The sequence below is a fragment of the Sinomonas soli genome, assembly GCF_054782415.1.
This window is the reverse complement of sequence record NZ_BAAGSN010000013.1, coordinates 225,573-272,236: the sequence shown is the minus strand read 5'-3', so window position 1 is coordinate 272,236 and position 46,664 is coordinate 225,573. Positions and strand designations below refer to the sequence as shown.

Sequence of the window (46,664 nt, the reverse complement as noted above, 5' to 3'; positions counted from 1 at the left end):
CGCCGGCGTCCTGGGCCTTCGGCGCCGGGGCGGGCTTCGGGGCGGGCCGGGCCGCGCTCTCGAACGCGGCGCGCGGGTTCTCGAGGCCCTGGAGCGGGGTCGTGTCGCGGCCGGCGAAGAGCGAGGAGAACCAGTCGAGGAGCACGCGGAACTTGCGCTCCGCCGTCGGGATCGCGAGGCCGTGGTAGCCACGGTGGGCAAGCCACGCGAGCGGGCCCTTGAGCCCGATCCGGCCGAACAGGTTGATGTTCGCGACGCCCTTCCAGGGCCCGAAGCCGGCCACGGCGCCGAGGTTCTTGTGCTTGTAGTCCGTCAGCGGCTTGTCCCAGCGGTTGGCCCACAGGTTGTTCGCGAGGACCTTGGCCTGGCGCAGGGCGTGCTGGGCGTTGGGCACGCAGGTGCCGTCCGGGAGGCCCTTGCCGGTCAGGTCGGGCACCGCGGCGATGTCGCCGGCGGCCCAGGCGTTCTCGATGATGCCCTCGTCACCGGCGATGCGCAGGTCCGGGAGGACGCGGACGCGGCCGCGCGGCTCGAGCGGGAAGCCCGTGGCGCGGACCATCGGGTTGGCCTGCACGCCGGCGGTCCAGACGAGAGTGTCCGCCTCGAACTCGTCCGCCGGGGTCTTGTCCGGCATGTTGATGAGCTTGAGGGAGCCCTCGGCGTTGGCGAGGGAGGTGTTCAGGAGCACCTCGATGCCGCGGCCCTTCAGGTGGCCCACGACCCAGTCGGCCTGCTCGGCGGTGACCTCGGGCATGATGCGGCCCATGGCCTCGACGAGCACGAAGCGAACCTCGTCCTGGCTGAGGCGGCCGTTGTTGCGGACGGCCTCGCGGGCGAGGTCCTCCATCTCGGCGATCGTCTCGATGCCGGCAAAGCCGCCGCCCACGACCACGAAGGTCAGGGCGCGCCGGCGCTCGGCGGGGTCCGTGGCGGTCGAGGCGAACTCGATGCGCTCGATGACCTGGTTGCGGAGGGCGATGGCCTCCTCGATGGTCTTGTTGCCGATGCCGGCCTCGGCGAGGCCCGGGATCGGGAACGTCCGCGTGATGGCGCCGGCGCCGAGGACCACGTCGACATAGGGGACCTCGACCGTGCCCTGGTCGCCCGGGAGCTCCACGACGGCCTTGCGGGCCTCGTGGTCGATGCTCGTGACCGAGCCCTGGATGACCTCGCTGTCCTTGAGGTGCTCTCGCAGGGAGACGACGGCGTGGCGCGCCTCGATGTTGCCGCCGGCCACCTCGGGCAGGAACGGCTGGTACGTCATGTACGGGTTCGGATCGACGACCGTGACGATGCCGCCGGCCGAGGCGATCTTCTTCTGGAGGTTCAGGGCCACGTAGAGGCCGACGTAGCCGCCGCCGACGACGAGGACGCGGGGGCGATCGACAAGCTGCAGGGAGGAAGGCATGGACCAAGCGTAGCGCAGTTTGTGAAAATATTCACTAGCTCTGGGGGCGTGGCTCCTCGGCCGTGACCGGGGCCGCGCCGTCGGCCCGCACCCGGGCCGAGCGGCGCCAGACGTGGAGGCTGCCGCCGGCGGCGACGCCGAGCACGAGGACCGCCGAGAGGACCACCGTCAGGGCGGGCCACGGGCTCTCGACGGTATCTGGGCGGGGCGTGGGCACGGGCGGCTCGGCCACGGCCTGGGCCGGGGCCGTCGGGGCGGCCGTCTCGTTCGGGGCGGCGGGGGCGGTGCCCGTGCCCTTGCGGTGGACCCTGATCCAGTCGGCGATCGAGCCGAGGGGGTTGACGGCGGTGACCGGCACGTCCGCCTTCAGCGCGGCCTCGGCGTCGAGGATGCCGCGGCCGTAGATCGGGTCCGGCCCCGGCGCGCCGGCGTCCTTCGCGGTCGAGACGATCCTGTTGATGACCTGGGCCGCGCTCATGTCGGGCCACTTCGAGCGGATGAGCGCAGCCACCCCCGCGACGATCGGCGCGGCCCCGGAGGTGCCGGCCCACTCCGCGTACTGGCCCCCGGGCAGGCCGCCGGCGAGTTCCTCCGCCGGCGCGGCCACGCCGATGCTGATGCCCTGGGACGAGGAGTCGACGCTTGCCTTCCGCTGGCGGTCCAGGCCCGCGACGGTGAGGACGCCCGGGATCGTGGCGGGGGCGCCGACCTGGATGTTGCCGCCCACGCGGTTCCCGGCAGCGGCGACGATCACGACGTCGTGCTGTTCGGCGTAGAGGAACGCCGAGTCCCAGCTCTCGGGCCAGACGGGCGAGGAGCTGCCGAGGGAGATGTTGATGACCTTGGCGCCCTGGTCCACGGCCCAGCGCACGGCGTCCGGGATCTGCGCCTGGTCGGAGATGCCGGCCGGGTTCGGCGAGCCGAGCCAGGTCGAGGCCGAGAGGAGCTGCGCCTCGGGGGCCACGCCCACGATCCCGTCCGGGCCCACGCCGTCCTTGCCCGGGTCCTGGCCGTGGCCGCGGCCGGCGAGCATCGTGGCCACGAGCGTGCCGTGCTCGGGCTTCGCGCCGATCGGCTTCTGCCCGTCAGGTGAGCCCGCGCCGGAGGAGTCGTGGCCGCCCACGACCGCGCCGTGCAGGTCCGGATGCGTGCCGTCGATGCCGCTGTCGATCACGGCCACCTTCACGCCGGCTCCCTTGGAGACCTCCCAGGCCTTCTCGATCCCGTATTCGCCGAGCCAGTACTCGCGGTCCCGGATGCTGTCCGCCCGGGCGGCGGGCGCCGACGGCAGGAGGCCGAGGAGGGCCGCGGTGAGGGCGGTGAGGAGGGAGAGGGTCAGTGCGGTGGCGCGTCGGATCACGTGGTCTTCTTCGTCAGGGTGCTCAGGGCGATGCCGTCGAGGATGTCGTGCTCGCTCGTGACGGCGGTGGAGATGCGGCCGTCCGTGAGCCCGGACAGCCGGCCGAGGATGCGGCGCCACACGAGCGCCCCGGCGCCGATCACGTCGACGCGGCCGGGGTGCATGTACGGCAGCTCTGCCCGCTGCGCGTGGGTCAGGCCCAGCAGCGACGTGCAGGCCTCGGCCACCTGCCCGAGCGGCAGCTCGGTGCCGTGGATGCGGTCGGGCTGGTAGGCCGGCAGGCGGAGGGCGTGCGCGGTGATGGTCGTGATCGAGCCGGCGACGCCGATCACGGCGGTGGCCTCGGCGAGGGGCACGTCGGCAAGCGCCTCGTCGATGCCCGCGTCGGCGTCGCGCTCCGCCGCGGCGATCTGCTCGGGGGTGGGCGGGTCGGAGCGGAGGTGCCGTTCGGTGAGGCGGACACAGCCCATGTCGATCGAGCGCGCGGCCCGGACCCCGTCGGCGTCGCCCAGGACGAACTCCGTGCTGCCGCCGCCGAGGTCCACCACGAGCACGGGGCGGCCGGGGGCCAGCGGCAGGACGCTCGCGGCGCCGGCGAAGCTCAGCGCGGCCTCCTCGGTCCCGGGCACGATCTCGGGATCGACACCGAAGCGCGCCCGGATCCCCGCGACGAACTCGTCCCGGTTGCGCGCGTCCCGCAGGGCCGAGGTGGCCACGAAGCGGACCCGTTCGGCGCCGAGGTCGCGGACGGCGGTGGCGTAGTCGTCGGCTGCGGCGAACGTGCGCTCGAGCGCCTCGGGGGCGAGCATGCCGGTGGCGTCGACGCCCTGGCCCAGCCGCACGACCCGCATCTCGCGGTGGACGTCCGCGAGGCGGAGCGCGCCGTCGTGGCCGGGCGCGGCGTCGGCGACGAGGAGCCGGATCGAGTTGGTCCCGCAGTCGATCCCCGCGACCCTCATGCCCGGTCCTCCCCTGCCGCGTCCCCCCGCTCGGCGGGGTCGCCGGCGGGGTCGCCGGCGGTGTCCGTCCGCCGGACGGGTGCGGGCCGACCGGTCATCGCGGGCAGGCCCTGCGGGCCGTGGCGTGAGAGGTCCCGGTCGGGGGCCTGCCCCTCGGTGTCCCAGGCTCCCGTGCAGTAGCAGGCGTCGGGGGTCCACCAGGCCGAGATGCCCTCGACCGCCTCGTCGCCGAGCGGGTTGACCCCGGGTCCGAGCGCGAGCGACTGCCCCACGAGCACGTGGAGGCACTTGACCCGGGTCGGCATCCCGCCGGCGGAGACGCCGTCGATCTCCGGGACGGGGCCGGTGCCCGCGCGGCGGCCGATCTCCTCGCGCGCCGCGAGGTAGGCCTCGTGCGCCCGGCGGTACGCGGCGGCCAGCTCGGGATCGGCGACCAGCCTGTCGTTCATCTCGGCCATCATCCCGGCGGCCTCGAGGCGCGAGACGGCGGAGGTGATGACGGGATGGGTCAGGTAGAAGGTGGTGGGGAACGGGGTGCCGTTGGACAGCCGCGGAGCGGTCGCAGCCACGAGCGGGTTCCCGCACACGCAGCGGGCCGGGATGGCGACCACGTCGCGCACCGGGCGCCCGAGCTGGCGGCTCAGGGTCTCAAGGTCCGCCGGCGTCGGGGCGTCGGCGGGCGGCTGGGGGGTCTCGGTCACGGGGATCTCACTGTCCTTGGTCTGGTCGGGGCGCGCACGACGCCGCCCTGCCGCCTACTCGCTGGGGCGGCACCGCGGGCGCCGCGCCGGGCTCAGTCGGTCGCGGCCCGCACGAATGCGTCCCAGAAGCCCTGGGCCCACGGCGTGTCGCCGGCCGCCGGGGTCTGGGTCCCGCTGCTCGCGGCGGCCGGGGTGCCGTCCTCGCCGAAGACCCAGTACGAGGTCTCGCCGGGCATGACCATGTTAATGCGGTCGCGGGCCTGCTGCTTGACGTAGTTGGGGTCCTCCCACCGGGCGATGGACTGCTTGAGCGTGTCCTGCTCGGCGTGCTTCGCGGCGATGTCCGCCTGGAGGGAGCTGATCTCGGCCCGCTGGCCGAGGAAGACGCGCACGGTCGGGGCGAGCATGATCGTGATGGCGACGAGGACCACGGCGAGGGCGATGATGCGGCCGGAGAACGCCCGGGCCGGCACCGGGGCGCTGTCCACGGAGACCGGGGTCTTGAGCGGGACCTTCGGCCCGGTCCGGCGCTTCGCGGTGCCCGCAGCCTTGGGCGCCCTGGGGGCCGCCTTGGGAGCAGGCGCCGCGTCCTGGGCCGGCTCCGCGGGGGCGGCGGGCGCGGCCGGCGAGGGTCGCTTCGGGGCCGGCGTGCGGGGCACGGCCGGTCGACGCGTCGCCATGGAAGCTCCTTGGGTTGGTCTCCTGTGTGCGGCCGGCCCGCGGGGGCCGGCACCTGCCCGATGCGCCGCGGCGGCCATCGTCATTCCACGATAGCCGCCGCGGGGCGCGTTTCCGCGCAGGTGCTGCCCGCGGTGCCGGTGGCCGGCGGCTGCGGGCGGGGAGGAGGGTGTCAGCCCTTGAAGCGCGGGAAGGCGCTGCGGCCGGCGTAGCGCGCGGCGTCGTCGAGCTCCTCCTCGATGCGCAGGAGCTGGTTGTACTTCGCGACGCGCTCGGAGCGGGCCGGGGCGCCGGTCTTGATCTGGCCGGCGTTGGTCGCGACGCAGATGTCCGCGATGGTCGTGTCCTCGGTCTCGCCGGAGCGGTGGGAGGTGATGGTGGTGTAGCCGCTGCGCTGGGCGAGCGAGACGGCGTCGAGCGTCTCGGTGAGCGAGCCGATCTGGTTCACCTTCACGAGCAGTGAGTTGGCCGTCTTGGCGTCGATGCCCTGCTGGAGTCGCTCGGGGTTGGTCACGAAGAGGTCGTCGCCGACGATCTGGACCTTGTCGCCGATCTCCTCGGTGAGGATCTTCCAGCCCTCCCAGTCGTTCTCGTCCAGCGGATCCTCGATGGAGACGAGCGGGAAGTCCTTGACGAGCTCGGCGTAGTAGGCGCTCATCTCGGCCGCGGAGAGCGACTTGCCCTCGAACTGGTAGGCGCCGTCCTTGAAGAACTCGGAGGAGGCGACGTCGAGTGCGAGCGCGATGTCCTTGCCCGGGGTGTAGCCGGCCTTCTGGATGGCCTCCGTGATGAGCTCGAGCGCGGCGCGGTTGGAGGGCAGGTTCGGGGCGAAGCCGCCCTCGTCGCCGAGGCCCGTGGCGAGGCCCTTCTCCTTGAGCACGCTCTTGAGGTTGTGGTAGACCTCGACGCCCCAGCGGAGGCCCTCCGAGAACGTCTCGGCCCCGATCGGGGCGATCATGAACTCCTGGATGTCCACGTCGGAGTCCGCGTGCGAGCCGCCGTTGAGGATGTTCATGAGCGGCACGGGCAGGACGTGCGCGTTGGGGCCGCCGAGGTACTTGTACAGCGGCAGGTTGGCGGAGTCGGCGGCCGCGTTGGCGACGGCGAGGGAGACGCCGAGGATCGCGTTGGCGCCGAGGTTGCCCTTGTTGGCGGTGCCGTCGAGGTCGATCATGGTCTGGTCGATCGCGCGCTGGTCGGTGGCGTCGAAGCCCGTCAGGGCCGGAGCGATCTGGTCGAGGACGGCCTCGACGGCCTGCTGGACGCCCTTGCCCTGGTAGCGGCCCTTGTCGCCGTCACGGCGCTCCACGGCCTCGAACTCGCCCGTCGAGGCGCCCGAGGGGACCGCGGCGCGGCCGAGCGAGCCGTCGCTGAGCAGGACCTCGACCTCGACCGTGGGGTTGCCCCGGGAGTCGAGGATCTCGCGGGCGTGGATGGCATCGATAAGGGCCATGGATGTGCTCCTTGGTGGATGGAACGGCTCTGACTTGGGTGGCACAGCCCGCGCCGATCCGCGGGGCAGGCACGGTGTCGCCCCCAGACTATCCGGCCCGCGCGCGGCGGCGCGACCTGTGACGGGGCCGCGGACCCGCTCAGAGGCGCCCGACGGCAGCGCGGAGCGCGCGCTCGGCGTCCAGGCCGAGGGCGCGCGCCGCGCGGACCGTCTCGAGCAGGAAGTCCCCGAGCTCCTCCTCGGTCGCGAACCCCGCCGGGGTCGCCCCGTGGGACGCCGAGGTCGGGCCGTCGGTCGTCCCGCCGGCGCCGGCTGCCCCTTCCAGGGCGCGCCGGCGCTCCGCCCGTCCCAGCGCCTTCTGCGCGAGCGCGAGCGCGGGAAGGTGCCGCGGCAGGCCCTCGAGCGCGTCCGGGCCCACGAGACGCGGCGAGGCCTCGCGCCGGTGCGCCGGGTCCTTGCCCGCGCCGGCGGCGGCCTTCTCCTCGCGCTTGGCCTCGTCCCACGAGGCGATGATCTCCTCGACCGTCGTGGGGAAGCCCGGCTGCAGCGCGCCGTCGGGCGTGAAGACGTGGCGGTTGCGCCGCACCAGCTTGGCCGTGAGCGCCTCCGCGACGCCGTCGAGGTCGAACGCGCCGCGCTCCCGCGCAATCTCGGCGTGCAGGACCACCTGCAGGAGCACATCGGCGAGCTCGCCGCGCAGCTCCTCCTCGGGCTGGCCGTCCTCGATGGCCTCGACGAGCTCGTAGGACTCCTCGATCAGGTACGTCACAAGGGAGGCGTGGGTGAGCGCGGCCGTCCAGAGGCAGTGCTCGCGCAGGAGCCGCACCACCTCCACGAGACGGTCGACGTCGGCACTCACCTCACGCCTCCCGCCGCACCGACGGCGTCACCCGGCCCTGCCTACTCGGCAAGGTTCGCGTAGGCCTCGTTGATGTACTCGACGAGGTCCTCGCGGTCCTCGAGCGGCAGGAACGCGGCCTCGGCGGCGTTGAGCGTGATCTCGAGCAGGTCGTCGAGGTCGTAGTCGAACGCCTCGACGAGGAGCTCGAACTCGTCCGTGAGCGTCACACCGCTCATGAGCCGGTTGTCGGTGTTGACCGTGACGTTGAAGCCGAGCTCGTAGAGCATGTCGAACGGGTGGTCGAGGATGTCCTCGCCCCAGGCGGCGATCGCGCCGGTCTGGAGGTTCGACGACGGGCACAGCTCGAGCGGGATGCCCCGGTCGCGGACCCAGGCGGCCAGCTCCCCGAGCGTCACATCGAGGATCGGGACGCCGTCCTCGTCGACCTCGTCGGTCGATTCGACCGTGATGTCCTCGGCGATGCGCACGCCGTGCCCGAGGCGGAGGGCGCGCCCGTCGACGAGGGCCGACTGGATGCTCGCGAGGCCGGCGGCCTCCCCCGCGTGGACGGTGGCCGGGAAGTTGTTCTGGGCGAGGTAGGTGAAGGCCTCGGCGAAGCGCGAGGGCGGGAACCCGTCCTCGGCCCCGGCGATGTCGAACCCGACCGCGCCGCGGTCCCGGTGGCGCACCGCGAGCTCGGCGACGGCCTGGGAGTTGTCGGCGTGGCGCATGGCCGTGACGAGCTGGCCGACGGCGATGACCCGGCCGGACTCCTCGACGGCGGCCACGCCGTCCTCGAGGCCGGCCTGGACGGCCTCGACGGCCTCGTCGAGGGTGAGGCCGTCGGTCAGGTGCTGCTCGGGCGCCCAGCGCACCTCGCCGTACACCACGCCGTCGTCCGCGAGGTCCTCGACGAACTCCTTCGCGATGCGGCGCAGCGCCGGGGCGGTCTGCATCACGGCGATCGTGTGGTCGAACGTCTCGAGGTACCGGGGCAGGGAGCCGGAGTCCGCGGCGTCGCGGAACCACTGCCCGAGGGCCACGGGATCCGTGGACGGGAGCTCATGGCCGATCTCGGCGGCGAGCTCGATGATGGTCGCGGGGCGCAGGCCGCCGTCGAGGTGGTCGTGGAGGGAGACCTTGGGCAGCGCCCGGAGGTCGAAGGAGAGGTCCGGGGCGGCGTCGATGTTCGGCTCAGTCACGGCTCAACTCTATTGAAGCCGGCGGCGCCAGGCCACCGGGGAGCTCACTCCCCCGGGGTGGGCGTGGCCTCGCGGTCGCGCGGCGAGTAGTCGTCGGCGGCCTCGTGGGGCCGCAGGCCGAGTTCGCGCTCGTGCTCCGCAGTGGCCGCGGCGGCCGCACGGCGGGCGTCGACCGTGTCGCGCCAGCGGTGGAAGACCGTGATGCTGTGGTCGAGGAGCACGCCGAGGACGAGGGCGAACGCGACGGCGACGACCACGCTGAGCAGCGGGTTGTGGTGCAGCCACGGGAAGGAGCTCGCGAGCAGGCCGACGCCCAGCGAGTAGCCCACCCACGTGAGGCACGCGAACGCGTCGAGCCAGAAGAAGGTGCGGTGCCGGAACCCGGTGCTGCCGGAGACGTAGTTGACCGCCACGCGGCCCCAGGGGATGTACCTGGCCGTGAAGATGAGCACGGCGCCGCGTTTGTCGAGCTCGTGGCGGGCCCAGCCGAAGACCTTCTGCACGCGCGGACGCCGCATCCACTTCCACCGGTCGGTGCCGATCCTGCGCCCGAGGAGGTAGGCCACGTTGTCCCCGGCCATCGCCCCGATGAGCGCGGTGGCGCCGAGGATCCACAGATTCGGCTCCCCCGAATGGCGCCAGTACGCGGCGAGCGCCACGATGAGCGTCTCGCTCGGCACGATCATCGCGAAGCCGTCAATGAAGAAGAAGATGAGGAGGATCGGGTAGATCCACCATTGGCCCGCAGCATGGAGGATCGCGTGATCGATGAAGGTCAACGACATGCGGTAGTGCTCCTCCGGAAACTGGGCCTCCTCCAGTGTCCCATGCGCGGGCCCGGGCGGCCATCCGTCCAAAGGCCCTACATCGCCGCGGCGGCGCTCCTCCCCGCGGACGACGCCGGCCCTCCCCCGGGCGGAGACGCCCGCCGGGGACCGGGCCGGCCGCCGGGGACCGGGCCGGGCGCCGGGTCGGGGCGGGTCGGGGCCGGCCCCGGGGGCCGGCCGCCGGGCGCTAGGCGATGCGGTCGAGGATCAGCGGGCGGCCCGGGCGGGACCCCTCGGGAGCGATCATGACCGCGCCCTCGAGGGCCTCGCGGGCGCGGCCGAAGCGCTCAGGGGTGTCGGTCAGGAGCGTCATGAGCGGCTCGCCGGCGCGGATGGTCGCGCCGGGCTTGGCATGCAGCCGCACGCCGGCTCCGGCCTGGACGGCGTCCTCCTTGCGCGCCCGGCCGGCGCCGAGCCGCCACGCGGCGACGCCGACCGAGAGCGCGTCGAGGCCCACGAGGACTCCGTCCGCCGGGGCGTAGACCGTCTCCGACTCCTTGGCGCGCGGGAGCGGGGCGTCCGGGTCGCCGCCCTGGGCGGCGATCATGCGGCGCCACACGTCCATGGCCCGGCCGTCCCGGAGCGCCTGCGCCGGGTCGCCCTGCACGCCCGAGGCCTCGAGCATCTCCTCGGCCAGCCGGACCGTGAGGGCCACGACGTCCTCCGGTCCCCCGCCGGCGAGGACCTCGAGGGACTCCTCGACCTCGATCGCGTTCCCGGCGGTGAGACCTAGCGGCGTCTCCATGTCGGTCAGCAGCGCCACGGTGCGCACCCCGGCGTCCTGGCCGAGGGCCACCATCGTCTCGGCGAGCTCGCGGGCGCTGGCCGTGTCCTTCATGAATGCCCCCGAGCCGACCTTGACGTCGAGGACCAGCGCGCCGGTCCCCTCGGCGATCTTCTTGCTCATGATCGAGGAGGCGATGAGCGGGATCGCCTCCACCGTGCCGGTGACGTCGCGCAGCGCGTAGAGCTTCTTGTCCGCCGGGGCGAGGCCCGCCCCGGCGGCGCAGATGACCGCCCCGACGTCGTCGAGCTGGGCCATCATCTCCTCGTTGCTCAGGGACGCGCGCCAGCCGGGGATGGACTCGAGCTTGTCCAGGGTGCCGCCCGTGTGGCCCAGGCCGCGACCGGAGAGCTGCGGGACGGCCACCCCGAACACGGCCACAAGGGGTGCGAGCGGGAGCGTGATCTTGTCCCCGACCCCACCGGTCGAGTGCTTGTCGGCCGTGGGCCGCTGTCCGCCGGAGCGGCTTCGGAGGGAGGAGAAGTCGAGCCGCTCGCCCGAGGCGATCATCGCCGTCGTCCATCGGGCGGTCTCGCGGTGCGTCATGCCGTTGAGGAGGATCGCCATGGCGAGCGCGGACATCTGCTCGTCCGCGACGGCCCCGCGCGTGTAGGCGTCGATGACCCAGTCGATCTGGGTGTCGCTGAGCTCGCGCCGGTCGCGCTTCGCCCGGATGACGTCGACGGCGTCGTGCGCTTCCGCGGCACGTGCCCCGTTTCCGGAGGTGGTCACTGGTGTCCTTCCGTCGGATCAGTTCTGCAGGTTCTGCGGCCCGAACGCATCGGGGAGCACCTCGTCCATGGTCCGCACGCCGCTGACGGTGAGCAGCACCATCCCGGGCGCACGGAACTCGTAGAGGAGCTGGCGGCAGCGGCCGCAGGGCATGAGCACCGTGCCGGCGGCGTCGACGCAGGCGAAGGCCGCGATCCGCCCGCCCCCGCCGAGCCGCAGCTGGCCCACGAGCGTGCACTCGGCGCAGAGCGTCAGCCCGTAGGAGGCGTTCTCGACGTTGCAGCCGGTGACGATCCGGCCGTCGTCAGTCAGCGCCGCGGCGCCGACGGGGAAGCGGGAGTACGGCGCGTAGGCCGTCCGCATGGCGTCCGTGGCCGCCGCGGTGAGGGCCGCCCAGTCGACCCCGGCCTCCGGCTGGGCCGGCTCACTGCTTGACATACGGGATCCCCTCCATGGCCGGCGGCCGCGAGCGGCCGACGAGGCCGGCCACGGCGAAGACCGTGACGACGTACGGGAGCATGGCCATGAACTGGCTCGGGACGGGCGAGCCGATGATGGTGATGATGCTCTGCAGGTTGTCGGCGAAGCCGAACAGGAGGGAGGCCAGGAAGGCCCCGATCGGGTTCCAGCGCCCGAAGATCAGCGCGGCGAGCGCGATGTAGCCGCGGCCGGCGGACATCTCCTTGCTGAAGGCATCCACGGCCACGAGGGTGAAGAACGAGCCGCCGATGCCGGCGACGGCCCCGCCGAGGATGGTGTTCCAGAAGCGGGTCCGGTTCACGTTCACGCCCAGGGTGTCCGCCGCCTGCGGGTGCTCCCCGACGGCGCGCACGCGCAGGCCCCAGCGGGTGTGGAACAGGCCCACGTAGACCACGATGACGGCGATGTACATGAGGTAGCCAACGAGCGACTGGCGGAACAGGATCGGCCCGATCACCGGCACGTCGGCCAGGATCGGGATCTCGATGTTCCCCAGGTGCGGCGGCTTGTTGAGGCCGTCGGGGTCCTCGGTGAGCAGGGTCGAGAAGAGGAAGTTGGTCAGCCCGACCACGAGCACGTTGAGGACCACGCCGACGATGATCTGGTTCACGAGGTACTTGATGCTCACGAGCGCGAGCACCAGGGAGACGAGCGCCCCGGCCACCGCCGCCGCGACCAGGCCCACGTACACGTTGTGCGCGAGGGTCGCGCCGACCGCGGCGCTGAAGGCGCCCATGAGCAGCTGGCCCTCGATCGCGATGTTGACGATTCCGGAGCGCTCGCACAGGACCCCGGAGAGGGAGCCGAACACGAGCGGGACCGAGAGCGTCACGGCGCCCGCGAGCAGGCCGGCGAGGGAGATGAACGGGGTCTGGTCGCGGCCGCCGGCCACGATCCACACGAGGAAGCCCACGAGGAAGGCGACCGCGAAGACGGCGCCGACCCAGCCCGGCGTCGTGCGCCGCGCGGACGTGAGCCACACCGAGTAGGCCGCGCCGGCGAGCATGACCGCCGAGGCGAGCCATCCCACGACAGGCGAGCTCACCGTGATGACGGTGACGCCGGCGACGCCCAGGAGGGCCAGGAGGAAGACGACGGCCGCGGCGGCGAGGGCGGCGGTGGTCCAGCGGGCGGGCGCGCGTCCGGCGCGGGGGCGCCTGAACCGGAGGTACCCGAGCCAGGCCGCGGCGACGAGCGCGGCGGCCAGCGCGAGCCATGCGGCGAGCCCGGAGGCCTCCCGCCCGGCGTCGACGAGGCCGAACGAGGCGCTCTTGCTGCCCGAGAGCGCGCCGAACAGGACCGTGCCGACCACGGCGAGGAGGCTGAGGCCGATGGGCGCCTTGCGGGACACCGGCGCGGCGGCGGGGCCGGGCCGGGTGTCCTGCGGGGCGGGGGCCGCTGCAGTGGTGCTCATGATGCGGCTCCGCTCTCGGCAGGTGCAGCCGGGGTGGGGGTGGGGGGCCCGGGCCGGCGGCGCTCGCGCCTGCGCGGGCGGAGGCCGAAGATCGCCCGCACGAGCGGCGGCGCGGCGATGAAGAGGACGATGAGCGACTGGATCACCAGGACGATGTCAATCGGCGTCTGGGTGACGGCCTGCATCGAGACGCCGCCGGCCCGGAATGCGCCGAACAGCAGGCCCGCGAAGAACGTGCCCCACGGGGTCGACCTTCCGAGCAGCGCCACGGTGATGGCATCGAAGCCGATCGAGGCTGCCACGCCGCCGGAGAGGTACTTCTCGGTGCCGGACACCTGGGCGATGCCGGCGAGGCCGGAGAGCGCGCCGGCGAGTGCCATGACGACGACGGTGGAGCGGCCCACGTTGATGCCCGCCGTGCGCGCGGCGTTGGGGTTGGCCCCCACCGCCCGGAACTCGAACCCGAGGGTCGAGCGGGACAGGATCCACCACACGGCCCACGTGACGAGGATGGCGAGGATGAAGCCCGCGTGCAGGCGGAACTGCGGGCCCAGGAGCTCCGGGAACAGGGCCGAGGCGTCCAGGAACGGGGAGATCGGATTGGTCGAGCCCTTGCGCTGGAAGGCCGGCGTGGTGAGCAGGAACAGGAGAAGGAAGCTCGCGATGTAGTTGAACATGATGGTCACGATGACCTCATGGGCGCCGGTGCGGGCCTTGAGGAGGCCCACGATCCCGCCCCAGATGCCGCCGCCCACGATCCCGGCCACGATCACCACGAGGAGGTGCAGCCCGAACGGGAGGTGCCAGGCGAACCCGACGTAGGCGCCGAACAGGGCCCCGAAGATGAGCTGTCCCTGGGCGCCGATGTTGAACAGGCCCGCGCGGAACGCCAGGGCCACGCCCAGGCCCGCGAGGATCAGCGGGGTCGAGACGGTGAGGGTCTCAGCAAGCGGGTAGAGCTGCGCGGCGAGGTCTGCGCCCTGCCAGTTGAAGACCGAGCCCTGGACCAGTGCGGCGTACGGGCGGAAGACCTCGGTGATGGTGTCGGAGGGCCGCGCGAAGAAGTAGCCCGCCGCGGTGGCGACCTTGGGGTTGGTCACCGCCATGAGGATCCCGCCGATGACGATCGCAAGGACCATGGACAGCAGGGACACCATCGGGCTGCCGGTGGCGATCCGGCGGAGCAGGGTCTCCCCTGCCCCGTGCGCGGGGGCGGCGGGCGGTGGGGTCGGCACAGGCTGGGGCGCCTGGGCCGAGTCGGGTGCGTTCTGCACGTCAGCCATGTGTCTCTCCTGTGGTGTGCTCGCCGCCAGCGTGGCGGGCCTCGGCGGCGGCGGCTTCGGCCTCCCGGGCGTCCATGCCGGCCATCATGAGGCCGAGGACGTCGCGGGGGGTGTCCCCGCTGACGATTCCCATGAGGCGTCCGCGGTAGAGGACTGCGATGCGGTCCGAGAGCTCCATGATCTCGTCCAGTTCGGTGGAGACGATCATGACCGGGGTCCCGTGGTCCCGCTCGGCGAGGATCCGGCGGTGCAGGAATTCGATCGAGCCCACGTCGACGCCGCGGGTGGGCTGCGAGGCGATGAACAGGCGCAGGGGGCGCGAGAGCTCGCGCGCCATGACGACCTTCTGCTGGTTGCCGCCCGAGAGCGAGGATGCCGGGGCGTCGGGCGAGCCCGCGCGGATGTCGAACTCCTCGATCTTCTCCTTGGCCTGGGCGGCGACCCGGCCCGGGCTCATCGCGAGCCCGCGGGCGAACGGGGGGCGGTCGTAGAGGTCCAGGACGAGGTTCTCGGCGACGCTGAAGGCGCCCACGAGGCCGTCGTGCGAGCGGTCCTCGGGGACGAAGCCCACCCCTGCCTCGAGGACCTGCTTGACGCTGCGCCCGAGCAGTTCCCTGCCGTCGAGCGTCACGGATCCGGTGACGTGCCGGTGGAGGCCGAGGATGGCCTCCGTCAGCTCGGTCTGGCCGTTGCCCTGGACGCCCGCGACGGCCAGGATCTCGCCCTGGGCGATGTCGAAGGAAACCCGGTCCACGATCCGCTGCCCGGTGGGGGCCACGAGGGTCAGGTCCCGCACCGAGAAGGTGGTCTCCGCGCGCTGGGCCGGCGCCTTGTCGAGGGTGAGGCTGACCGGCCGGCCCACCATCAGGGTGGCCAGCTCGGCCGGGGCGGCCGACGGCGGGGCGTCGCCGACCACGCGCCCGCGCCTGATCACCGTGATCACGTCCGCGACGGCCTTGACCTCGCGCAGCTTGTGGGAGATGAAGATGATCGAGGTGCCCGAGGCCTTCAGCTCGGCCATGATCGCGAGGAGCTCGTCCGTCTCCTGCGGGGTCAGGACCGCGGTGGGCTCGTCGAGGATCAGCACCTTCGCGTCACGGACGAGGGCCTTGATGATCTCCACCCGCTGCTGCACGCCCACAGGGAGGTCCTCGATGCGGGCGTCGGGGTCCACGTCGAATCCGTAGCGGGCGGAGATCTCGCGGACCTTCGCCCGGGTCGCGTCGAGGTCGAGGAAGCCTCCGGCCCTGGTGCTCTCGGCGCCGAGGGCCACGTTCTCGGCCACCGTGAACACCGGCACGAGCATGAAGTGCTGGTGCACCATGCCGATCCCGGCCGCCATGGCGTCTGCGGGACCACGGAAGGTGACGGGGCTTCCGTCCACCAGGATCTCGCCCTCCGTCGGCTCGTACAGGCCGTAGAGGACGTTCATCAGGGTCGACTTGCCGGCGCCGTTCTCGCCGAGGAGCGCGTGGATCTGGGAGTCCTCGACGACGAGGTCAATGTGGTCGTTGGCGGCGAACGAGCCGAAGCGCTTCGTGATACCGCGGAGTTCGAGTTTCACTGCGGGAACCGTCCCCTGGGATGAGGTGTGACCAGCTTGCTCCCCGGCACGCCAGCGCCGCCCGGCCGGCGAGCGGCGGGCGGCACTGGGTGGCCTGATGCATGGAGCACCGTGGGCCGGGCGCTGGATGGAAACGTGCTGTCGCTACTTGGAGACCGGGCTGGACTTCGACTCGACCTTGACCGAGCCCGAGATGATGTCCTTCTTGAGCTGGTCGAGCTCGCTCTTCATCTCCGCCGGGACCGCCGAGTCGAGGTCGTGGAACGGGGCGAGGGCCACGCCGCCGTTGTCGAGCGTGCCGACGTACGGGGTGGCGTCGAACTTGCCGTTCAGGTCGTCCTTGATGACCGACTCGACGGCGGTGGACATCGTCTTCTGGACCGAGGTCAGCATGACGGACTTGTAGTCCGGGGCGGTGAGGTAGCCATCCGAGTCGACCCAGATGAGCTTCGCGTCCTGGCCTGCGTTCTTGGCGTCCAGTACCGCGGAAGCAGCCCCGGGGCCTACGGCGCCGGCCACGGGGAGCACCACGTCGGCGCCCTGCTGGAGGAAGCCCTGGGTGAGGACCTTGCCCTTGTCGACCGACTTGAAGTCGCCCACGAAGGTACCGTCCTGCTTGTCCTTGTCCCAGCCGAGGACCTGGACGTTCTTGCCCTTCTTCTGGTTGTAGTACTTCACGCCGTCCGCGAAGCCGTCCATGAAGATCGTCACCGTCGGGATGTTGAGGCCGCCGAACGTGGCCACCTTGCCGCTCTTGGAGACGCCCGCAGCCAAGTAGCCGGCGAGGAACGCCGCCTGCGCCGTGTCGTACACGATCGGCTTGACGTTCTTGGGGAAGGTCGGGTCGGTGTAGTCGATGATCGCGAAGTGGCTGTTCGGGTTCGCCGTCGCGATGCTCTTGGTCGCGTCGCCGAGCAGGAAGCCGACCGTGACCGTGAGCTTGCAGCCGGCCTGGACCATCGAGCGCAGGTTGGGGTCGTAGTCGGTGTCCGCCTTCGACTGGACGTGCTTCTCCTGGATGCCGAGGTCCTTCACCGCCTTCTGGAGGCCCTCGTAGCCCGACTGGTTGAACGACTTGTCATCGAAGCCGCCCGAGTCGGAGACCATGCAGCCGAGGTAGTTGGAGGCCTGCGCCGAGGAGCCGCCCGAGGAGCTCGACGTGGGCGGGGCAGAGCCGCAGCCTGCGAGCGTGAGCGCCGTGGCCGCCGCGAGCGCCGCGCCCGTGACGCCGGCTCGGGAAAAGGGGGTACGGAAGCGGTTCAAGTGGTCCTCCAGGTGGACGAGAGAATCCTCAGCCGCCGGGGCCCAAGAGGGCCCGCCGGGCGTGTGGTACAGCGCACTAGGGTACTCGAAACGATTCCTTCACACACCGGCCGCTGGCGGCGGCCGCCGGAATCGTTGGTGATTCGTTACCAACCTCAGAGGTCGCGCAGGCTCCGGAGGGCGGCTGCCGCGAGGACCTGGACGCCGTAGCCGATCGCAGCCTCGTCGACCACGTAGTCGCCGCGGTGGAGGTCGTACTCCTCGCCGCCGGGGGTGTGGGTTCCGAGCCGGAACATCGAGCCGGGGACCTCGGAGAGGAACCAGGCGAAGTCCTCCCCGCCCATGGACTGGGGCGTGAGCACCACGGCGTTCTCCCCCAGCTCGGCGCGCGCCGCGGCCTCAAGGAGCGCTGTCTCGTGCTCGGAGTTCACCACAGGGGGCACCCCGCGGATGTGCTCGAGGCTCACCTCGACCCCGTACGGAGCGGCGACCTGCTGCACGACCTCGTCGAGGAGCTCCCCCGCGCTGTGCCAGGCGTCGCGGTCGAGGCAGCGCATGGTCCCGGACATGGAGCCGGTGGCCGGGATGGCGTTCGGCGCGGCACCGGCGGAGATCTGGCCCCAGACCATGGACACCCCGCTGCGCACGTCCACCCGCCGGGAGAGGACCGCGGGCACGTTGACCGCGATCTGCGCGAGCGCGAAGACGAGGTCCTCGGTCAGGTGCGGGCGCGAGGTGTGGCCGCCGCGGCCGGTGAGCTGGATGCGGATCGTGTCCGAGGCCGAGGTGATGGGGCCGATGCGGGTGCCGATCTTGCCGACGTCGATGCGCGGGTCGCAGTGCAGCGCCATGATGCGCGGCACGCCGGAGAGCACCCCCTGGCCGATGCAGGCCAGGGCTCCGCCGGGCATGGTCTCCTCCGCCGGCTGGAAGAGGATCCGCACCGTGCCGTCGAGCGGGGTCTCCCCGTCGATCTCGGCGAGGAGCAGCGCGACCCCCAGGGCCACCGTCGTATGGACGTCGTGGCCGCAGGCGTGGGTCACGCCGTGGTTGCGCGAGGCGAACGGCAGGCCCGTCTCCTCGATGATCGGCAGGGCGTCGATGTCGCCACGGACTGCGGTGGCGATCGGGCCGGTGCCGATGTCGACGACGACGCCCGTGCCCTCGAGCCGGCGCGGCGTGAGCCCGGCCGCCTCGAGGCGCGCCACGATCCTGTCGGTGGTGCGGTACTCGTGGAAGGACAGCTCGGGGTGCGAGTGGAGGTCCCGGCGGAATTCGATCAGCTCTGGCAGGAACGCCTCGAGACGAGGGCCTACAAGGGGCGTGGGCTTCGTCTCCGTCGTGTAGTTTCGCACCTGTTCACTCTAGCGTCACCGTCCTCAGAGGACGTCGAGGTCCCCGCTCGCCTTCAGCCCGGCGACGGCGTTCTTGACCTTCTGGGCATGCTCCGTCGTGGTCACGAGGAGGGCGTCCGGCGTGTCGACGATGACGACGTCCTCGATGCCGATGAGCGCGATGACCCTCTTCGTGTCCGAGACCACGATGCCGCTGGCATCCTCCGTGAACACGCGGGCGCCCTCCCCCAGCACCGTGACGCGCTCGGCCTCGCGGGCGCTGTTGAGCCGCCCGATGGCGGCGAAGTCGCCGACGTCGTCCCAGCGGAACGCTCCGGGCACGACGGCGACGTCCCCGGCGGCGGCTGCAGGCTCGGCGACGGCGTAGTCGATCGCGATCTTCGGCAGCGTCGGCCACACGCGGGCGGCGACCTCGTCGCGGGCCGGGGTGTCCCAGGCCTCCGCGATCTCCGTCAGGCCGGCGTGGAGCTCGGGCTGGTTGGCCTCGAGGTGCTCGAGCATGAGGGCGACGGGCGCGACGAACATGCCCGCGTTCCACAGGTACTCGCCGGAGGCGAGGTACTTCTCCGCGACCTCGAGGTTGGGCTTCTCCACGAACTCCACGACGGCGCGCGCGCTCGGTGCGCCGGGCACGTCGAGCGCCTCGCCCCCCCGGATGTAGCCGAAACCCGTCGAGGGGTGCGTCGGCTCGATGCCGATCGTGACGATCTTGCCGCGCTCGCCGGAGGCAGCGGTGAGGATCGCCTCGCGGACGGCGGCCTGGAAGACGGCGTCCGGGCTGATGACCTGGTCGGCCGCGAAGGAGCCCATGATGGTCGCCGGGTCGCGGCGGTACAGGATCGCGGCGGCCAGCCCGATCGCGGCCCCGGAGTCCTTCGGCTCGCTCTCCAGAACGAGGTTGGCGGAGTCCAGTTCGGGAATCTGGCGGCAGACCGCGGCGCGGTGGGCCTCGCCGGTGACCACGAGGAAGCGATGCCCGGCCAGCGGGGTCAGCCTGTCGTACGTGGCCCGGATGAGGGTGCTGCCGGAGCCCGTCAGGTCGTGCAGGAACTTGGGCGCCGCGGCGCGCGAGAGGGGCCACAGCCGAGTGCCCACGCCGCCCGCGGGGATCACCGCGACGAACTTCTCGAGCGGATCATGCGGTGCGGGCGCAGGGCCGGCGACGGGGGCAGTTTTGTCTGTCATCGCCCCCCACTCTAGTGGAGCGGGAGGCCCGATCACGGTGGACCGCAGACCGCAAGGGGGGTCACTGTGACAATCCCCACTGCATTAACATGCCCCAGAGGGCTATTTGAGTAAGCTGTGGGCGAAGCCTAGATTTAGGCTGGATTCTGACTAGGTGAGCGCGCCCTTCGTACAGCAGGGCCACTCCGCACCGGTTGCCCCCTCCGCATGGGCCCCATGCGGGCGCCGGTGCCCGCAGGGAGGTTTATTCAGTGCCGACAAAACCAGCTGGCACCCTGTACCGCGGCCGTGAAGGCATGTGGTCGTGGGTCGTACACCGGATCACCGGCGTCGTCATCTTCTTCTTCTTGTTGGTGCACGTCCTGGACACCTCATTGGTGCGTGTGTCCCCCGAGGTGTACACGGCGGTCATCGCCGAATACAAGAACCCGCTCATGGCCCTCGGCGAGACTGGTCTCGTCGCAGCCATCCTCTTCCATGCATTCAACGGCCTGCGGGTGATCCTCGTGGACTTCTGGAAGAACGGACCCAAGTACCAGCGCCAGATGCTGTGGACGGTCGTCATCGTCTGGGTCGTCGTCTTCGCAGGCTTCGCCATCCGCCACCTCTCACTCGCGCTGGGAGCCCACTGACATGACCACAGCACCTGAAATCCGCGAGCCGCGCAGCACCTCCGTGACCGGCCGGATCGCCCCGCAGTACAAGCGCACCGGCGGCCCCAAGGGCCAGTTCGAGATGATCGGCTGGCTCTTCATGCGCCTGTCCGGCATCGTCCTGGTCGTCCTGATCTTCGGCCACCTCTTCGTGAACCTCATGGTCGGCGAAGGCGTCCACGGCATCGACTTCGGCTTCGTCGCCGGCAAGTGGGCCAGCCCGTTCTGGCAGTTCTGGGACCTCGCCATGCTCTGGCTCGCGATGCTCCACGGCACCAACGGCGTGCGCACCATCATCAACGACTACGCCGAGCGGGACTCCGTCCGCTTCTGGCTCAAGGCGGTCCTCTTCGCGGCCAGCGCCATCATCGTGATCCTCGGCACCCTGGTGATCTTCACCTTCGACCCGTGCCCGGTGGTCAACGGTGTCCGCACGGTCGCCGACTACTGCCCCGCCTCGTAACCAGCGGATCCCCCGCAAGAAATGGAGCTTCACAGCATGCAGGTCCACAAATACGATGTGGTGATCGTCGGCGCCGGTGGCGCCGGCATGCGAGCAGCGATCGAGGCCGGCCAGCGGGCCCGTACGGCCGTGCTGACCAAGCTGTACCCCACCCGCTCGCACACGGGAGCCGCCCAGGGCGGCATGTGCGCGGCCCTCGCCAACGTCGAGGAAGACAACTGGGAGTGGCACACCTTCGACACGGTCAAGGGCGGCGACTACCTCGTCGACCAGGACGCGGCGGAGGTCATGGCCAAGGAAGCGATCGACGCGGTCCTCGACCTCGAGAAGATGGGCCTGCCGTTCAACCGCACCCCGGAGGGGCGGATCGACCAGCGCCGCTTCGGCGGCCACACCCGCGACCACGGCAAGGCCCCGGTCCGGCGCGCGTGCTACGCCGCCGACCGCACCGGCCACATGATCCTCCAGACGCTCTACCAGAACTGCGTCAAGCACAACGTCGAGTTCTACAACGAGTACTACGTGCTCGACCTGCTCGTCGTGGAGGAGGACGCGACCCGCGAGGACGGCACCCCGTTCAAGCAGAAGCGCGTGGCCGGCGTCGTGAGCTACGACCTCGCCTCGGGCGAGCTGCACGTCTTCCAGGCCAAGGCCGTCGTGTTCGCCACGGGCGGCGCCGGCAAGGTCTTCAAGACGACCTCGAACGCCCACACCCTCACGGGCGACGGCATGGGGATCGCGTTCCGCCGCGGCATCCCGCTCGAGGACATGGAGTTCATCCAGTTCCACCCGACGGGCCTCGCGGGGCTGGGCATCCTCCTCTCGGAGGCGGCCCGCGGCGAGGGCGCGATCCTGCGCAACTCCGAGGGCGAGCGCTTCATGGAGCGCTACGCGCCGACCATCAAGGACCTCGCCCCCCGTGACATCGTGGCCCGCTCGATGGCCAACGAGGTGCGCGAGGGCCGCGGTGCCGGTCCGAACAAGGACTACGTGCTGCTGGACCTCACCCACCTCGAGCCGGCGCACATCGATGCGAAGCTGCCGGACATCACGGAGTTCGCGCGGACCTACCTCGGCGTCGAGCCCTACACGGAGCCCGTGCCGGTCTTCCCGACCGCGCACTACATCATGGGCGGCGTGCCGACGAACATCAAGGGCGAGGTCCTGCAGGACAACGACACCGTGGTCCCCGGCCTGTACGCCGCCGGCGAGGTCGCGTGCGTGTCCGTCCACGGCTCGAACCGCCTCGGCACCAACTCGCTGCTCGACATCAACGTCTTCGGCAAGCGCTCGGGCATCAACGCCGCCGAGTACGCCAAGACCGCCGAGTTCGTGGAGCTGCCGGAGGACCCGGCCGCCGAGACCGTCGCACTGCTCGACACCGTCCGCAACGCGGCCGGCACCGAGCGGATCGCGGCGATCCGCGCCGACCTGCAGGAAACCATGGATGCGAACATGCAGGTGTTCCGCACCAAGGACTCCATCGCGCAGGCCCTTGCGGACATCACGAAGCTCCGCGAGCGGTACCGGAACATCGGCATCCAGGACAAGGGCAAGCGCTTCAACCTCGACCTCCTCGAGGCTGTGGAGCTCGGCTTCCTGCTGGACCTTGCCGAGGTCATGACCGTTGCTGCGCTGCACCGCAAGGAGTCCCGCGGCGGCCACTACCGCGAGGACTTCCCCGATCGCGACGACGCCAACTGGATGAAGCACACGATGCTCTACAAGGACGACGCCGCGGAAACCGAGGGCATCAAGGGCCTGCGCTTCGGCACGAAGCCCGTTGTCTTCACCCGTTACGAGCCGATGGAGCGTAAGTACTGATGACCGCCTCAACCGCTGAGCCAGCGTCCAAGGTCGAGCTGCCCGCGAGCGTGGGCGGCGGGGGCGAGATCCCCACGTTCGATGTCACGCTGCGTGTGCGCCGCTACAACCCGGAGGTCTCCGAGGAGTCGACCTGGGACGAGTTCCGACTGACGATGTACGGCACCGACCGTGTCCTCGATGCCCTCCACAAGGTCAAGTGGGAGCACGACGGCTCGCTGTCGTTCCGCCGCTCGTGCGCCCACGGCGTGTGCGGCTCAGATGCCATGCGCATCAACGGCCGCAACCGCCTCGCCTGCAAGACCCTCCTGAAGGACCTCGACACGTCCAAGCCGATCGAGGTAGAGCCCATCAAGGGCCTGCCGGTCGAGAAGGACCTGATCGTGGACATGGAGCCGTTCTTCCAGTCCTACCGCGAGATCATGCCGTTCCTCGTCTCCAAGGGCCACGTGCCCACCAAGGAGCGACTCCAGTCCGCCGAGGAGCGCGAGCGCTTTGACGACACCACGAAGTGCATCCTCTGCGCGGCGTGCACCTCGTCCTGCCCGGTGTTCTGGACCGACGGGCAGTACTTCGGGCCCGCCGCCATCGTGAACGCGCACCGCTTCATCTTCGATTCGCGGGACGACGCCGGCGACATGCGCCTCGAGATCCTCAACGACAAGGAAGGCGTGTGGCGCTGCCGCACCATCTTCAACTGCACCGATGCCTGCCCCCGCGGCATTCAGGTGACCAAGGCGATCTCTGAGGTCAAGCAGGCCATTCTGGCCCGCAAGATGTAGCGGACCGCCGCCCGGGAAATACAGGGGCGCCGCCCGTTCTGAGGAGGTCAGGACGGGCGGCGCCCCTCTGTGTGCCCTCCCGGGCCGCGCGCTCAGGCCTTCTCGCGTCCGCCGAACTTGAGCTCTTCCCGCAGCTGCCAGAAGCCGTCGGCGTCGTGCTCGTACAGCCCCATGCTGCCCACCGTGAAGGAGGCGCTGTAGGACTCGAGCCCGTTCTGCGCCTCGTCGAGCCGCTCGGGCGGCAGGTCGTGCGCCACCGTGACGTGGGGGTGGTACGGGAACGGCAGGGTGCGCGCAAGCGGGCCCCGCTGGAGCTCGCGGTGCAGGCTGACGCACTCCTCGAAGCCCTCATCCACCTTGACGTACACCACGGGCGAGACGGGGCGGAAGGTGCCCGTGCCCCGCAGCCGCACGGTGAACGGCTGGGCCCGGGCGGCCACGGCGCGCACGTGCCGCGCCGCGGCGCCCCAGTCGGACGTCTCGGTGGTGGTCACGAGCGTGATGTGGGCCGGGATGACCTCGGCCATCCGGTCCCCGAAGGAGGCACGCCAGGCGCGCAGCTCCTGGGCCACCGTGTCGGGGAACCCCAGGATCACCCCGACGAGCGGCCGGTCTGCACCTCCGGGTGTACCCGCTGCGTCCTCGATCGCGCCGTCCTCGAATCCCGGCATGGCCTCAGCCGACGGCCGCTGCCGCCGGGGCGAGGGCAGGGAGGAACCCGACGCGCTCGTAGACGTCGGCGAGCGTGCGCGACGCGATCTCGCGGGCCTTGGCGGCGCCGCGGGCCAGCAGCCGGTCCAGCTCCGAGGGATCGGTCAGGAGCTCCTCGGTGCGTGCCTTGATGGGGGCGACGGCGTCCACCACGACCTGAGCCACGTCGGCCTTGAGGTGGCCGTACATCTTGCCCTCGTAGGAGGCCACGAGAGAGTCCATGTCCTCGCCGGTGATGGTCGAGATGATGGAGAGGAGATTCGAGACGCCCGGCTTGGCCTCGCGGTCGAAGCGGACCACGGTCTCGGCGTCGGTCACGGCCGACTTGATCTTCTTCGCCGTGGCCTTGGGGTCGTCGAGGAGGTTGATCAGGCCGTTGGGCGACTCCGCGGACTTGGACATCTTCGCCGTCGGGTTCTGCAGGTCGTAGATCTTCGCCGAGGTCGGCGGAATGAGCGCCTCCGGGACCACGAAGGTCTCGCCGAAGCGGGTGTTGAAGCGCTGCGCCAGGGTGCGCGCGAGCTCGAGGTGCTGGCGCTGGTCCTCGCCCACGGGAACCCCGTAGGGCCGGTAGAGGAGGATGTCGGCGGCCATCAGCATCGGGTACATGAACAGGCCCGCACTGGCGGCGTCGTGGCCATGGCGCGCCGCCTTGTCCTTGAACTGGGTCATGCGGGACGCCTCGCCGAAGCCCGTGAGGCAGGTCAGGACCCACGCGAGCTGGGCGTGCTCGGGCACGTGCGACTGCACGAACAGCGTGGAGCGCTCGACGTCGATCCCGCCCGCGATGTACTGCGCCGCCGTCAGCCGCGTGCGGTGCAGGAGCTCCGCGGGGTCGTGCGGGACCGTGATGGCATGCAGGTCGGGGATGAAGTACAGGCACTCGTACTGGTCCTGGAGATTGACCCAGTTGACGAGGGCGCCGAGGTAGTTGCCGAGGTGCAGCGAGTCGCCCGAGGGCTGCATTCCGGAGAGGAGTCGCTGGCGGGCGGGAGCAGGAGCAGTCATGGGGTCAGGCACTTCCGGGGTTCTGGAGCTGGTAGTCGATGACGAGCGGGGCGTGGTCGGACCATCGGGTGTCCCATGCGCTCGCCCGGTCGACGACGGCGTTGCGCGCCACGGAGGCGAGGGACGGCGTGGCCATGTGGTAGTCGATGCGCCACCCGGCGTCGTTGTCGAACGCCTTGCCGCGCTGGGACCACCAGGTGTAAGGGCCGTCGACCTGGCCGGCCAGATCGCGGTGCACGTCCTTCCAGCCGATCTCGGTGCCGAAGAACCGGTCGAAGTAGGCCCGTTCCTCGGGGAGGAACCCGGCGCGCTTCTGGTTGGCCTTCCAGTTGCGGATGTCCAGCGGGCTGTGGCCCACGTTGAGGTCCCCGACCACGAGCGCGTAGTCGCTCATCTCGGCGAGCTCCGGCAGCCGCTTGAGCATGACGTCCAGGAAGCGGTACTTGTCGTCCTGCTTGGGGGTGCCCGCCTCGCCCGAGTGCACGTACGCGCTGACCACGGTCAGCTGGCGGCCGCCCTCGAGCGCGAAGTCGGCCTCGACCCACCGGCCTGCGGTGGCAAAGTAGTCGTCGCCGATCCCGATCCTCGTCTCCGTGGGGGCCTCGCGGGAGGCGATCGCCACTCCGGCCCGGCCCTTCGCATCGGCCTCGGCATGCAGCACGTGCCAGCCGTCGAAGTACTCGTGGACGATCGGGTCGGGGGCACGGACCTCCTGCAGGCAGAGGATGTCCACCTCGCGCGTCCCGAGCCACTCCGGCATGCCCTTGCGCCACGCGGCGCGGAGGCCGTTGACGTTGACGGTCGCGATGCGCAGGGCCCCACCCTTCGGGGCCGATTCGGGGGAAGTCACCTAGCCACTCTACCCTTCGTCGATGACGGTCCCGGTGAGGGGCGTGCCGTCGTCAGGACGGAGCATGTCGCGGGCGTTGGCGGCGGTGATCTGGATCGTCTCGAGGGCCCGGTCCACCATCTCGCGGTCGCCCCCGAGGTTCTCGCGGATCACGCGCTCCTGCACCTGGATGATCTTGAAGGAGTGGTCGAGCTTGAGGTCGCGGACCTCGTCGACCGAGCGGGCCTCGCCGCCGGCGACCGACGGCGCGCGGCCGGTGAGCTGCTCGGCGGCCCGCTCGAAGCGCTCCTGCGCCTTGCGGCCCGCGGTGCGCACAGTGGTGAAGACGAACAGCGCGAAGACCAGCCAGCCGAACGAGACGATGGCCACGATCCAGCCGATCACCTCGTTCTGGTTCGCTGCGAAGATCACGGCCACGAGGAACGCGAGCACGAGGACCGACAGGCCGAGCGCGCCGACCTTGAGGCCTCCGCGGCGGCCTGCCGGGGCGCCGTCGGACTGGGGGGACGTGTTCTGGTGGCCGATGCTCTGCATGCGGTCCATTCTCCCAGACGCCCGCACTGCCGCCCGCCGCGCCCGCTCGCCTCGCCGCCCTGCTCCCCCGGCCCGGTCCTGCCGCCGCCCTCCCCGGCCCGGTCCTGCCGCCCTCCCCGCCCTTCCTGCCGTTTCGGGTACGCATCTTGTCGCGATTTCCCCATCTCGGGTACGCATCTCGTCGCGTCTTCCCCATCTCGGGTACGCATCTCGTCGCGTCTTCCCCATCTCGGGTACGCATCTCGTCGCGTCTTCCCCATCTCGGGGACGAGGGTGGCGCGGACCACGGCGGGCGTCCGGCCCGCGCGGGCAGGGCACCCGGCGTCGTGCGCACCCGAAACCCCCAAAGGGCGACGAGATGCGCACCCGAAACCCCCAAAGGGCGACGAGATGCGTACCCGAAACGGGACGGCGGGTGGGGGGTCAGCGCAGGAAGAGGGAGCGCAGCCGGCGCGTGGTGAACGCGACCCCCACGAGGATCATGACCGCGTAGTAGAGCAGGTGCACGCCCGTGGCCGGGGTGAAGACCCCGATGCTGATCTGGCGCATGAGCTCCACGCCGTGCCACAGGGGGAACGCCTGCACGATCCACTGCACCGGTGCGGGATAGACAGACAGCGGGTAGAACGTCGCCGAGAACAGGAACATGGGCAGCATGACGAACGTGATCAGATCCATCTGCTGGAAGGTCTTCATGTAGCTCGTGATGGCCATCCCGAAAGACGCGAAGCCGAAGGCGACCATTACAGAGGCGGGCACGAGCAGGAGCGCCCACGGCGTGGTGATGAGGCCCATGACACCCATGACGCCTGTGAAGCCCAGCGCGTAGAGGAAGCCGCGGAACAGGGCCATGAAGATCTCGCCCATGGCAATGTCGAGCGGGCCGAGGGATGTGTAGAGCATGCCCTGGTAGAGCTTGCCGAAGTGCATCTTGAAGAACACGTTCCACGTCGAGTCGTAGATGGCGCCGTTCATGGCCGAGACCGCCAGGAGCGCCGGCGCGATGTACGCGGCGTAGGAGATGGGCGCGCCGCCGGGGCCGGTGACGTTGCCGACGAGGCTGCCGAGCCCGATCCCCATCGAGAGCAGGTAGAAGACGGGCTCGAAGAACCCGGAGACGAGGATGATCCAGTTCTGGCTCTTGATGACGCGGAAGCCGCGCTCGATCACCGCGCGCGCGTTGCCCGCGTACAGGGCGCCGAGGGGCCGGCCGCTGGCGGTGATCTCGTAGTCCTCGTCGGTCAGGGCGCTCACTTGCCCATCCTCTTCGCGTAGTTCCTGCGGGCCCACCAGATGCCCACGGCACCGAGCGCGCCCAGGTACAGCACGTGCACCGCCACGAGCCAGCCCGGCTGGCTCAGCCCGTAGGAGGCCATGCGGCCGAGCTCGTTCCCGTGCCACAGCGGCGAGATCCAGCCGATCCACTGCATGCCCACCGGCATCGTGGCGAGCGGGTAGAAGGTGCCGGAGAACAGGAACAGGGGCATGACGATGAAGCGCTGGATCATGGAGAACTGGAAGTTCTCCGACTCGATGTGCGCCGAGTAGGCCATGAGCGGGGCCCCGAAGGCCATCCCGGCGAACACGCCGATCGGCACGAGCAGCCACGCCCAGGGACCGGGCGCGGCGCCGAAGGCGAGCATGATGAGGAAGAACACGAGGCACTGGACGGTGAGCCGCACGCCGACGGCCATGATGTGCCCGGCCGCAAGCTGCCCGGGCACGAGCGGGGTGACGTGCGGGCCGAAGTAGACGCGCCGCCACTTGAAGCCGTCCATGACGGGGAACATCATCTCGTTCGCGCTGGTCATGACGGCGCTCGAGATGAGCAGGGCCGGGGCGGCGAACGCGAGGTACCCCACGCCGTCGAACGCGGCCCGGGCCCCGCCCGCGCTCCTGTCAACGATCGAGGCGAGCCCCACCCCCATCGAGAACAGGTACAGCAGCGGGTTGCCCACGCTCGTGACGACGATCGTGACGAGGTAGGCGCGCATGCCGTGGAGCATGTGCTCGGCGAAGTAGAACGAGCCCCAGCGCCGGGCCTTCGCGGCCGAGACGTCGGGGGCATGCGCGGCGAGGCGGGCCGGCGCGGCCTCAGTCAACGAGAGACCGTCCCGTCAGGCGGAGGAAGACGTCCTCGAGGGAGGCGCGCCGCACGAGCGAGGTGAGGGGGTGCAGCCCGCGGGCCCGGATGAGCTCGAGCGCCCGCTCCCCGTCCGCGGCGTAGACGAGCACCCGGTCGGGCAGCGCCTCGACGCGCTCGCCGACGCCCTCGAGCTGGCCGACGACGGCGGCGTTCCGCTCGGCGCCGAAGCGCACCTCCAGCACCTCCCGACTCGAGTGCTCGCGGATGAGCGCCGCGGGAGACCCCTCCGCCATGATGCGCCCCTTGTCCACGACGATGAGCCGGTCGCACAGCTGCTCGGCCTCGTCCATGTAGTGGGTGGTCAGCACGAGCGTGACGCCCTGCTCCTTGAGGCGGAAGAGCCTGTCCCACAGGACGTGGCGGGCCTGCGGGTCCAGCCCCGTGGTGGGCTCGTCGAGGAGCAGGATCTTGGGCTCGTTGACGAGCGAGCGGGCGATCGTGAGGCGGCGCTTCATGCCGCCGGAGAGCGAATCGACCTTTGCGGTGGCCTTGTCCTCGAGCTGGGCGAAGGCCAGCAGCTCGTCGGCGCGCTGGCGCAGGTAGTCCATCGGAAGCCCGAAGTAGCGCCCGTAGACGATGAGGTTGTCCCGGACCCGCAGCTCCTCGTCGAGGTTGTCCTGCTGCGGCACGACGCCGAGGTGCGCGCGGACCTCCGGACCCTGGCGCTCGGGGTCGAGGCCCATGATCTCGAGCGTGCCGGCGGTGCGCTGGGTGACGCCGCCGATCATCCGCATGGTGGTCGACTTGCCGGCCCCGTTGGGCCCGAGGAGCCCGAAGGACTCGCCGGCGGGCACCTCGAAGCTGATGCCGTCGACGGCGCGGAACTCGCCGTAGGCCTTCACGAGCTCCTCGGCGCGGATGACAGTCCGCCTGTCTGCCTCACCCACGGCTGACCCCCCGGCAGTTACAAGAGCGGAATGTGACACAGGTCGCAGCCTAGTACTGTCGGCCACATTCCGCAACGAGTCTTTCACAATGGGGAAGGGCCTCCCGAGCCTCCCCCACCGGCGCTCTGGCCGGCGATGAACTCCATGAGGGCTCTGGCCCGCCGGGTGGGCCGCACGGCGGCATTCCAGGCCATGAGCACCCGGACCGGCGCCGGGGCCGGGGTGATCTCGACGGGCACCACGGGAAGCCCCTCGTAGGTCTCGTCCCGCGCCGGGCGCTGGACCAGGAGGGCATAGCCCAGGCCGCGGCCCACGAGCGAGCGCGTGAGCTCGAAGTCAGTGGTGCGGTAGCGGATGCGCGGGACCACCCCGGCGGCCCGGAACACGGACAGGGTGTGCTCGCCGCTGGGGTGCAGGTCGAGGAACACGAGCGGGTCCTCCGCGAGCGCGTCCAACGTGACCGTGCGGGCGCCGGCGAGCCGGTGGTCCGCGCCCAGGAGCGCGTACACGCGGGCCTCCGCGATGGTCCGCGCCTCGAGGCCCTGCGGCAGGTTCATGTCGTAGAGCAGGGCCGCGTCGAGCTCCCCGGCGAGCAGCGCCTCCTCGAGCGGGGCCTGCTGGTCGGCGACGAAGTCCAGCTGGACCTCGGGGTGCGCCCGGCCGAACTCCGCCAGGATGGGCGGGATCAGGGTCACGGCCAGCGTGGAGTAGCAGCCCAGGGCGACGGGCCCGCGGAGGGTCGCGCCGGCGTCGAGCGCGGAGAGCTCGAGGTCCGCGGCGCCCGCGAGGAGCTCGCGGGCGTGGTCGCGGACGTAGGCGCCGGCCGGGGTGAGGACCACGCCGTGCGCGCGGCGGCGCACGAGCAGCTGGGCACCGAGGGCCCGCTCGAGGTCGCTGAGCGCAGAGCCGACCGCCGTCTGGGTCACGTGCAGCCGCTGCGCCGCGGCGCTGATCGACCCCGCGTCCGCGACCGCCAGGAGGTAGCCGAGCTGGCGCAGCGTGAACCGGCTCGGGATGCGGACGACGCCGGCCGCCTCCTCGGCGCGTCCCGTCGGCCCTCCCATGGCGCACCTCCTTGTGAAGAAGAAGTTGTCTAATATCGAGCTTTTTTGAACTTTACCTGCCTTTATGGCCTGCGCCACACTCGGAGCCATGACCGTTCAGCCAGCCCCCGCCCCCGCCGACCTGGGCGCCCCCGTCGCCGACTGGGTCCGCCTCGAGGACCTCTACGCCGACCCCTACCCCATCTACCGGCGGCTGCGCGCCGAGTCGCCGGTCGCGTGGGTGCCGGCCGTGGGCCGCTACCTCGTGACGAGCTTCGAGGCCTGCCACCGGATCGAGCAGGACGCCGACACGTTCTCGGCGGACGAGGAGGGTTCGCTCATGAAGCGCTCCATGGGCCACTCCATGCTGCGCAAGGACGACCCGGAGCACCAGGTGGACCGCGCGGCGTACGGGCCGGTGCTGCGGCCCAAGGCCATCAAGGAGACGTGGACGGCGGTCTTCGCCAGGAACGCCGAGAAGTACCTCGCCGACTTCACCGCGGCCGGCCCGGGGGCCGACCTGCACCTGGGCTTCGCCGCCCCCTTCGCCGCCGAGAACCTGCGCGAGATCATGGGCTTCCGCAACGCCACGCAGGAGGACCTGCAGCGCTGGAGCCAGACCATGATCGACGGCACCGGCAACTACGCCGACGACGCGGAGGTGTGGGCCAAGTCCGCGGCCTCCAGCGCCGAGGTGGACGCCGCGATCGACGAGCTCATCCCGGTGCTCACGGCCGATCCGGACGCGACCCTCCTCTCGGCGGTGGTCAACGCCGGCCTGCCGGTCGAGGCCATCCGGGCCAACATGAAGATGACGATCGGCGGCGGCCTGAACGAGCCCCGCGACGTGCTCGGCACGGCCGTGTGGGCCCTCCTGTCCAACCCGGACCAGCTCGCCCAGGTCCTCGCCGACCCCGCCCTGTGGCCCACCGCGTTCGAGGAGGCCGTCCGCTGGGTCGCGCCGATCGGGATGTACCCGCGCCAGACCACCCGTGCGGTGGAACTCGGCGGGGCGGGCCTGCCCGCAGGGGCGCGGCTCGGCGTCGTCATCGGCGCCGCGAACCGCGACCCGGAGCAGTTCGAGGACCCCGAGGCGTACAACCTCAACCGCGAGAAGAAGCCCCACCTCGCCTTCGGCGGCGGCACGCACTTCTGCGCCGGCACCTGGGTGGCCCGCACATCCGTGGCCCAGGTGGCCCTCCCGCGGCTCTTCGACGCCCTGCCGCGCCTGCGGCTCGCCGACCGGCCGGCCCGCGAGGGCGGCTGGGTCTTCCGCGGCATGCTCGAGCTCCCCGTGGCCTGGAACTGAGGAAGGAAGACCATGCCCACCATCACCTACATCCAGCCCGACGGCACCGAGACCGTCCTCGACGTCCAGCCCGCCACCTCCGCGATGCGCGCCGCCGTCGGCGCGGGGGTCCCGGGGATCGTCGGCGAGTGCGGCGGCCAGGCCATGTGTGCCACCTGCCATGTCCTGGTCCGCCCCGATTTCCTCGACGTCCTCCCCCCGATGGGCGAGGACGAGGACGAGATGCTCGAGTGCACCTCGACCCCCCGCGATGCGGCCCGCAGCCGCCTCGGCTGCCAGATCTCCTGCGGGACCCTCGACGCCCTCGTGGTCGACGTCCCCGCGGGCCAGGTGTAGCGGATGGTCCAGCAGCCTCCCCTCGGCCCGGCGGACAGCGTCGTGGTAGTCGGCGCCGGCCACGCGGGCGTCCAGCTCATCGACTCGCTCCGCGCAGGCGGCTACACGGGGGCCATCACGCTCCTCTCCCGCGAGTCGGCCCGGCCGTACCAGCGGCCGCCGCTGTCCAAGGACTTCATCGCCGCCTCCGGTGCGCCCGAGGCCCTGCCGCTGCGCGGCGAGGGCTTCTTCGACGACGCCGGCGTGCGCGCCCTCTGGGGAGTCGCCGCCGAGCGCATCGACCCCGGGGCTCGCCAGGTCGTGGCGGACACCGGCGAGCGCATCGCGTACTCGGCGCTCGTGCTCGCGACGGGGGCCGACAACCGCCGCCTCGGGGTGCCGGGCGAGGACCTCGCGGGCATCGTGTCCCTGCGGACGCTGGAGGACGCGGCCAGGGCGCGCGCCGGGCTCGAAGGGGCCCGCCGCGCCGTGGTGGTCGGCGCCGGCTTCGTGGGCCTCGAGGTCGCGGCCGCCGCCCGGGCCCGCGGAGTCGACGTCACCGTGGTGGCGCCCACCGAGCGTCCCCTGCGGCGCTCCGTCTCCCCCGCGGTCTCGGCCTTCCTCGCCGAGCGCCACGCGCTGGATGGGGTGCGGCTCGAGCTGGGCACGGCGGTGGCGGGCTTCCGGGCACGCCCGGCCGCGTCCGGCCGCGGCGACCGGGTGGCCTCGGTGACGACCGCGGACGGGCGCGAGCTGCCGGCCGACGTCGTCGTGGTCGGCGTCGGGGCCTCCCCCGCCGTGGGACTCGCCGCCGCTGCCGGGCTGGCGGTCGGGGACGGGGTGACGGTCGACGGCGCGCTGCGCACCTCCGATCCGCGCATCCTCGCCATCGGCGACTGCGCGAGCTTCCCGAGCGCGCACGCGGGGCGCCGGGTCCGCCTCGAGTCGGTGCAGAACGCGACCGACCAGGCGCGGCACGCCGCGGCCGTGCTGCTCGGCGCCGCGGCCGGGCCCTACGCCGAGCTGCCGTGGTTCTGGAGCCACCAGGGCCCCACGAAGGTCCAGATCGCCGGGCTCTCCCGGGGCGACGCGCACCGCGTGGTGCGCGGCGACCGGGCCTCGGGGAAGTTCTCCGTGTTCGCCTTCGACGTCACCGGCGCCGAGGCGCGGCTCGTCGCCGTGGAGAGCGTCAACAGCCCCGGGGACCATCTGGCCGCGCGCCGCCTCCTCGGGGCGGGCCGGCAGCTCACCCCGGACGACGCCGCCGACCCGGCCTTCGACCTGAAGGCCTATTCGCGCGCGGCGCCGGTCCCCGCGTGATCCGGGGACCTGCCGTCGTGCTCCCCGGGCTGCCCGTAGGAGCCGAGCTTCTCGACCGCATAGTCGAGGAGCGCGGCCGCGCGGGGGGTGAGCACCATGTCCTCGGGCCAGATGGCCACGACGTGGGTGCGGGTCGCGGGCGGGTCGAGGCGCCGGACCGCGACCGGGAGGCCCTCGACGCTCGCGGGCCGCACGTTGGGGCGGGACATCAGCAGGCCGTAGCCCACGCCGCGGCCCACGAGGGCCTCCACGAGGATGATCTGCGGAACCCGCGCCGCGATCGTCGGCGTGAGCCCACGGGCGGCGAAGGCCTGCACGGTGTTGACGGTGCTGGGACTCGCCTCGTAGTGGATCAGCGGCTCCTCGGCGAGGTCCGCGAGGTCCACGGCCTCCCCCGCCGCCAGGGGGTGGTCGGGGTGCAGGTGCGCCTCGAGCTCCGTCGCGTAGATCTCGCGCCGGGCGTAGCCCACGGGCAGGAACATGTCGTACATGATGGCGACGTCGAGGCGTCCCGAGTCGAGCGCCGGGAGCAGGTCGTCGTTGGTGCCCACGGTGATCTCGAGGTCCACCCCCGGGTGCCGCCGCGGGAAGCCGTCGAGGAGCGCGGGGACGATGCTGGTGGCGAAGCTCGCGAAGCATCCCAGCTTCACGGGCCCGCGCAGCTCCTGGCCCCGGCGCGCATCGAGAACGAGCTCGCGCGTGTCGGCGAGGATGCGGCGGGCCTGCACCGCGAAGTGCTGCCCGGCGGGAGTGAGCGCGAGGCCGCGCGCCTTGCGGCGCACGCACAGCTGCTCCCCCACAGTCTTCTCCAGGCTCGTGATGGCCTGCGAGAGCGCCGACTCGGAGATGTGCAGGCGGACCGCGGCCGCGCTGAGCGTGTCATGGTCCGGCAGGGCGGCGAAGAGCTCGAGCTGCCGCAGCGTCACGTCTGCCAAGGACGCTCACCTCCGCTATATAAGTTGCTTCAAAGTATATTGGCGAATCTCTGAAGTTTACATACGGAAGTGGTGTCGGCCACTATGGTGACACCGCCACCTCCGAGCCTGAGCCCGAACGGGCCAGGGCCATCACCGTTCCCCCGCGGCCCCGGCCGCACCACGAGGCATCAGCGACGATGCCGGCCAGCAAGGACACCAGCCATGACCCATACCGGCACCGGCGCCGTCTCCGCCGCAGCGAACCAGCGACGCGTCGCCTTCGCGACGATCATCGGAACCACCATCGAGTGGTACGACTTCTTCATCTACGCCACGGGCGCGGCCCTCGTCTTCGCGGAGCTGTTCTTCAAGCCCGCCGGCGCGAACATCGCCACCCTGCTCTCGTTCGCGACCGTCGGCATCTCCTTCCTCTTCCGCCCGCTCGGGGCGTTCCTCGCCGGGCACTTCGGCGACGTGATCGGCCGCCGGGCGATGCTCGTGATCACCCTCATCCTCATGGGCGCGTCCACGACCCTCATCGGCGTCCTGCCCACCTACTCCCAGGTCGGCATGGCGGCGCCCATCCTGCTGCTGCTCCTGCGCATCCTCCAGGGCGTCTCGGCCGGCGGCGAGTGGGGCGGCGCGGTGCTCATGGCCGTCGAGCACGCCCCGGCGAAGCGCCGCGGCCTCGCGGGCGCCTTCCCGCAGCTCGGCGTGCCGCTCGGCATGCTCCTCGCCTCCGGCGTCATGGCGATCATGACTGGGGCCGTCTCCCCCGGCAAGGCCTTCCTCGAGTGGGGCTGGCGCGTGCCGTTCCTGCTGAGCATCGTGCTGATCGCCGTCGGCTACTTTGTGCGCCGCTCGGTCGAGGAGAGCCCGGTGTTCGCCGAGATCGCCGAGCGCGGCCGCCAGACCAAGGTGCCGATCGTCGTGCTGTTCCGCAAGCACTGGCACCTCGTGATCCTCGCGGCGCTCGTGTTCGTGGGCAACAACGCGGCCGGCTACATGACCACCGGCGGCTTCATCCAGGGCTACGCCACGGGCAAGCTCAAGATGGACGCGACCTCCGTGCTCCTCACGGCCACCGTCGCCTCCGCCATGTGGTTCGTGTCCACCCTCGTGGCAGGCATCCTCGCCGACAAGATCGGCCGGAAGGCCACCTACCTCATCGGCTTCGTCTTCCAGGCCCTGATGGTGTTCCCGCTGTTCTGGTTCGTCAACATAGGCAACCTCGGGGGCCTCTACACCGGCCTGGTGCTGTTCTCGATCGGTCTCGGCCTCACCTACGGCCCGCAGGCCGCGTGGTACTCCGAGATCTTCCCGGCGTCCGTACGCTTCTCCGGCGTCTCGATCTCCTACGCCATCGGCGCGATCCTGGGCGGCGCCTTCGCCCCGACCATCGCCCAGGCGCTCCTGCAGGCCACGGGCTCCACGACCGCCGTCTCGGCCTACCTGCTCATCGCGACGCTCGTGTCGATCGGCGCGGTCCTGTGCCTGCGCGACCGCCGCGGCATCCCGCTCGGCCCGGACCACGAGGCCGAGCAGGCCACCGGCGCGACGGTCTTCGGGCCCAACCGCGCTGCGGAGCCGGTCGCCGCGAAGGCCTGACCGGCCGTCCGCCTGCCCCCAGCCCGTCTGGGAGTCAGCACCTGAGGGTCAGGTCCTGTGGGTCACCTCGCGTGACCCACAGGACCTGACCCTCAGCGCGTGACGTTCAGGAGGTGGCCCCCAGAAGGCGACTTCCAGAATCAGGCGGGGGCGGCGGCCCGCTCGGCGGCCTCGACCACGTTGGTCATGAGCAGCGCCACGGTCATCGGGCCCACCCCGCCGGGGTTCGGCGAGACGTAGCCCGCCACCTCGGCGACGCCGGGATGGACGTCGCCGTAGACCTTCGACTTGCCCGTCTCGGGGTCCGTCTCGCGGGTCACGCCGACGTCGAGCACGGCCGCGCCGGGCTTGACGTCTTCAGGCCTGACGATGTGCTTGACCCCGGCACCGGCCACGATCACGTCCGCCCGGCGCAGGTGCTCGGACAGGTCCGTGGTACCCGTGTGCGTGATAGTCACGGTCGCATTGATCTCGCGGCGCGTGAGCAGCAGCGGGATCGGCCGGCCGATCGTGACACCGCGGCCCACCACGACCACGTGCTTGCCCTTGAGGTCGTAGCCGTTGCGGACCAGGAGCTCGATCACGCCCCGCGGCGTGCAGGGCAGCGGCGTGTCGATCGTGCCGCTGACGTTCAGCACGAGCCGGCCGAGGTTGGTCGGGTGCAGGCCGTCGGCGTCCTTGGCCGGGTCGATCCGCTCGAGGATCGCGTCCGTGTCGAGGTGCTTCGGCAGCGGGAGCTGCACGATGTACCCGTGGCACGCGGGGTCCGCGTTGAGCTCGTCGATGAGGGCCTCGACCTGCTCCTGGGTGGCGTCCGCCGGCAGTTCGCGCTGGATCGAGTTCATCCCGATCGCCTCGGACTGCTTGTGCTTCATGCCCACGTAGAGCTGCGAGGCGGGGTCTGCACCGACGAGCACGGTGGCGATGCCGGGGGTGATCCCCCGGGCCTTGAGGGCTGCGACGCGCTCGGCGAGCTCCTCCTTGATGGCGGCCGAGGCCGCCTTGCCGTCGAGGACGGCCGCGCGGCCCGCTGTCTGGGATGCCATCGGTCCGCTCACCATTCCTCGTGGCCCGGGTAGAGCGGGAAGTCCGCTGCGAGCTTCTCGACGCGGGCGCGGAGGGCGTCGGCGTCGGCACCCCCCTTGAGCGCCGTGGCGATGATGTCGGCGACCTCGGTGAACTCGGCGGCGCCGAAGCCGCGGGTCGCGAGCGCCGGGGTGCCGATCCGCAGGCCGGAGGTGACCATCGGCGGGCGCGGGTCGAACGGGACGGCGTTGCGGTTGACCGTGATGCCGACCTCGTGCAGGAGGTCCTCGGCCTGCTGGCCGTCGAGCTGGGAATGGCGCAGGTCCACGAGGACCAGGTGCACGTCGGTGCCGCCGGTGAGCACGGACACGCCCGCCTCCGCGACGTCCTTCTGCGAGAGGCGCTCCGCCACGATCTTCGCCCCCTCGAGGGTGCGCTGCTGGCGCTCCTTGAACTCGTCGGAGCCGGCCACCTTGAACGCCACGGCCTTGGCGGCGATGACGTGCATGAGCGGTCCGCCCTGCTGGCCGGGGAAGACGTTGGAGTTGATCTTCCGGCCGAACTCCTCCTTGGCCAGGATCACGCCCGAGCGCGGGCCCGCGAGGGTCTTGTGGACGGTCGAGGTCACCACGTGCGAGTGGGGCACGGGCGAGGGGTGCAGCCCGGCCGCGACGAGGCCGGCGAAGTGGGCCATGTCGGTCCACAGGAGCGCCCCGACCTCGTCGGCGATCGAGCGGAACGCCGCGAAGTCCAGGTGGCGGGGGTAGGCGGACCAGCCGGCGATGATGACCTGCGGACGCTCGGCGAGGGCCTGCTCGCGGAGCCTGTCCATGTCCACGCGGAAGGTGTCCTGCTCGACCTGGTAGGCCGCGACCTCGTACAGCTTGCCGGAGAAGTTGAGCTTCATGCCGTGCGTGAGGTGGCCGCCGTGGGCGAGCGAGAGCCCGAGGATCTTGTCGCCGGGGTTGATCATCGCGGACAGCGCCGCGGCGTTGGCCTGGGCGCCCGAGTGGGGCTGGACGTTCGCGAACTCGGCGCCGAAGAGGGCCTTGACGCGGTCGATCGCGAGGTTCTCGGCGACGTCGACGTACTCGCAGCCGCCGTAGTAGCGCTTGCCCGGATAGCCCTCGGCGTACTTGTTGGTCAGGACCGACCCTTGGGCCTCCATGACGGCGCGGGGGGCGAAGTTCTCGCTCGCGATCATCTCGAGGGTGCTGCGCTGGCGGCCGAGCTCCTGGTCGAGGACGGCGGCGATCTCGGGATCGACCTCGCTCAGCGGCAGGTTGCTGACGGCGGACACGGTAGGAGTGGCGGGGCTCACGGGATCTCCTGGGTTGTCAGGTGGCGGGAGGCTACTGGTCAGGCTACCGGCCTCCGCGCTCCCCCGGAACTTCCGCGGCAGAGCATGAAGGCGCAGCGTCACGACCCCGGCCCAGGCGTACGATCCGCGGTGTCCCATGTGTGCCGCTCCCCGGTGGTGATCCACCCAACGCCAGTCGCGACGGCTCCCAGTCTACCGTGGGCTGCTGGCCACGCCCTGGCCGGCCGGGAACAGTCTGGGCCGTCCCGCGGTTTCCGCAGATGATTGATCCGTCAACGAAAGAGGATGTCGTGGAGGCACGCCCAGCGGTGGTCATCGGCGCAGGACAGGCCGGGCTCAGCGCCGCGTACTGGCTGCAGCGCCGCGGGCTCTCCCCGTGGGAGGACTACGTGGTCCTCGACGCCAACACGGGGCCGGGCGGAGCCTGGCGGCACCGGTGGGACTCCCTGACCTTCGACGCCGCCCACCATCTCCACTCCCTCCCCGGCCTCCCCCTCGAGGCGCCCGACCCGCACGAGCCGGCCTCCGCCGTCGTGCGCCGGTACTACGGCGGCTATGAGCGCGCCTTCGGGCTGCCCGTGGTCCGCCCCGCCCGCGTCGCCTCGGTGGAGCGCACAGACGACGGCGCCGCCCTCCTCGTGCGGGCCGCCGACGGGCGCGCGTGGCTCGCCGAGGCCGTCATCTCCGCGACGGGGACGTGGGACCAGCCGTACTGGCCGCACTACCCGGGGCGCGAGCAGTTCCGCGGCCGGCAGCTGCACACGCACGACTTCGTCTCCGCCGAGGAGTTTGCCGGGCAGCGCGTCCTGGTCGTCGGGGCCGGGACGAGCGCGCTGCAGTTCCTCCTCCAGCTCGACGCCGCCGGCGCCCGCACGGCCTGGTCGACGCGGCGGCCGCCGCAGTGGACCCGGGAGCCCTTCGGCGCCGAGTGGGGCGCGGAGGTCGAGCGGCGCGTCGGCGAGCGCACGCGCGCCGGGCTGCCGCCCCTGAGCGTCTCCGCCGCGACGGGCCTGCCGCTCACCGAGCAGTACCGGGCCGGCATCCGCTCCGGGGTGCTCGTCTCCCGCGGCCCGCTCGCGCGGCTCACGGCCACCGGCGCGGTCCTCGCCGACGGCACCGCGCTCGAGCTCGACGCCATCCTGTGGGCCACCGGCTTCCGGGCCGCGCTCGGGCACCTCGCCCCGCTGCGGGTGCGGGAGCCGGGCGGCGGGGTCCTCATGGCCAGCGACGGGGTGAGCGTGGTGCGCGAGCCGCGGCTGTTCCTCGTCGGCTACGGGGCCAGCGCCTCGACCATCGGGGCGACCCGGGCCGGGCGCGCTGCCGCCCTGGCGGCGACCCGGGCGCTGCGGCGCGGGTCCGAGCGCGAGGAGGCGGCCGCCGTCGTGCGCTGAGCCGTCCCGCCCGGCGGGCCGGGCGCACACGGCTCGCTACGCTAGAGCGCGTGAAGCGCAACAGGTTCATCGTGACCCTCTCCTGCCCCGACCGACCGGGGATCGTGCACGCAGTCTCCGGCGCCCTCCTGGCCGCCGGCTGCAACATCGCCGAGTCCCGCCAGTACGAGAGCCCGCACACCGGCACGTTCTTCATGCGCGTCGAGGTCGAGACGGAGTCGGACCGGGGGGCCCTGGAGGCCTCGCTCGCACCCGTCGCCGAGGGGTTCTCGATGCGGCTGGGGCTCTTCGGGGGCGGTCAGCCGGTGCGTACGCTCATCATGTGCTCCAAGGACGGGCGGACCCTCAACGACCTCCTCTTCCAGCAGCGGGCGGGGACGCTGCCGATCGAGGTGCCCGCGGTGGTGTCCAACCACACCGACCTCGCACCGATGGCCGAGTTCTACGGCGTGCCGTTCGTGCACCTGCCCGTCTCCTCGGCCACCAAGGCGGAGGCCGAGGAAAGGCTGCTGGGCCTCGTCGAGGAGCACCGGATCGAGCTCGTAGTGCTGGCCCGGTACATGCAGATCCTCTCCGACGGGCTGTGCCGCGCGCTCGAGGGCCGCGCGATCAACATCCACCACTCGTTCCTGCCCTCGTTCAAGGGGGCCAAGCCCTACCACCAGGCGCACGCCCGCGGAGTGAAGATCATCGGGGCCACCGCGCACTACGTGACCGCGGACCTCGACGAGGGGCCGATCATCGAGCAGGAGGTCATCCGGGTGGACCACTCCAAGACGGCCGAGCAGCTCGTGCAGATGGGCCGCGACGTCGAGGGCCGCACCCTGTGCCGGGCCGTCCAGTGGCACGCCGAGCACCGCGTCCTGCTCGACGGGCACCGCACGGTGGTCTTCGCCTGACGGCTCCCCGGGAGGGGCCTCCCCCCGGGAAGTCCGGTCAGCGGCCGTTGGCCTGCCGGTGCGCCCGGGCCAGGTCCACGTAGTGGGCGGCATTGCGGTAGAGGCCCTGGACCTCCTCCTCCGTGAGCTCGCGGCGAACCTTGGCGGGCACTCCCGCCACGAGCGACCGCGGGGGCACCTGGGTCCCCTCGAGGACCACGGCCCCGGCCGCGACGAGCGACTCGGCCCCGATCACGGCGCCGTTCATGATGGTCGCGCTCATGCCCACGAGCACGTTGTCGCCCACCGTGCAGCCGTGGACCACCGCGTTGTGGCCCACCGAGACGCCGGCCCCGACCGTGCACGGGAACCCGGCGTCCGCGTGCAGGACCACGTTGTCCTGGAGATTGCTCCCGGCCCCGACGGTGATGGTGGCGGTGTCGGCGCGCACCGAGACCCCGTAGAAGGCGCTCGAGCGGTCGGCCAGGTGCGCGTCGCCGATGACGGAGGCCGTGGGGGCCACGAACGCGCTCGGGTGGATGTCCGGGGTCTTGCCCCCGAATTCGATCACTGGGCTCATGGCCCCCAGACTAGTGGTCTGCTCGGAAGCCTGACGATGACCCGTGTTGCGTTCATTTCTTGACGACAAGAGGGACCAGAGCGCAAGCTGTGTGGCATGGTCTCCACCCTGCGCTCGACGACGAGCGGCACCGGCAACCCCGGCTCCCAGTCAGCGCTCCGAAAGCTCAACGAGCAGCGCATCGTGGAGGCGCTCATGGCGGGCCCCGCGACCCAGGCCGAGCTCTCCCGCCAGACCGGCCTCTCGACCGCCACCGTGTCGAACATCGTCAAGGTGCTCTGCGACGCGAGCGTGGTCGCCACGGAGCCGACCACGAGCTCGGGCCGGCGCGCACTGAGTGTCCGGCTCAACAGCAATTCGGCGGTCGCCGTGGGCATCGACTTCGGGCGCCGGCACCTGAGGGTGGTGCTCGCGAACCTGGCCTACGAGGTCCTGGCCGAGGAGAGCATGATGCTGCCCCTCGGCCACCAGGCGGACGTGAGCATCACGGCCGCAGTGGACGTGCTGGACCGCCTGCTGGCCGAGTCCGGCGTGCGGCGCGAGCACATCGTGGGGGTGGGCGCGGGGATCCCCGGCCCCATCGACCACCGGACCGGCACCGTGGTCCAGGGCGCCATCCTTCCCGAGTGGGTCGGATTCCAGATCCTGGCGCACCTCGAGGAGAGGCTCGGGCTCCCCGTCTTCGTGGACAACGACGCCAATCTCGGCGCCCTCAGCGAGGTCACCTGGGGCCCCCACAACGGGGTCGAGAACCTCATGTTCGTGAAGATCGGGTCCGGCATCGGCGCGGGCCTCATCATCAACGGGGCCCCGTTCTACGGGCACGTCGGGGTCACCGGAGAGATCGGGCACTCGACGATCGTGGAGCACGGGCTCGTGTGCCGCTGCGGCAACCGCGGCTGCCTCGAGACGGTCGCGTCCACCACCACCATGTCGGAGCTGCTCAGCAGGGGCCACCCCGACCAGATGACCCCCGACGAGATCGTCGAGCGCGCCCGGGCCGGCTCTGCGGCCGTCCTGCGGGTGCTCGACGACGCCGGCCTGGCCGTGGGCCGCGCGCTGGGCGCGGTCGCCAATCTCATCAGCCCCGAGGTGATCGTCATCGGCGGCCCCCTCGCGGGGCTCGGCGAGATCCTGCTCGAGCCCATCCGGCGGGGCCTGCTGCGGCACGCGGTGCCGCTCGTGGGGGAGACGACCGCCCTCGCGATGTCCGCGCTGGGGGCCCGCGCCGAAGCTCTTGGGGCGGCCGCGCTCGTGTTCCAGAACGCGGAGATCGCCCATCGCTCCTGAGGCCCTGCGGCACACCATAATCGGAGCAGCACCCTCAGATTGCGTTCAAGCCTTGACGACAAGAGCGCAGAGATTGTTTACTTTCTACTCAGACGGCGCCGAACCTTGGCCGCCGGACAATGAAGTTCGACCTGATGACCAGGAGGCAAGGGGCACATGGCGCCGAACGAACCCGTCATCCTCGAAATGCGGTCCATCACCAAGGAGTTCCCGGGCGTGAAGGCGCTCGCGGACGTGAACCTGCAGGTGAAGGCCGGCGAGATCCACGCGATCTGCGGGGAGAACGGAGCTGGCAAGTCCACGCTCATGAAGGTCCTCTCCGGGGTCTACCCCCACGGCAGCTACGCCGGCGAGATCTTCTTCCAGGGCCAGGTCCAGGAGTTCAAGGACATCCGGGCCAGCGAGGCCGCAGGGATCGTGATCATCCACCAGGAGCTCGCGCTGATCCCCGAGCTGTCCATCATGGAGAACATCTTCCTGGGCAACGAGCCCTCCCGCCGCGGAGTGATCGACTGGAAGGAGGCCCGCCGGCGGTCCCTGGACCTGCTCGCGCGGGTCGGGCTCTCCGACGATCCCGACACCCAGGTGAAGGAGATCGGCGTCGGCAAGCAGCAGCTGGTCGAGATCGCCAAGGCGCTGAACAAGTCCGTCAAGCTGCTCATCCTCGACGAGCCCACGGCCGCGCTGAACGAGTCCGACTCGCAGCACCTGCTGGACCTGATCGTGGGCCTGAAGGGCCGCGGCGTCACGTCGATCATGATCTCCCACAAGCTCAACGAGATCGAGCAGGTCGCGGACGAGATCACCATCATCCGCGACGGCCGCTCGATCGAGACGCTCAACGTCAAGCGCGACGGCGTCGACGAGGACCGCATCATCAAGGGCATGGTCGGGCGCACGCTCGAGTCCCGCTTCCCGGACCACACCCCGACCGTGGGCGAGGTCCTGTTCGAGGCCAAGGGCTGGACGGTGCAGCACCCCGTGATCGCCGACCGGCTCGTGTGCAAGGGCTCCGACTTCTTCGTCCGCGAGGGCGAGATCGTCGGCTTCGCCGGGCTCATGGGCGCCGGCCGCACCGAGCTGGCCCGCAGTATCTTCGGCCACTCCTACGGCAAGTTCATCTCGGGCCACACCTACATGCACGGCAAGGAGGTCCGCATGAACACCGTCGCGCAGGCGATCGACGCGGGCCTGGGCTACGTGACCGAGGACCGCAAGTCGCTCGGCCTGAACCTGCTCGACGACATCAAGACGACCACCGTCTCCGCCGCGCTGAAGAAGATCACCCGGGGCCTCGTCGTCGACCGCAACCGCGAGTACCAGGTGGCCGAGGAGTACCGCCGGTCGCTGCGGACCAAGACCCCCAACGTCGACGAGGGCGTCGCCAAGCTCTCCGGCGGGAACCAGCAGAAGGTCGTCCTGGCCAAGTGGATGTTCACCGATCCCGAGCTGCTGATCCTCGACGAGCCCACCCGCGGCATCGACGTCGGCGCGAAGTACGAGATCTACGGGATCATCCAGCGCCTGGCCAGCCAGGGCAAGGGCGTGATCGTGATCTCCTCGGAGCTGCCCGAGCTGCTGGGACTCTCGGACCGCATCTACACGATCTTCGAGGGCGCCATCACCGGCGTCCTGACCAAGGAAGAGGCCACGCAGGAGAGCCTCATGAAGCTCATGACCCAGGCCCGCAAGGCAGCCTGAGAGACGAAGGACCAACCATGGACGCCCTCAAGAAGCTCTTCGGCGGCAACAGCCGCCAGTTCGGGATGATCTTCGCCCTCGTGGCCCTGATCATCCTGTTCCAGATCCTCACCGGCGGGCTCACGCTCACGCCGGACAACGTGATCAACCTCTTCAACGGCAACTCGTACATCCTGATCCTGGCCATCGGCATGGTCCTCGTGATCATCGCCGGCCACATCGACCTCTCCGTCGGCTCGATTGCCGCCGCCGTCGGCATCATCGTCGCCATCGCGATGCGCGACTGGGGCCTCCCCTCCTGGGTCGGGATCATCCTCGGCCTCGTGATCGGCGCCGTCATCGGCGCCTGGCAGGGCTTCTGGGTCGCCTACATCGGCATCCCCGCCTTCATCGTGACCCTCGCCGGCATGCTCATCTTCCGCGGCGTGAACCAGTGGATCGGCCAGTCCAACACGGTCCCGGTCCCCAAGGACTTCCAGTACATCGGCGCCGGCTACCTGCCCGAGATCGGCCCGGACACCGGGTACAACAACCTCACGCTCCTGATCGGCATCATCGGCGTCGCCGCCGTCGTCTTCTTCGAGCTGCGCTCCCGCCGCGAGGCCAAGGCGCTCGGCGCCGAGGTCCCCGAACTGTGGGTCAGCGTGACCAAGCTCGTGCTCATCAGCGCCGCCATCCTCTACGCGACCTACCTCTTTGCCACCGGCCGCCCCGGCACCTCGTTCCCGGTGCCGGGCATCATCCTCGGCATCCTCGTGCTGATCTACGGCTTCATCTCCTCCAAGACCGTGATCGGCCGCCACGTCTACGCCGTCGGCGGCAACCGCCACGCGGCCGAGCTCTCGGGCGTCCAGTCCAAGAAGGTCAACTTCCTGGTGATGATGAACATGGCCATCCTCGCCGCCCTCGCCGGCATGGTCTTCGTGGCCCGCTCCACCGCCTCCGGCCCGTTCGACGGCACCGGCTGGGAGCTCGACGCGATCGCGGCCGTGTTCATCGGCGGCGCCGCGGTCACCGGCGGCGTCGGCACGGTCATCGGCTCGATCGTCGGCGGCCTGGTCATGGCCGTGCTCAACAACGGCCTCCAGCTCCTCGGCATCGGCGCGGACCGCACCGCCATCATCAAGGGCCTCGTCCTCCTGGCCGCCGTCGCGTTCGACGTCTACCAGAAGTCCCAGGGACGCCGCTCCATCATCGGCCTGCTCCTGCGCGGCGCCGGCGGCGGCCGCGGCAGCCGCACCGCCGGCGGCACTCCCCTGCAGCCGGACGAGACCACCAAGACCAGCGAAGTCCTCGCCAAGGACGCCTGACGGACGACGCCGGCCGCACGCCCGGGCGCGGCCGGCGCCTCCCCCTCCGGGCACCCCAGACCCCCACGATTCCGCAACCGGATCCACAGGAAACCACAGAAAGCAGAAACAATGCGTATGTTCGGTACGGCAGGAAAGGCCGCGGCCGTCGTGGCCATCGCGGCCCTCGCGCTCACAGGGTGCGGACGCTCGGAGTCGAGCAGCTCAGCCAGCGCGAGCGGCGGCACCGGCGGGTTCGCAGCGAACTCGACGATCGGCGTCGCGCTCCCCCAGAAGACCTCTGAGAACTGGGTCCTCGCGGAGGGGCTGTTCAACGACGGGCTCAAGGCCGCGGGCTTCAACCCCGATGTGCAGTTCGCCAACGGTGGCGTCTCTGAGCAGCAGAACCAGATCTCGGCCATGGTCACCAAGGGCGCCAAGGTCATCATCGTGGGCGCCATCGACGGCTCCCAGCTGGGCACCCAGGTGCAGCAGGCCAAGGCCGCGGGCGCCACGGTCATCGCCTACGACCGCCTCCTGAAGAACACGGACGCGGTGGACTACTACGTCGCGTACGACAACTACAAGGTCGGCCAGCTGCAGGGCCAGGCCCTCCTGGACGGCATGAAGGCGAAGAAGCCGAACGGCCCGTACAACGTCGAGCTCTTCGCCGGGTCCCCCGACGATGCGAACGCGAAGGTCTTCTGGGACGGGGCGATGAACATCCTCCAGCCCAAGATCGACGATGGCACGCTCAAGGTCGTCTCCGGCCAGAAGTCCTTCGACCAGGCCGTGACCCAGGGCTGGAAGGCGGAGAACGCGCAGAAGCGCATGGACACCATCCTCGCCGCGAGCTACAACTCCGCGTCGCTGGACGGCGTGCTGTCCCCGAATGACACCCTGGCCCGCGCGATCATCACCTCGGTGAAGAGCGCCGGCAAGCCGGTCCCGGTCGTCACCGGCCAGGACTCCGAGGTCGAGTCGGTCAAGTCCATCATGGCGGGCGAGCAGTACTCGACCATCAACAAGGACACCCGCAACCTGGTGAACAAGGCCATCGACATGGTCAAGAAGCTCCAGCAGGGCCAGAAGCCGGACATCAACGACGACAAGTCCTACAACAACGGCGTCAAGACGGTCCCGGCCTTCCTGCTGCCGCCGCAGATCGTCACGAAGGCCAACGCCAAGGAGGCCTACGCGAACGACCCGACCCTGAGCAAGATCGTCCAGTAGTCTTCCGAGCGCTCAGCCTCTGACGGCGGCCGTCCCCACTGCGGGGGCGGCCGCCGTTGCCGTCTGCCGGCCGCCGCGGATGGCCCGCAGGGCATT

44 protein-coding genes and 1 riboswitch (1 of these 45 only partly in view) are annotated in these 46,664 nt (G+C 71.1%); of the genes, 14 read left to right on the top strand and 30 right to left on the bottom strand.

The features are described from left to right. The 17 genes from ACYVKZ_RS13295 to ACYVKZ_RS13215 all read right to left on the bottom strand — a co-directional run. A partial coding sequence (locus tag ACYVKZ_RS13295) for an NAD(P)/FAD-dependent oxidoreductase (protein WP_460992723.1) occupies positions 1-1,408 on the bottom strand: 1,408 nt, incomplete at its 3' end. A 34-nt stretch (positions 1,409-1,442) separates the two neighbouring features. Beyond that, positions 1,443-2,765, bottom strand: coding sequence for a S8 family peptidase (locus ACYVKZ_RS13290; protein ID WP_460992733.1), 1,323 nt, complete (start codon positions 2,763-2,765; stop codon positions 1,443-1,445). Continuing rightward, positions 2,765-3,727, bottom strand: a complete 963-nt coding sequence (locus ACYVKZ_RS13285) for a Ppx/GppA phosphatase family protein (protein WP_460992722.1) — start codon at positions 3,725-3,727, stop codon at positions 2,765-2,767. Before ACYVKZ_RS13285 ends, ACYVKZ_RS13290 begins: the two co-directional genes overlap by 1 nt. Further along, on the bottom strand, positions 3,724-4,428 hold the full coding sequence (locus tag ACYVKZ_RS13280) for a DUF501 domain-containing protein (protein ID WP_460992721.1): 705 nt from the start codon (positions 4,426-4,428) through the stop codon (positions 3,724-3,726). Before ACYVKZ_RS13280 ends, ACYVKZ_RS13285 begins: the two co-directional genes overlap by 4 nt. Positions 4,429-4,520: 92 nt before the next feature. Further along, positions 4,521-5,108 (bottom strand): FtsB family cell division protein, encoded by a 588-nt coding sequence (locus ACYVKZ_RS13275; RefSeq protein WP_460992720.1) that lies wholly within the window; start codon positions 5,106-5,108, stop codon positions 4,521-4,523. 170 nt (positions 5,109-5,278) lie between these two features. After that, positions 5,279-6,559, bottom strand: a complete 1,281-nt coding sequence (gene eno / locus ACYVKZ_RS13270) for a phosphopyruvate hydratase (RefSeq protein ID WP_460992719.1) — start codon at positions 6,557-6,559, stop codon at positions 5,279-5,281. A gap of 139 nt (positions 6,560-6,698) precedes the next feature. Beyond that, positions 6,699-7,418 (bottom strand): MazG nucleotide pyrophosphohydrolase domain-containing protein, encoded by a 720-nt coding sequence (locus ACYVKZ_RS13265; protein ID WP_460992718.1) that lies wholly within the window; start codon positions 7,416-7,418, stop codon positions 6,699-6,701. Between the two features lie 41 nt (positions 7,419-7,459). After that, positions 7,460-8,602, bottom strand: coding sequence for an adenosine deaminase (locus ACYVKZ_RS13260; RefSeq protein ID WP_460992717.1), 1,143 nt, complete (start codon positions 8,600-8,602; stop codon positions 7,460-7,462). Between the two features lie 44 nt (positions 8,603-8,646). Further along, positions 8,647-9,381, bottom strand: a complete 735-nt coding sequence (locus ACYVKZ_RS13255; RefSeq protein WP_460992732.1) for a DedA family protein — start codon at positions 9,379-9,381, stop codon at positions 8,647-8,649. A gap of 235 nt (positions 9,382-9,616) precedes the next feature. Continuing rightward, positions 9,617-10,945, bottom strand: coding sequence for a thymidine phosphorylase (locus ACYVKZ_RS13250; protein WP_460992716.1), 1,329 nt, complete (start codon positions 10,943-10,945; stop codon positions 9,617-9,619). A gap of 18 nt (positions 10,946-10,963) precedes the next feature. Continuing rightward, positions 10,964-11,383, bottom strand: coding sequence for a cytidine deaminase (locus ACYVKZ_RS13245; protein ID WP_460992715.1), 420 nt, complete (start codon positions 11,381-11,383; stop codon positions 10,964-10,966). Continuing rightward, entirely contained in the window at positions 11,370-12,839 is a 1,470-nt protein-coding gene (locus ACYVKZ_RS13240) for an ABC transporter permease (RefSeq protein WP_460992714.1), read from the bottom strand. Before ACYVKZ_RS13240 ends, ACYVKZ_RS13245 begins: the two co-directional genes overlap by 14 nt. After that, a complete protein-coding gene (locus tag ACYVKZ_RS13235) occupies positions 12,836-14,122 on the bottom strand; it encodes an ABC transporter permease (protein ID WP_460992713.1) in 1,287 nt (428 codons plus the stop codon). The genes ACYVKZ_RS13240 and ACYVKZ_RS13235 overlap by 4 nt, the downstream gene beginning before the upstream one ends. Continuing rightward, on the bottom strand, positions 14,115-15,686 hold the full coding sequence (locus ACYVKZ_RS13230) for an ABC transporter ATP-binding protein (protein ID WP_460992712.1): 1,572 nt from the start codon (positions 15,684-15,686) through the stop codon (positions 14,115-14,117). The genes ACYVKZ_RS13235 and ACYVKZ_RS13230 overlap by 8 nt, the downstream gene beginning before the upstream one ends. A 144-nt stretch (positions 15,687-15,830) precedes the next feature. Further along, a complete protein-coding gene (locus tag ACYVKZ_RS13225; RefSeq protein ID WP_460992711.1) occupies positions 15,831-16,949 on the bottom strand; it encodes a BMP family lipoprotein in 1,119 nt (372 codons plus the stop codon). Positions 16,950-17,104: 155 nt separating this feature from the next. Then, positions 17,105-18,304: an amidohydrolase gene (locus ACYVKZ_RS13220; RefSeq protein ID WP_460992710.1), complete on the bottom strand. Its 1,200-nt coding sequence runs from the start codon at positions 18,302-18,304 to the stop codon at positions 17,105-17,107. 24 nt (positions 18,305-18,328) lie between these two features. Next, positions 18,329-19,489 (bottom strand): mannose-1-phosphate guanylyltransferase, encoded by a 1,161-nt coding sequence (locus ACYVKZ_RS13215; RefSeq protein ID WP_460992709.1) that lies wholly within the window; start codon positions 19,487-19,489, stop codon positions 18,329-18,331. A 251-nt stretch (positions 19,490-19,740) separates the two neighbouring features. Here ACYVKZ_RS13215 and sdhC point away from each other — a divergent pair, with 251 nt between their 5' ends. Genes sdhC through ACYVKZ_RS13195 form a run of 4 tightly spaced genes read left to right on the top strand, consistent with a single transcriptional unit; the run spans position 19,741 to position 23,211 of the window. Then, complete coding sequence (sdhC, locus tag ACYVKZ_RS13210) at positions 19,741-20,121, top strand: succinate dehydrogenase, cytochrome b556 subunit (protein WP_084249366.1); 381 nt, start codon at positions 19,741-19,743, stop codon at positions 20,119-20,121. Position 20,122: 1 nt separating this feature from the next. Beyond that, entirely contained in the window at positions 20,123-20,605 is a 483-nt protein-coding gene (locus tag ACYVKZ_RS13205) for a succinate dehydrogenase hydrophobic membrane anchor subunit (RefSeq protein WP_310077272.1), read from the top strand. A gap of 36 nt (positions 20,606-20,641) precedes the next feature. Beyond that, positions 20,642-22,429 (top strand): succinate dehydrogenase flavoprotein subunit, encoded by a 1,788-nt coding sequence (gene sdhA / locus ACYVKZ_RS13200; RefSeq protein WP_460992708.1) that lies wholly within the window; start codon positions 20,642-20,644, stop codon positions 22,427-22,429. Then, complete coding sequence (locus ACYVKZ_RS13195) at positions 22,429-23,211, top strand: succinate dehydrogenase iron-sulfur subunit (RefSeq protein ID WP_460992707.1); 783 nt, start codon at positions 22,429-22,431, stop codon at positions 23,209-23,211. The genes sdhA and ACYVKZ_RS13195 overlap by 1 nt, the downstream gene beginning before the upstream one ends. Positions 23,212-23,303: 92 nt before the next feature. On the opposite strand, the gene ACYVKZ_RS13190 is transcribed toward ACYVKZ_RS13195, so the two are convergent. The 8 genes from ACYVKZ_RS13190 to ACYVKZ_RS13155 form a co-directional block, all read right to left on the bottom strand. Then, entirely contained in the window at positions 23,304-23,882 is a 579-nt protein-coding gene (locus ACYVKZ_RS13190) for a 2'-5' RNA ligase family protein (protein WP_460992706.1), read from the bottom strand. A gap of 4 nt (positions 23,883-23,886) precedes the next feature. After that, positions 23,887-24,930 carry a tryptophan--tRNA ligase gene (trpS, locus tag ACYVKZ_RS13185; protein ID WP_460992705.1) on the bottom strand — a complete coding sequence of 348 codons (1,044 nt, stop codon included), beginning with the start codon at positions 24,928-24,930 and terminating at the stop codon, positions 23,887-23,889. Between the two features lie 4 nt (positions 24,931-24,934). Then, positions 24,935-25,780: an exodeoxyribonuclease III gene (locus ACYVKZ_RS13180; RefSeq protein ID WP_460992704.1), complete on the bottom strand. Its 846-nt coding sequence runs from the start codon at positions 25,778-25,780 to the stop codon at positions 24,935-24,937. Positions 25,781-25,789: 9 nt separating this feature from the next. Further along, positions 25,790-26,314, bottom strand: coding sequence for a hypothetical protein (locus ACYVKZ_RS13175; protein ID WP_460992703.1), 525 nt, complete (start codon positions 26,312-26,314; stop codon positions 25,790-25,792). Between the two features lie 423 nt (positions 26,315-26,737). After that, entirely contained in the window at positions 26,738-27,568 is an 831-nt protein-coding gene (locus tag ACYVKZ_RS13170; RefSeq protein ID WP_460992702.1) for an ABC transporter permease, read from the bottom strand. After that, complete coding sequence (locus ACYVKZ_RS13165) at positions 27,565-28,416, bottom strand: ABC transporter permease (protein ID WP_460992701.1); 852 nt, start codon at positions 28,414-28,416, stop codon at positions 27,565-27,567. The genes ACYVKZ_RS13170 and ACYVKZ_RS13165 overlap by 4 nt, the downstream gene beginning before the upstream one ends. Continuing rightward, entirely contained in the window at positions 28,409-29,347 is a 939-nt protein-coding gene (locus ACYVKZ_RS13160; RefSeq protein WP_460992700.1) for an ABC transporter ATP-binding protein, read from the bottom strand. The genes ACYVKZ_RS13165 and ACYVKZ_RS13160 overlap by 8 nt, the downstream gene beginning before the upstream one ends. Positions 29,348-29,430: 83 nt before the next feature. Then, positions 29,431-30,411, bottom strand: a complete 981-nt coding sequence (locus tag ACYVKZ_RS13155) for a LysR substrate-binding domain-containing protein (protein ID WP_460992699.1) — start codon at positions 30,409-30,411, stop codon at positions 29,431-29,433. Positions 30,412-30,499: 88 nt separating this feature from the next. On the opposite strand from ACYVKZ_RS13155, the gene ACYVKZ_RS13150 reads away from it, so the two are divergent. From ACYVKZ_RS13150 to ACYVKZ_RS13140, 3 genes are read left to right on the top strand one after another with little or no spacing between them, the layout of a single operon-like run. Continuing rightward, complete coding sequence (locus ACYVKZ_RS13150; RefSeq protein WP_460992698.1) at positions 30,500-31,699, top strand: cytochrome P450; 1,200 nt, start codon at positions 30,500-30,502, stop codon at positions 31,697-31,699. A 12-nt stretch (positions 31,700-31,711) separates the two neighbouring features. Beyond that, the gene (locus tag ACYVKZ_RS13145) at positions 31,712-32,035 is read left to right on the top strand and encodes a 2Fe-2S iron-sulfur cluster-binding protein (protein WP_460992697.1); all 324 of its coding nucleotides are present in this window, start codon (positions 31,712-31,714) and stop codon (positions 32,033-32,035) included. Between the two features lie 3 nt (positions 32,036-32,038). Further along, positions 32,039-33,334 (top strand): NAD(P)/FAD-dependent oxidoreductase, encoded by a 1,296-nt coding sequence (locus ACYVKZ_RS13140; RefSeq protein WP_460992696.1) that lies wholly within the window; start codon positions 32,039-32,041, stop codon positions 33,332-33,334. Here the strand turns inward: ACYVKZ_RS13140 and ACYVKZ_RS13135 are convergent. Continuing rightward, the gene (locus ACYVKZ_RS13135) at positions 33,304-34,260 is read right to left on the bottom strand and encodes a LysR substrate-binding domain-containing protein (protein WP_460992731.1); all 957 of its coding nucleotides are present in this window, start codon (positions 34,258-34,260) and stop codon (positions 33,304-33,306) included. The genes ACYVKZ_RS13140 and ACYVKZ_RS13135 overlap by 31 nt on opposite strands. Positions 34,261-34,473: 213 nt before the next feature. Between ACYVKZ_RS13135 and ACYVKZ_RS13130 the strand changes: the two genes are divergently transcribed. Continuing rightward, complete coding sequence (locus tag ACYVKZ_RS13130) at positions 34,474-35,859, top strand: MFS transporter (RefSeq protein WP_460992695.1); 1,386 nt, start codon at positions 34,474-34,476, stop codon at positions 35,857-35,859. A gap of 140 nt (positions 35,860-35,999) precedes the next feature. Here the strand turns inward: ACYVKZ_RS13130 and ACYVKZ_RS13125 are convergent, their stop codons facing one another. Further along, complete coding sequence (locus ACYVKZ_RS13125) at positions 36,000-36,905, bottom strand: bifunctional methylenetetrahydrofolate dehydrogenase/methenyltetrahydrofolate cyclohydrolase (protein ID WP_460992694.1); 906 nt, start codon at positions 36,903-36,905, stop codon at positions 36,000-36,002. Between the two features lie 8 nt (positions 36,906-36,913). Then, entirely contained in the window at positions 36,914-38,206 is a 1,293-nt protein-coding gene (gene glyA / locus ACYVKZ_RS13120) for a serine hydroxymethyltransferase (protein WP_460992693.1), read from the bottom strand. Between the two features lie 102 nt (positions 38,207-38,308). Beyond that, positions 38,309-38,395, bottom strand: a riboswitch (ZMP/ZTP riboswitch). A 71-nt stretch (positions 38,396-38,466) separates the two neighbouring features. Here glyA and ACYVKZ_RS13115 point away from each other — a divergent pair. Both ACYVKZ_RS13115 and purU read left to right on the top strand, forming a co-directional pair. Next, positions 38,467-39,597, top strand: a complete 1,131-nt coding sequence (locus ACYVKZ_RS13115) for an NAD(P)-binding domain-containing protein (protein ID WP_460992692.1) — start codon at positions 38,467-38,469, stop codon at positions 39,595-39,597. A 50-nt stretch (positions 39,598-39,647) separates the two neighbouring features. Beyond that, positions 39,648-40,496 carry a formyltetrahydrofolate deformylase gene (purU, locus tag ACYVKZ_RS13110; RefSeq protein WP_460992691.1) on the top strand — a complete coding sequence of 283 codons (849 nt, stop codon included), beginning with the start codon at positions 39,648-39,650 and terminating at the stop codon, positions 40,494-40,496. 37 nt (positions 40,497-40,533) lie between these two features. Here the strand turns inward: purU and ACYVKZ_RS13105 are convergent, their stop codons facing one another. Further along, the gene (locus ACYVKZ_RS13105; RefSeq protein ID WP_460992690.1) at positions 40,534-41,055 is read right to left on the bottom strand and encodes a gamma carbonic anhydrase family protein; all 522 of its coding nucleotides are present in this window, start codon (positions 41,053-41,055) and stop codon (positions 40,534-40,536) included. 96 nt (positions 41,056-41,151) lie between these two features. On the opposite strand from ACYVKZ_RS13105, the gene ACYVKZ_RS13100 reads away from it, so the two are divergent. The 4 genes from ACYVKZ_RS13100 to ACYVKZ_RS13085 all read left to right on the top strand — a co-directional run bounded on the left by ACYVKZ_RS13100 (position 41,152) and on the right by ACYVKZ_RS13085 (position 46,568). After that, entirely contained in the window at positions 41,152-42,345 is a 1,194-nt protein-coding gene (locus ACYVKZ_RS13100; protein WP_460992689.1) for an ROK family transcriptional regulator, read from the top strand. A 156-nt stretch (positions 42,346-42,501) separates the two neighbouring features. Further along, the gene (gene mmsA, locus ACYVKZ_RS13095; RefSeq protein ID WP_460992688.1) at positions 42,502-44,046 is read left to right on the top strand and encodes a multiple monosaccharide ABC transporter ATP-binding protein; all 1,545 of its coding nucleotides are present in this window, start codon (positions 42,502-42,504) and stop codon (positions 44,044-44,046) included. 17 nt (positions 44,047-44,063) lie between these two features. Then, positions 44,064-45,356, top strand: coding sequence for a multiple monosaccharide ABC transporter permease (mmsB, locus tag ACYVKZ_RS13090; RefSeq protein ID WP_460992687.1), 1,293 nt, complete (start codon positions 44,064-44,066; stop codon positions 45,354-45,356). Positions 45,357-45,467: 111 nt separating this feature from the next. Then, positions 45,468-46,568 (top strand): substrate-binding domain-containing protein, encoded by a 1,101-nt coding sequence (locus tag ACYVKZ_RS13085; RefSeq protein ID WP_460992686.1) that lies wholly within the window; start codon positions 45,468-45,470, stop codon positions 46,566-46,568. A 12-nt stretch (positions 46,569-46,580) separates the two neighbouring features. Here the strand turns inward: ACYVKZ_RS13085 and ACYVKZ_RS13080 are convergent, their stop codons facing one another. After that, positions 46,581-46,664, bottom strand: the 3' portion of a protein-coding gene (locus ACYVKZ_RS13080) for a heavy metal translocating P-type ATPase (protein WP_460992685.1). It continues 1,797 nt past the right edge of the window; 84 of the gene's 1,881 nt are visible here — the last part of the coding sequence; the start codon falls outside the window, past its right edge — the gene reads right to left on this strand; its stop codon occupies positions 46,581-46,583.

Coding starts and splice junctions, on each gene's coding strand:
- sdhA (WP_460992708.1), top strand. CDS start 20,642: ATGCAGGTCCACAAATACGATGTGGTGATCGTCGGCGCCGGTGGCGCC.
- ACYVKZ_RS13235 (WP_460992713.1), bottom strand. CDS start 14,122: ATGGCTGACGTGCAGAACGCACCCGACTCGGCCCAGGCGCCCCAGCCT.
- ACYVKZ_RS13275 (WP_460992720.1), bottom strand. CDS start 5,108: ATGGCGACGCGTCGACCGGCCGTGCCCCGCACGCCGGCCCCGAAGCGA.
- ACYVKZ_RS13145 (WP_460992697.1), top strand. CDS start 31,712: ATGCCCACCATCACCTACATCCAGCCCGACGGCACCGAGACCGTCCTC.
- ACYVKZ_RS13245 (WP_460992715.1), bottom strand. CDS start 11,383: ATGTCAAGCAGTGAGCCGGCCCAGCCGGAGGCCGGGGTCGACTGGGCG.
- ACYVKZ_RS13215 (WP_460992709.1), bottom strand. CDS start 19,489: ATGACAGACAAAACTGCCCCCGTCGCCGGCCCTGCGCCCGCACCGCAT.
- ACYVKZ_RS13105 (WP_460992690.1), bottom strand. CDS start 41,055: ATGAGCCCAGTGATCGAATTCGGGGGCAAGACCCCGGACATCCACCCG.
- ACYVKZ_RS13195 (WP_460992707.1), top strand. CDS start 22,429: ATGACCGCCTCAACCGCTGAGCCAGCGTCCAAGGTCGAGCTGCCCGCG.
- eno (WP_460992719.1), bottom strand. CDS start 6,559: ATGGCCCTTATCGATGCCATCCACGCCCGCGAGATCCTCGACTCCCGG.
- mmsB (WP_460992687.1), top strand. CDS start 44,064: ATGGACGCCCTCAAGAAGCTCTTCGGCGGCAACAGCCGCCAGTTCGGG.
- trpS (WP_460992705.1), bottom strand. CDS start 24,930: ATGACTGCTCCTGCTCCCGCCCGCCAGCGACTCCTCTCCGGAATGCAG.
- ACYVKZ_RS13125 (WP_460992694.1), bottom strand. CDS start 36,905: ATGGCATCCCAGACAGCGGGCCGCGCGGCCGTCCTCGACGGCAAGGCG.
- ACYVKZ_RS13205 (WP_310077272.1), top strand. CDS start 20,123: ATGACCACAGCACCTGAAATCCGCGAGCCGCGCAGCACCTCCGTGACC.
- ACYVKZ_RS13175 (WP_460992703.1), bottom strand. CDS start 26,314: ATGCAGAGCATCGGCCACCAGAACACGTCCCCCCAGTCCGACGGCGCC.
- ACYVKZ_RS13155 (WP_460992699.1), bottom strand. CDS start 30,411: ATGGGAGGGCCGACGGGACGCGCCGAGGAGGCGGCCGGCGTCGTCCGC.
- ACYVKZ_RS13150 (WP_460992698.1), top strand. CDS start 30,500: ATGACCGTTCAGCCAGCCCCCGCCCCCGCCGACCTGGGCGCCCCCGTC.
- ACYVKZ_RS13285 (WP_460992722.1), bottom strand. CDS start 3,727: ATGAGGGTCGCGGGGATCGACTGCGGGACCAACTCGATCCGGCTCCTC.
- ACYVKZ_RS13115 (WP_460992692.1), top strand. CDS start 38,467: ATGATTGATCCGTCAACGAAAGAGGATGTCGTGGAGGCACGCCCAGCG.
- ACYVKZ_RS13140 (WP_460992696.1), top strand. CDS start 32,039: ATGGTCCAGCAGCCTCCCCTCGGCCCGGCGGACAGCGTCGTGGTAGTC.
- ACYVKZ_RS13100 (WP_460992689.1), top strand. CDS start 41,152: ATGGTCTCCACCCTGCGCTCGACGACGAGCGGCACCGGCAACCCCGGC.
- ACYVKZ_RS13085 (WP_460992686.1), top strand. CDS start 45,468: ATGCGTATGTTCGGTACGGCAGGAAAGGCCGCGGCCGTCGTGGCCATC.
- ACYVKZ_RS13240 (WP_460992714.1), bottom strand. CDS start 12,839: ATGAGCACCACTGCAGCGGCCCCCGCCCCGCAGGACACCCGGCCCGGC.
- mmsA (WP_460992688.1), top strand. CDS start 42,502: ATGGCGCCGAACGAACCCGTCATCCTCGAAATGCGGTCCATCACCAAG.
- ACYVKZ_RS13130 (WP_460992695.1), top strand. CDS start 34,474: ATGACCCATACCGGCACCGGCGCCGTCTCCGCCGCAGCGAACCAGCGA.
- ACYVKZ_RS13190 (WP_460992706.1), bottom strand. CDS start 23,882: ATGCCGGGATTCGAGGACGGCGCGATCGAGGACGCAGCGGGTACACCC.